Raw genomic sequence first — 57,671 nt, 5'->3', positions numbered from 1 at the left:
TCACTTTCGCCGAAGTCAAGGACTTCACCTGCGCCTTTAACAGCGTAGGCCACGGGATACTTTGGGAAGCCATCACCGTATAATCCTGGCTGTAATAGGTCTGCGTCTTTCCGTACTGCGCATCCACCGTTCCTTTAGGCAATTCCTTTCCGGATTGGATGAAAGCCTCCGCGGTTTTTACGTCTGCCAGGCCAGTGGCGAGGAGGGCGTTGCGCGTGGAGGCGAGGGAGAGGCAAGTCCGAAGGGAAAGAGTCCGAAGTCCGGAGGAAATTAGTCCGGAGTCCGAAGTCCGAAGTCCGGAGGAAACTAGTCCGGAGTCCGAAGTCCGAAGTCCGGAGGAAGCTAGTCCGGAGGCTGTGCTTGAAAATGACATCAAGATAAATAAAACTATCATCCCTAATCCTTTGGCCTTCAGCTTCTGCTCTCTGCGGCCCATCACAATCGAGTACACGACCGGGATAACGACCAGCGTTAAGAACGTCGCCGTAATCAAACCACCGATGACCACCGTCGCTAATGGACGCTGCACCTCCGCACCTGGTGAGTGACTTAACGCCATAGGTAAGAAACCTAAAGAGGCCACCGCCGCGGTCATGATCACCGGTCTAAAACGCAATTCCAAACCTTTCTTCAATCGTTCCTCCACGCTCAACCCTTCATCCGCTAATTGCTTAAAGAAGGATAACAACACGATCCCGTTCAATACCGCCACCCCGAATAAAGCAATAAATCCGATACCCGCTGATACCGAGAACGGCATCCCACGCAACCAAAGGGCAACCACACCACCAATCGCTGATAAAGGAATCGCTAGGTAAATGATGGCTGCTTCTAAGAAGCTTTGGAAGGTAAAAAACAAGAGTACAAAAATCAGCGCTAAGGCTATCGGAACCACTAAAGCCAGACGCGATTTTGCCGCCTGTAAATTCTCAAACGTTCCGCCGTAGGTCACATAGTAACCCGCCGGCAACACAATTTTCTCTTTCATGACTTTCTGAATATCGGCCACTACGCTTTCCACGTCACGTCCACGCACGTTAATACCGATCGTGATTCGGCGGTGCGTGTTATCACGTGAGATTTCCAAAGGTGCGTTTTCATAACTCACATCCGCCACCTCTTGCAAAGGAATTTGCGAGCCAGACGGCAAGTCGATGTAGAGTTCGCGCAGATTCTGAATGTCTTGGCGATGTACCGAATCCATTCGAACCACGAGGTCAAAACGTTTCTCCCCCTCCATCACGATACCCGCCGTTTCACCCGCGAAAGTCATCTTGATAGCCGAGTTTACCTCGTTCACATTCAAGCCATATTGCGCCATCTTTACGCGGTTGTATTTCACCACTAATTGCGGAATACCGTCGATTTGCTGGACTTTGATGTCGCCTACGCCGTCGATTTGACGGATATAACGAGAGGCTTCGGTCGCGTGATCAAACAATTCCTGGAGATCTTCCCCAAAAATCTTCACCGCAATATCCGATTTCACCCCCGCGATCAGCTCGTTAAAACGCATCTGAATAGGTTGTGTGAATTCAAAATTCACTTCTGGATAGACGTCTAAGGCCGCATCCATTTTGGCCTCTAATTCCTCCATCGTCTCCGCATTCTTCCATTCGGACGGATCCTTTAACTGGATAATTAAATCACATGAGTTGATACCCATCGGGTCAGTAGGAATTTCAGAAGCGCCTATACGAGATACGACTTGCTTGATCTCCGTAGGGAATTTCTTTAGTAACATCGCTTGGGCGGCGGTGTTGACCTTGATACTTTGGGATAAGGAAGCATTCGTAGGCAATAGGGTTTCTACGGCAAAATCACCCTCATTTAATTCTGGTATAAACTCCCCTCCTAAAGTCATAAATAGGGCAATGCTCGCAGAAAACAGGCCAAAAGCTCCGATCACCACCCACTTACGCTGCTTCAACGCCCAGTGAATGATGGGCTGGTACTTTCCATACAGAAAGCCCATAATGCGATCCGCGATCGTGATTTCATGACTGATTTTCTTGCTCAAAAACAAGGCAGACATCATGGGCACATAGGTCAGCGAAAGAATTAAGGCGCCTAGGATGGCGAAACTCACCGTTTGGGCCATCGGCCTAAACATCTTGCCTTCGATTCCCCCCAGCGCCATAATGGGCAGGTAAACGATCAGGATGATGATGACGCCAAAGGCAGCGGAGCCGAATATCGCTTTGGCAGAAATACCCACTTCCTCGTCCATCGCGTGCTGGCTCAATTCCTCGCCTTTTCGATGACTGTGGAGCCGGTGAATAATGGACTCCACGATGATGACGGCGCCATCCACAATCAGGCCAAAGTCAATCGCTCCTAAACTCATCAGGTTCGCCGAAACCCCAAAAATATGCATCAGCGCAAAGGCAAACAATAAACAGAGCGGAATCACCGAGGCCACAATCAAACCGGCGCGCAGATTTCCCAGCAATAAAACCAGAATAAACACGACGATCAAACCTCCCTCGATCAAGTTCTTCTCCACCGTATTAATGGCACGGCCGATCAAGACGCTGCGATCTAAATAAGGTACAATCTTAATTCCTTGCGGTAGGGTTTTGCCAATGATTTCCATCTGCACTTTCACGTCTTGTACGACTTGGTTCGCGTTCGCTCCTTTTAAGAGCAACATCACGCCACCCACTGCCTCGCCCTCGCCGTTTCGCGTCATCGCTCCATAGCGGACCGCTTTCCCGAAGCCTACTTTGGCTACATCCTTCACTAGGATAGGTAATCCGGCCTCGCCTCTTTGGGAAACGACCGTATTTTCAATGTCCTCTAATGAGGTCAACATCCCCTCAGAACGAATGAAATACGCGTCCGTCCCCTTCTCTAAATAACTACCTCCAGAATTCGAATTATTGATTTGAATCGCCTTAAACACCTCATTCACGCTCACATTCATGGCACGCAAACGCTCCGGATCGATCGCGACCTCGTATTGTTTTAGGTTCCCACCGAAAGAGCTGACTTCCACCACGCCTTTGATCCCCAAAAGCTGGCGCTTAATCAACCAATCTTGGTAAGTCCGCAGGTCCGCAAGGGAATATTGATCTTTGAAAGCGGGGTCCACCACTAACGTATATTGGAAAAACTCGCCTAAACCCGTCGTGATGGGCGCCATTTCCGGTACACCCGCCCCTTGTAATAGGTAAGGTTCTGCCGCCTTTAGCTTCTCCGCGACTTGCTGCCGCGTCACTTCGGTGGCGACTTCATCCTCGAAAACGACGGTAATAATGGAAAGACCCATCCGGGAAACGGAGCGAATATCCTTTACGTTGGGGATGGTTCGCAAGGAAATTTCGAGTGGATAAGTAATGAATTTTTCAACCTCCGAGGTAGCCAGTGCGGGGGATTGTGTAATCACCTGCACTTGGTTCGACGTAATGTCTGGTAGGGCATCGATAGGCAATTTGCTCAGCGAATAACCTCCCCAAAAAATCAGTCCTAGGACAAAAAGCCCAACCACTAATTTATTGCGTATACTGAAACTGATAATGGAATTAATCATGTTTTAAAAATTAAGCTTTGATATAAACGGCATCAAACCGTACAGAACAGGCGTAATTTTAAAACCGGGGAGGCGCGATTAGCACACGCTCCATCGAGAAATGGTAGTTGTTTTCGTAGAATTCTGATCGGCGGCGCACTAAGATAAGCGCGACTGCACTTGTAAAAAACAAGGCAACTGCGGGTAAAACGTAGCCCATCGCTCCTGTAAAATCGAAACTAGGTAAACTCGGATGTTTGGTCGTCTTTGCGTGCTTCGAATCAGCCGCATAATGCATCCAAAGGAAGTCCACAAAACTGAAACCTGCCGGAGCCTGCTTCTTGTGATCTTGAAAATGCTTCACCAGTTCATTCGCCTTGATGGCCTGCTCCATACCCACCTTAGGCAATAAGCCGCCGGCAAATAGGATCACGAAAAGAAGATAGGCAATGACATTTTTCATCTCCCAAATGTAACAAAAATTCGAATTTTTCACCCATATTTATGTTTTCATTTTAATTTAAGATGAAATGACGGCCTAAATCATGGATGAAATAAATCTTTTGTGGCATCAGCTCACTGATTCTGAAACCATTATCCGCTCTGGATTGATGGTGATTACCCTGATTGTTTTCGCCGAAAATGGCCTGTTCTTCGCCTTTTTCCTGCCGGGGGATTATTTGTTGTTTTTGACGGGTGTTTTTGGCGGTACGGGCGTGCTGAAAGAGCCTTTGAGCTCTCTTTTATTAAGTATTTTTCTGGCCGCCGTCATCGGATCCCTCGTGGGTTATTTAGTGGGGCGGTTTTTCGGAAAATCGCTGATGAATAGGCCAGATGGCTGGTTTTTTAAGAAGAAACACCTGGAATCGACCCGGGAGTTTTTTGACAAATACGGTTTTATGGCGCTGGTCATCAGTCGCTTTTTACCTATTGTGAGGACCTTTACGCCTATTTTGGCGGGCATTAGTCACTTGTCTTGGTATAAATTTATTTTCCTGAATTTGTTGGGTGGCGCGCTCTGGGTGGGCATTTTAGTGACGGGAGGTTTTTATTTAGGCCAAAGTTTCCCAGGCATCATCAACTACGTACAATACATCATTTTATTCTTCCTCGCAATCACCACCTTTACGGTGATTAAAGGCTATCTGAAATTGAGAAAATGATCGAGCAATTTGGCTATGTAGCGGCATTTTTAGGCGCAGGGATCCTTTTCCTGGGCTTAATATTAACCCTTGCCCGCTTCATCCGTCCAAATCGCCCCAACGTCGAGAAGAATTCCACCTACGAATCCGGCGAAGCACCGGTAGGAAACGCGAATATCCGCTTTAATCCGCGCTTTTATGTGATCGCACTTCTTTTTGTGCTATTCGAAATCGAATTGGTTTTTCTATTCCCCACGGCTACTTTATTGAAAAATAAAGCGCTCTCAGCGGCTTCGCCGGAATTTCCGACCTATGCGGTCATCGAGATTTTATTATTCGTGGGAATACTAGCTTTAGGCCTAGCCTTTGCTTGGGTGAAAGGGTATTTAAACTGGGAGAAACCAGAAACGTCCGCGGAGAAATTGAACATTCCGATCCCAGATAGCGTTTACGATAGCATCAGGACAAAACATTCTTCCTCTAAATAATGGATCATAAAACGCATTCCTTTTCTTCTATGAACGCTTTCTCTAAGCTGCTATTGGATTATTTAGCGGAGAAGCCTGAGTTGAAAGCGTTTTACAACAATGGTCCACAGATTTCAAATTTCAAAGACCAAATTTCAGAGAAAAAATCGTTCCCAGTGGCTAATCGCGCGATATTACAGACTGTTTTAAGCGAGCAATATGCCGCCATTGGTGCTGAAATGCCGGCGGTGGATCTTCGTGATGAAAATACCTTTACGGTCACCACGGGACATCAATTAAATATCTATACAGGTCCGCTGTATGTGATTTATAAGTTGGTTTCGACGATTAACTTGGCGCGAAAACTTCAAAAAGAGTATCCCGCTCAGCGATTTGTCCCTATTTATTGGATGGCGACGGAGGACCACGATTTTGAGGAGATAAATCACTTCTTTGCTTTCGGAACGAAATACGAGTGGAATACACCTCAAAAAGGCGCCGTAGGTCGCTTTAACCTGAGCGATTTCCCTCGCATTCCGTTTAGAAATGAGGTCTTCGATAAGGCCTATGAAGAAGGTAAGACTCTTTCCGAAGCCGTGAGAATATACATGCACGCGCTTTTCGGCACTGAAGGTTTAGTCTGTCTGGATGCGGATGATGCGCGTTTGAAGGCGATTTTTGCTCCTATCATGGAGGCGGATTTGAAACAGCAGGTGCACGAACCTATCGTGCGGGCGACAACAGAAAAATTAGAGGCCTTAGGCTATAAGACACAGGTTTCGGCTCGTCCGGTGAACCTATTTGAATTAACAGAAAACGATCGCGTACGTTTGGAAACGGGGGATTCGGTGGATATCACCAAAGCAAGCCCGAATGTCATCTTGCGACCATTGTACCAAGAAGTGATTTTGCCTAACCTAGCTTACATCGGTGGCCCGGCGGAGGTGGCGTATTGGTTGCAATTGAAAGGTATTTTCGATTTACACCAGGTACCGTTCCCTATTTTATTGCCTAGAAACTTTGCGATCGTGAAGACGCAGAAGCAGGCGGAGAAAGCGGAGAAATTAGGCCTGAGTTTAGCCGATTTGTTTAAAAACGAATTAGCACTACGACGCGATTTCGTGGCAGGACGCACGTCGCATAAATTAGATACGGATCAAGAGGCGCAAGCCCTACAACCCATTTTAGCGGAACTGGCCGCCAGGGCAAAAGCCATCGATCCTACTTTAGAAGCTAGTGTGCACGCAGAGCAGGCGCGCTGGATGAAAGGATTAGAGCGCTTAGCGAAGAAATTAAAGCGCGCGGAAGAGCGTAATCAGGGGGATGAGGTGAGACAGGTTTTGGCATTAAAAGAAGCCTTATTCCCTGCTGGAGAATGGCAGGAGCGCCACACGAACTTCCTCGAATTCGCGAGCGACCACCCTGATTTTATACACGATTTACTACAGACATTCGATCCATTACACTTCGGATTCTACGAAATAACCCTATAATGCCCGAAAAACTGAGTCCGTCAGACTTCCTCGAAGCCGCAAAAACATACCCGGTGCTCGATGTCCGATCGCCTGGCGAATATACGCGGGCACGGATTCCGGGAGCGATTTCCTTTCCTATTTTCGATGATGAACAGCGCGCGGCGGTGGGCACCTGCTACAAACAAAAAGGGAAGGACAAAGCGATTGAATTAGGCTTAGAATTCGTGGGTCCACAACTGGCGAAATGGGTGAAAAAGGCCAAAAAACTAGCCGTCGACAACACCGTCCTCGTCCATTGCTGGCGCGGGGGAATGCGAAGTGGCAGTATGGCTTGGCTTTTTGAGACGGCCGGAATCAAGGTAAAGATCCTCGTGGGAGGCTACAAAGCTTATCGAAATGAAGTATTAGCCATTTTTGATCAACCCATTCCCTTCCGCGTTTTGGGTGGGAAGACGGGATCAGGGAAGACAGAAATCTTGCACGAATTAGTAAAAAGAGGACATCAGGTTTTGGATTTAGAAGGTTTGGCTCACCATCGGGGGTCGGCTTTTGGGCATTTAGGCCTGGCGGTGCAGCCTACGAGTGAGCATTTTGAGAATGAAGTACACCGCGTTTTGTGCGGTTTTGATTATAGACAGGAGATCTGGGTGGAGGATGAAAGTCGCCACATCGGTCAGGTTTTTATGGGAGCTCCGCTGTATAATCAGCTTCGTGCGGCCCCTGTGGTGTTTTTAGACATCGAACCGGTGTACCGTTTGCCGCATTTAGTGAACGTGTATGCGTCTTATCCGAAGGAGGATTTGGCCAAAGCTTTGGGGAAAATAAAGAAACGCTTAGGCCTGGACCGCTACGCCATCGCGATGGAAGCGTTAGAAGCCGGGGATTTCAGTTTAGTCGCGGAAATCACCCTGCATTACTACGATAAGGCCTATATGTACGGCCTTGAATTACGCGACGAATCCCAAATCACCCGCATCGAAGTCCGCACACTGGACCCGATCGAACAAACCGAATTACTTTTAAGCCATGCTTCCTAAGGACTTTTTAGATAAAATAGTAGCGCAACACCAGCAGACGCCACCTTTCCCGGCGACATCTGACATCAAAAAGTTGTTCACGAAAATCGTTTTGACACTTTTCCCGGAGCAAACGCGCAGGCATTTTAATACAACGGATGAATTGAAAGCCGCGTGGGAAAGCATCGAAAATGGGCTTGAAAGTCTGTTGTATTCGATGAAAGAACAGCTTTCGGAAGATCCGGCGGTCATTGCGCACCGCTTTTTAGATCAAATTCCAGCCATTTACGACCTCTTGCAAACGGACGTGGAAGCGATGGTGGCGGGCGATCCGGCGGCGACCACTTCCTACGAAGTGATTCGTACCTATCCGGGCTTTTATGCCTTGGCCTTTTACCGCTTAGCGCACGGATTGCACCAGGAGAAAGTGCCGTTAATACCGCGGATTTTGACAGAATATGCGCATTCCAAAACCGGTATCGACATCCACCCCGGCGCCAGCATCGGTCGCTATTTCTTTATGGACCACGGCACCGGAATCGTGATTGGGGAAACCACCGTCATTGGAGAACGCGTCAAAATCTACCAAGGAGTCACTTTAGGAGCCCTTTCTGTCGATAAATCGATGGCCTCCACGAAGCGCCACCCGACTATCGAAGACGGAGTGGTCATCTACTCAGGAGCCACCATTTTAGGCGGCGAAACGATCGTAGGAAAAGACTCGATCATAGGAGGAAATGTTTGGTTAACGCGCAGCGTTGCCCCTAACACGAAGATTTACCACCAAGAGAACGTCAAAGTTATCCAAGATTAATATGAGCCAGCTGTTAGATTTAATCGGAAATACGCCATTAGTCGAATTATCGCGTTTGAACCCAAACCCGAACGTTAAGATTTTTGGAAAATTAGAGGGGAACAATCCAGGCGGATCCGTGAAAGACCGTGCCGCGAAAAATATGATCGAAGGCGCTATCCAGCGTGGAGAATTGAAAGCGGGAATGAAACTCATCGAAGCGACCTCTGGCAACACGGGCATCGCGCTAGCGATGATTGCGCGCTTGTATGACATCGAAATTGAATTAGCAATGCCGGCGAATTCCACGCGCGAACGCGTGTTGACGATGGAGGCTTTTGGCGCTACCGTAACGCTGACAGAAAGCATCGAATCCGCCCGTGATTACGCTGTGGAAAAAGCGGCGAGCGGCGAATTCTTTATGCTGAATCAGTTCGAGAATCCGGATAATTATTTGGCCCATTACAAAACCACAGGACCCGAAATCTACCGCGATACAAAAGGCGCTGTCACTCATTTCGTGAGTTCCATGGGCACCACGGGCACCATCATGGGCACATCGATGTACTTAAAGGAACAAAATCCAGCCATCCAAATCGTAGGCTGCCAGCCCACAGACGGCTCGAAAATTCCGGGCATCCGCCGCTGGCCCATCGAATACCGACCTAAAATCTATGATCCCTCCCGCGTAGACCGCGTGATGGACATTTCAGAAGCAGATGCGACAGCGATGACTAGAGCACTTGCTAAAGTCGAAGGCGTCTTCGGAGGCATGAGCAGTGGCGGCAGTGTTTTGGCTAGCTTACGCTTAGCGACTGAGTTAGAGGAAGGTGTGATCGTGTGCATCATTTGCGACCGTGGCGATCGCTATTTATCCAGCGGACTTTTTGGCGAATAAATCCCCTCTTTGCGAGATTTCTTTGTTTTTTTTAAGCCAAGATTGGGATTAAATAAAATTATACTTATTTTTGCACTCCCGATTAACGCGGGGAATTGAGGTGGATTAGCTCAGTTGGTAGAGCATCGGATTGAAAATCCGTGTGTCCCCGGTTCGAGTCCGGGATCTACCACTTCAATGAATAAAGACCCTAACAGAGATGTTAGGGTCTTTTGTTTTAAGGGGTATTTATAACTAATTCCCTGACTTATACATCCCAATCGCATACAGTGGAATGATTTGGACGTTTGGTATTTGGCCAAAATTCTCCAAAGAGGTTCGAATCCCCGTCGTTAGCTTCTTTTCTTCTAAGAAACGGTACAAGCTTTGCATCGCGCCTTTCGTGCCTGATTTGACTTCGATGGGTAGAATTTGACCTTTGTGTTGGATGACGTAATCGACCTCAGATTGCGCATTTTTGCTTTCTCTTTGCCAATAATACAAGTCCCAGTTTTCGTAACACGAGGTGTTTTTAATCAATTCAAGCCCCACGAACATTTCTGCTATATTCCCCTTGTTGATGACGGAAAAATCACTCTCCAAGAGCATTTCGGACATATTTAATCCTAAAATACGTTGGAAAATTCCCGTATCGAATAACAAAAACTTCCGCTTTTTCACATTAATCTCCGCCCCCAATGGCAACCCATTACAACTGGAATGCGTAACCGGATATATAATCCCCGCTAGGGTTAATAAATCTAAGGCCTGTTTGACTTGTAAATTTGTCAGATTAGTATTCCCATAAGTGTAGGTGAATTTATTTCCTACCTGTTGAACAACCAGGTTAAATACCTCTCTAATACGAATAGCGGGAACTCGGTCTCGGAATTTGGCAAAATCCGCTTGAATTGATATGACTAAATCGTCTAAAATACGCTGCACTTCTAACATATCTCCATTTCGAACATAAGAGCTAACCACTTCAGGCATTCCTCCTATGATTAAAAACTTCTTCAAATAATGGTTCAGTTTTTCGTGAATCAAATCAGGTAGTTCAGCGGCAAATCCAGCGCTCATCACATAATCAATCAGTCCTGATTCGCCATTCGCCAGTAAAAATTCTTGAAAAGATAAAGGGTATAGAAAAATAGATCGAACCCGCCCCACTCCGTAAGACGGAACCTCAGATAAAGCGAATTCCAACAGAGAACCTGCGGCGATTACATGCAATTGAGGCATTTTTTCATAGAAATACCGCAGTGCGGAAATGGCAGGAATGCACGCTTGAATTTCGTCAAAAAACACCAAGGTCTTCCCCTCCACTATAGGGACATTCAACAAAAGTGTCAGCTGTTCGCACAGTTCAGCGGGGGATATGGATTTCTCAAATAGCGTCGCAAATTCGGGATTTTCATCAAAATTTACTTCAACGAAATGATCAAATGATTTTGCCAAATGCCTCACAGCCGAGGACTTTCCTACTTGCCTAGCACCCCGTAGCAACAAAGGCTTCCTATCGCGCTGATTTCGCCACTTTTCAAGCTCTTGATCAATTATTCTGGGGATGTAGCTCATTGTTTTGTTAAAAATCCAAACCAATATTACTACTTAAATGATAAAAATCCAAACCAATAATGGGCGCGAAATGATAAAAATCCAAACCAATGTGAAATAAAGGCGCTGTGTTGTGACGCATTTTCAGGTATTGACAAAAAGTGTCAACACCCTAAAACTGCCCATAGTAAAATACATTTTTTTTACTATTTTTAGGAGAAATTACCCCTTATGCGCAAATTCCTCCTAAACCTCATTGAACAATTCGGTTACAAAGTCACTAAATTCGATCGCAAGGCCGCTGGTCCTTACGCGGAGATTCAGGACAAAACCTTTTGGAGCTTTTATGAGAAATGCCAGCCCTATACGATGACGTCGGTGGAGCGGATGTTTGCGTTGTATCAGGCGACAAATTATGTGATTGATCAACAAATACCGGGGGATTTTGTGGAATGTGGCGTGTGGCGCGGGGGGTCATCGCTGATGGTGGCGCAGGTGTTAGCGCACCGCGGGGTGAGCGATCGCCACCTCTATTTATATGATACCTTTGAGGGGATGTCTGAACCTACGGCGGAGGATGTGGATTTTAGGGGCCAAAAAGCCGACCTAATGCTCGAGCAAACGCAGGACCAGAAGGAGACTTCGGTTTGGTGTTTGGCAAACTTAGACGACGTTAAATTAACGATGTCGAACAGCGCTTTTCCATCAGAAAATATCCACTACGTGGAGGGGAAAGTGGAAGACACGATTCCGGTCACGGTGCCCGCAGGCGCCATCGCCCTATTGCGTTTAGACACAGACTGGTATACCTCCACCAAACACGAATTGATCCATCTATACCCATCCCTGAGCGAAAGCGGCGTTATGATCATCGACGATTATGGCCACTGGGAGGGCTGCCGAAAAGCGGTGGACGAGTATTTCGCGGAGCAAAAGACTTCGATTTTATTACAGAGAATTGACTACACTGGTCGCTTGGCCATCAAAAAATAAACCTATGCGCATCCTATTTTTAACCCTTTTAGCCTTCAGCACCTTCGCACAGCAAACACAGCAGAAACCCATGCGATTGTGGTACGATAAGCCGGCGACGTATTTTGAAGAGGCACTTGTGCTAGGAAATGGGAAGCAGGGTGCGACGGTTTTTGGCGGAACTAAGAGCGATAAAATCTTCTTGAACGACCTGACTTTGTGGTCTGGAGAGCCCATGGATCCTTACATGAATAAGGAGGCCTATAAAAATTTGCCGGCGGTTCGCGAGGCTTTGCGTCAGGAAAATTACAAGGCGGCGGATTCTTTGGTCCGTAAAATTCAAGGCAAATTCTCGGAATCGTATGCGCCACTGGGAACCCTATATGTCGATTTTAATCACGAGAATCCGACGGAATACCGCCGCGAATTGAATTTAGACAAGGCAGTTTCGACGGTGCATTACCACGCGGGCACGAACGAAATTCGCAAGGAATATTTCTTCTCGCATCCGGACAATGTGTTCGTGATTCACTTGACGAGTAAGGAGAAAAAAGGGTTGAATTTTACGGTTCAATTTAAGTCCTTGTTGCGTTATTCGACGAAATCGACCATTAATCACTTGCACGCGAAAGGGACGGCGCCGGTGCGGGCGGACCCTAATTATGTGCGCAAGAAAGGGAATCCCATTATGTTTGATGATACCAAAGGAACGCGTTTTGCTTCGGATATTTTGATTCAATCGGCGGACGGAAAAGTGCTGAGAACGGATTCTACCTTGCAGATGGTGGGCGGAACGGACGCGACGATTTTAGTGACGATGGCTACGAGTTTTAATGGCTTTGACAAGAGTCCATCGAAGGAGGGTTTGAATGAAGATGACTTGTCAGAAAAGCGGTTACAGGCGGCCAGCTTTAAGGGTGCGGAACAATTATTGGCGCGCCATTTAGCGGATTACCAGCCGTATTTCAAGCGCGTGAACTTAAGTTTGCCGGCAGACAATGCACCGGAATTGCCTACGGATGAGCGTTTACGTCGTTATGCCAAAGGCGAGAAGGACAACTACCTCGAAACCTTATACTTCCAGTTTGGGCGGTATTTATTAATCTCGAGCTCGCGGACGCCGGGTGTACCAGCGAACTTGCAAGGGCTTTGGAATCCACACATTCAACCGCCTTGGTCGAGTAATTATACGATGAACATTAATGCCGAAGAGAATTATTGGCTGGCAGAAAACACGAATTTGAGCGAGATGCATACGCCATTTTTGGGCTTCTTAGAGAACCTAGAAAAGACGGGACGCATCACAGCGAAGACATTTTACGATGCACCAGGTTGGGTGGTTCACCACAATTCGGACATTTGGGCGATGTCGAATCCCGTGGGGGATTTCGGTAACGGAGATCCGAGCTGGGCAAACTGGCCTATGGGTGCGACCTGGGCTTCGACCCATTTGTGGGAGCATTATCTGTTCACACAAGACAAGAAATTCTTAGAAGCGAAGGCCTATCCTTTAATGCGCGGTGCGGCAGAATTCTGCCTATACTGGTTAATTGAGGACAAAAATGGTCGTTTGATCACGTCTCCTTCGACTTCACCAGAGAACAAATTCATCACGCCTACGGGCTACCAAGGGGCGACGGCTTACGGGGCGACGGCGGATTTGGCGATGATTCGTGAGTTGTTTTTGGACTTAATCGCAGCAGAAAAAATACTTCAAAAAGACCCGGCTTTCCAGGCGACTTTAGAAAAGGCTTTGGCCCGTATACTTCCGTATCAAGTAGGTGCGAAAGGCAATCTACAAGAATGGTATTTCGACTGGGAGGACACGGATCCGAAACACCGCCACCAATCGCATTTATATGGTTTATACCCGGGAACGCACGTGACGGTGGCAGAAACGCCAACGATAGCATCGGCGGCAAAAAAGACCTTAGAGATCAAAGGCGATGAGACAACGGGCTGGTCGAAAGGTTGGAGAATTAACCTCTGGGCACGTCTGCGTGACGGAGATCATGCGTACAAAATGTACCGCGAACTCTTGAAATACGTAGAACCAGACGGCGTAAAAGTGAACTACGCTCGCGGCGGTGGCACCTACCCTAACCTATTCGACGCACACCCTCCATTCCAAATCGATGGAAACTTTGGTGGCTCAGCTGCAGTGGCAGAAATGTTAATTCAATCCACTCCAGAATTAATCGAAACTCTTCCGGCTTTACCGGCGGCTTGGGCTTCTGAAGGAGCAGTATTAGGCTTAAAAACGCGTGGCGGATTCGAGGTTTCGATGAGCTGGAAAGACGGCAAAGTGACGTCCCTACACCTGAAAGGAATGAAAGGAAGCTCGGCGAAAGTAAAGGTGAATGGCGAGATTAAAAGTTTGTTGATAAAAACGAGAGAAGTTCACGTTTTGTGAAGTTTTAGTGGTAAGTTTGTGAAGGATTAGTGCTAGGTTTGTTTTTGACGAAACCACCTAACCACCATGAAAGTCCATACACCATAAGCAGCTATTAATCCCATGAATTCTCCCATAAAATACCGCGTCATTGACTCCGAAACTCAATACAAAAGCTATTGCGACACAGTAGAAAAACTCGTCTTTAGCACTAATATTACCCCGGCCATTCAAGACGAGATTAATCTCTTGACCTTGCTGATCGAGACCTACGATAAACAAAACAGTACATTTCGTAACCTAGATCCTGTTCAATTATTGAAATCCTTACTGGCTGAACACCGCATGAAAGCGGCGGATCTTGCCCGTAAACTGCAAGTTAGCGAGGGTTTGATTTCGGATATCTTAAAATACAAAAAGGGAATGTCTAAAAAGACCATTCGCGGGATTGCGGAACTATTTAAGATGCAGCAAGAGGCTTTTAATAGAAATTACGCGTTAGTATCAACCAGCGAACTCACCCAGTCCTGATACAATTCCGTTTCGATCTGAACGGCCACAGCGGCATGCTGTTCCCAGTCTGGCCAAGTAGCTTTTAGTTGGGAGATCATCTCTTCCAAATGTCCCTCTTCTTCCACGATGATGGATTTCACTTGGACTTTTGATTTTGTGTCTGTCAGAATTTGCTGGTAGATCGGATACAATTCGTCTGCGCGCAATTCGATGGCGTAGGTGACTAATAAATAGGCCGCCCATTTTACGTCGTAACCGGTTAGGCCTAGTTTTTTCTTGGCATATTGGCTGACACGAAGGTCCAATACATCTAGATAGAATCGCGATGAACGCGGGTTGATCAAGAACGAATCGTCATAGGTCTCGAAGCCGGACGGAACTAATTTGCTGATCTGCTTCTTGAGGTAGTAGGCGTGGCGGTGTTCTTCCGCGGCGTGTTTTAAGATGATTAGGCTGACCTCTTTTTTGTGCTCAAACTTGGAAATTTTACGAGCCCCAGAATTTTCCATAAAGGAAAGGGTGTTCAAAAAACGGGCATGGGATTCAGGATTCGCCACAAGCGTGGCGATAGTATGAGCGGTATTCATGATTGACTTAGGCAAAATGTGTAGACAAAGATAGGCCAAAGACAAAAATTTTCTATCTTTAATCTCCAACAAAAATCAACGAATGAAAAAATTTCAACCTTTTTGGCTGGGAGCCCTGTTCCTCTTCGTGAGCACGTCTCTCTTTTCTCAAGTCACTTTCCCGATTAATGACGTCGCAAGTCCGTCGAATGGCTATTATGCCTTCACGAACGCGACCATCGTGAAAGATGCAAAAACGACTTTAACCAAGGCGACTTTGGTGATTAAAAACGGTAAGATCGAATCGGTCGGAGCTGTGGTGGTTCCTAAAGACGCGGTGGTGATCGATTGTGGCGGTAAGTACATTTATCCGTCTTTCATTGATCTGTACAGTGATTACGGGATGAATCCCGTGGCAGCGGGTGGTGGCGGATACCGTTCTCCGTCCCAAATGATTTCGAATACAAAAGGCCCTTATTCTTGGAATCAGGCCATCAAATCGGAGGTTTCGCACGCGAAATTGTTCGAGGTGAATGATTCGAAGGCAAAGGAATTGCGCAAGCTGGGCTTTGGCACGGTATTAACGCATCAAATGGACGGTATCTCTCGTGGAACCGGTGTTTTCGTGAGCTTAGCGAAGCAAAGAGAAAATTTGGTGGTCTTGAAAGAGAAGGCTTCGGCGCACTATTCGTTTAATAAGGGATCGTCTACGCAGGATTATCCGGGCTCTTTGATGGGTTCGATTGCGCTTTTACGCCAAAACTTCTTAGACGCCGCTTGGTATAAATCGAAGCCGGCGAAAGAGGGAACGAATTTATCTTTGGCCTCTTTTAATGAGATCCAAGCGCTTCCACAAATCTTCGAGGTAACCGATAAATGGTCAGCTTTACGGGCGGACAAAATCGGCGATGAGTTTGGCGTTCAATACATTATCAAGGCGAGCGGTAACGAATACCAACGGATTGATGAGATGAAAGCATCGAATGCGAAATTCATTTTGCCTTTGGACTTCCCGCAAGCGATGGATTTAGAAGATCCGACAGACGCGCGTTTTGTGAACGTGGCGGATATGAAGCACTGGGAATTAGCGCCTACGAACCCGGCGACTTTTGAGAAAGCGGGTCTATCGTTCGCAATCACGGCGAATGGATTAAAAGATGTGAGCAGTTTTATGCCAAATCTCCGCAAGGCGATTCAATATGGTTTGAGCGAGCAAAAGGCCTTGGAGGCGTTGACTTCAACTCCAGCAACAATCTTAGGCGTTTCTGACATGGTGGGAAGTCTGGATGCAGGTAAATTAGCGAACTTCGTGATTACGAATGGTCCCGTTTTCGCTGAGAAAACGACCATCATTGAGAACTGGGTGCAAGGCGATGCGTATCCGATTGCGAAGGAACAATGGAATTCTTTGGCAGGAAAATATGACTTGACTTTAGGAGCAAACAAGGCGACTTTAAGCATCTCAGGCGAGCCAGGAGGGTATAAGGTTCAGATTTTGGCCAAAGACACCACGTCAGTTGACTTCACCCAAAAAGAATCCCTTATCAACTTAAGCTTCTCTTCGAAAGCAGACAAAGGTAAGCGCACACGCTTAACGGGAACGTTCGGAGAAGCGAGCTTCGCGGGAACGGGCCAATTCGCGAATGGCGACTGGGTTTCGTGGAAAGCAACGGCTTCCGCGGCGGCAGATACGGTAGCGAAAAAAGCAGGTAAGAAAGAAGATAAATTAGAATTAGGATCTGTGATCTACCCATTTGCGGGATACGGAACGCCTAAGCCAGCGACGGCCGAAACAATCTTGATCAAGAACGCGACGGTTTGGACGAATGAAAAATCAGGCGTTTTAAAGGACAGCGATGTACTTTTAAAGAACGGCAAAATTGCAGCGATCGGCAAGGGATTGAAAGATCCAACGGCGCGCGTGATCGACGGAACGGGCAAACACGTGACGGCGGGTATCATCGACGAACACTCGCACGTAGCTGGAACCGGCGGCATTAATGAATGTTCGCAATCAGTAACGGCTGAGGTACGTATTCAAGATGTTATCGATCCAGATGATGTGGACATCTACCGTCAATTGAGCGGTGGCGTAACGTCTAGCCACATTTTGCACGGATCATGTAACACGATCGGTGGCCAAACGCAATTATTGAAGTTCCGTTGGGGTGCGAACGCCGAGGGAATGAAGTTTGCAAACTGGGATCCATTTATCAAATTCGCTTTGGGCGAGAACGTGAAACGCTCTTGGAACACGTCGAATCCACGTTTCCCAGACACGCGTATGGGTGTGGAGCAGGTGTTGATGGATGCGTTTACACGTGCGAAAGACTACGAAAAGCAAGGTCCTGGCAAGCGTATTGACTTAGAATTAGAGACCTTAGTGGAGATTTTGAACCACAAGCGTTTCATTACCTGCCACTCGTATGTGCAAAGCGAAATCAACGCGATGATGAAGGTGGCGGATCATTTTGGATTCACGGTGAACACATTCACTCACATTTTGGAAGGCTATAAAGTAGCAGATATTATGGCCAAACACGGTGCAAATGCCTCGACCTTCTCAGACTGGTGGGCATATAAAATGGAGGTAACGGACGCAATTCCGCAAAATGCCTACTTGATGCAAAAGACGGGCGTGAACGTGGCGATTAATTCGGATGATGCGGAAATGGCGCGTCGTTTAAACCAGGAAGCAGCGAAATCGGTGAAATACGCAGGTATGTCTGAGGAAGAGGCGTTGAAAATGGTGACGTTGAATCCTGCCAAAATGTTACACGTCGCTGACCGCGTCGGTTCGATCAAGGAAGGTAAGGATGCAGATATCGTGGTTTGGTCAGACAATCCATTATCAATTTATGCGAAATCTGAGCACACCATCGTAGATGGCGCAGTAGTTTTCGATCGCGCGGCAGATTTGATTCGCCAAGCTGAATTGAAAGCAGAGAAACAACGCTTATTGCAAAAGATGATTGGCGCGAAAAAAGGCGGCGCATCGACTCGTCCAGCGACTCCATCCTACAAGGCGGAGAACGAATGCGAGGAGGATCACCACCATGGAAACAGCATTTGGGACCGTATTTCGAACCGTTGGGCTAACACTGAAAACTAAGATTCAAGATGAAAAAACAGATCATATATACTCTTTTCTTTGCGCTTAGCGGGATCTCTGCATTCGCACAAGAAACTATGCACCCATCCCCTGCCCAAAGCAAGACCATCGTCATCACCGGCGGTACGATTCACGTGGGTAACGGGACCATTATCGAAAACGGCACGCTCGTTCTCGAAAAAGGCAAAATCAAAACCGTTTCTGCGACTCCTGTGACTATCTCAGGGGATGTTGAGCGCATTGATGCCACAGGCAAGCAAGTCTATCCAGGCTTAATCGCCCCTAACTCGAGCTTAGGTTTAGTGGAATTCGCTTCCACAAAGTCGACCATCGATATCGAGGAATTAGGCGAAATGAACCCAAACATCCGTTCGATCGTGGCCTATAATACGGATTCGAAAATCATCAATACGGTGCGTTCGAATGGTGTTTTATTAGCGCAAATCACGCCGCAAGGCGGGATGATCCCCGGTTCTTCTAGCGTCGTACAATTAGACGCGTGGAACTGGCAAGATGCCGCTTACGCGATGGACAATGGCATTCACTTCAAGATGCCAGCCTTAATTAACCGTCCAGCTGCATTTCAAAGAAGAGGAGCGAACGCGGATCCAGTGGCTGCGGGTTTGGCGCGCCTCGAAGAGGCGCGGTCCTTTTTTAAGGAAGCAAAAGCATATCTGAATGAGAAAACGCATACAAGCACGAACTTGAAGTTCGAAGCTACCAGAGGTCTTTTCGACGGAAGCAAGCCCTTTTTCGTGCACTGTGATTTAGTGAAGGAGATGCTAGCGGCGATTAATTTTGCCAAAGAATTCAACTTCAAACTTGTCCTAGTCGGAGCCACAGACAGCTGGATGATTGCGGATATTTTGAAAGAGAATAAAGTAGCGGTGATTTTGGGAGAAATCCACAGCTTACCCGCTGCAGAAGATGATGCCGTAGATCAGCCGTATAAGACACCAGGCATGTTGCAAAAAGCAGGTGTTTTGTTCTCTGTAGGTTTTGAAGCAGGAGACGGAAACTGGCGCCAACGCGACCTTCCATTCCACGCTGGAACCATGTCAGCTTACGGGATGACGAAGGAAGAAGCGCTTTCAGCTATTACGTTGAATGCTGCCAAAATCCTAGGCATCGCTGACCGCACCGGCAGTATCGAATCAGGCAAAGACGCGAACCTAATCATCTCAACAGGTGATGTATTAGACATGCGCACGAGCGTTTTAACTCATGCCTTTATTCAAGGCCGCGCCTTGAATTTAGACAACAAACATTCACAATTATTTGAGCGTTATAAGTACAAGTACAACGTGAAATAAGTTGAATTAAAGTGCAGTTTAAAAAGTCCTCAAAAGCCAATTTTGTCTTTTGAGGACTTTTTTTATACCCTCATTGCGGGTCATTATCAGTGTTTTCATAAAGTTCCGTTATATTGTGACTTAAGTTTTGTTTTTGCATTTATTCTCTGAATATTATCAAAAATATAACTGTAACCACTAATAAATTATGAAAACCAAACTAGTCTTTTCGACCGTTTTGATCAAGTCCCGCTTGACATTACGGATGACACAACAGGAAGTTGCTTCCGCCGTAGGAGTTTCCCAAAGCGCCTACAATTATTGGGAATCCGGCAAACATTATCCCAATGCCACCAAAATTTACCTCCTCATCCGAGTCTTGAAGATTCCCATTGAGGATGTGTTCTCCACTTAAAATTTCTTACCTTTGGGGGGATGATTCGCCTCAGCATTTTACTCTTTTTGACATTCATTGCGTGCACCCCCTCCCCGGAGCCGGCCACTCATTTCTATGACTGGAATAAAGAGCTGAATCGCCTATCATCTTCCCCCCTTTCGGTAAAAAAGACCGTCATCCTCGATGGCACAGCAGAAGTGATTGATTCGGTTCAGGTGGATTTGGCCAAAGAATGGGCCCTCTTCCGCGAAGCCGACCTCAACAAACCCGCCTACGCCCTCAGCTACGAGAATCACAGCGCCCCTGGCCTGATCCTTTACGTGCTGAAAAAAGGCGAAGACCTTCCCGTTCGTTCCTTCCAAATCGCTTTAGATTCATCCGGCAGACCATCTACGGTAGATTTTGAGATTTCTTCTGAGAATTTGATATACATTACCTCCAAAAAACTCTCCATGCACCTCATCTCCGGTCGCGTGGTTTCCTACACCATTTCAGGATCACAAGCTTTGCGCTGGTTTTCATCGCCTACTCGCTATTCGGTTAGTGGGGTGGTGTTGTAGCGCGGCGCGCTGGTCGTGACTGCGTCACTTAGTCGCTGCTTCGCAGCTTAGTCGCGGTCGCTTCGCGAAGTCATTGCTGCGCAATCTAGTCGTCACTTCGTGACTTAGTCGACTTCACTGAGATTATAGAGTAGAGAGTATAGATTTATTCTTCCCTGATAGCAAAATCCATAATGACCCTGAAATGCCTGAAACGGCATAGTGTTAAAATATCTTCGAGGCACGCAGAGGCGTTTTCAGGTTTTGACACAATCTGTCAATACCGAAAAATCGACTTTTACGCCGGACGATTTATTTCTCCATTGGTCGATTCTGAGCAATCAGAGCCCTATTGAACAACTAGGCCATGCTGAACAATCAGAGCGCTAAAACGGTTTAAAGACGAGAGCGAGGGGGCGACAAGGGAAAACATCGAAATAATTCGTATTTTTAAGGCATGATTTTAAGGACAGAGAATTTAGTCAAGAAATACGGCCAACGATTAGTGAATGATCACATTTCGTATCAGGTGGCGCAAGGAGAGATTGTGGGTTTATTGGGGCCAAATGGCGCGGGTAAAACGACTTCCTTCTACATCGCGACGGGATTAGTGAAGCCGAATGAGGGGAAAGTGTTCTTGGATGATTTGGACGTGACAGACTTGCCTATGTATAAGAGGGCAAGGCTTGGAATTGGGTATTTAGCGCAGGAGGCGTCGGTTTTTAGGACGCTGAGTGTGGAAGAAAATATACAGGCGGTGTTAGAGATGACGGATTTGTCGAAAGCAGCGCAGAAAGAGAAGGTGGAGAGCCTTTTGGAGGAGTTTTCTTTAACACATGTGCGGAAGAGTTTAGGCCAGGTGCTTTCTGGGGGTGAGAGGAGAAGAACGGAGATTGCGAGGGCGCTGGCGGTGGATCCTAAGTTTATTTTGTTAGATGAGCCGTTTGCGGGGGTCGATCCGATCGCGGTGGAGGAGATTCAGACGATTGTGTCGAAGTTGAAATACCGGAATATTGGAATTTTGATCACGGATCATAATGTAGATGAGACACTGTCGATTACGGATAGGGCTTATTTGCTTTTTGAGGGAAAGATTTTGAAGGCGGGGACGCCGAGAGAATTAGCGGATGACGAACAAGTTCGTCGTTTGTATTTGGGTAAAAACTTTAAGCTTAGAGAAAATCAGCGATGAAAAAGGAGACGATTGCGGTACATGGGAGTCATTTGAAGGATGAGACGGCGGGGGCGATTGCGGCGCCGGTGTTTTTGACGACGACTTTTGAACGGGCTTTGGATGGAACGTATCCGAAAGGCCACATGTATTCTCGCAACTCAAATCCTAACCGCACGGCACTTGAAAAAGGCCTGGCGGCCTTGGAAGGGGCGTCGCGAGGCTTCGCCTTCGGCTCAGGCCTCGCCGCAGTCAACGCGGTTTTCCAATGCCTGCAATCCGGAGACCATATCCTGATGCCGGAAGTGGGCTATTATGCCTCGTACAAGCTGGCAGAAGAAATTTTGGGACCCTGGGGACTAGAGGTGACGCAGGTGGATATGACCGATTTAGCAGCGGTAGAAAAAGCGGTACAAAAGAATACCAAATTGATCTGGGCTGAGACGCCGGCGAATCCGATGCTGAGCATCACAGATATAAAAGGTCTGTCTGCCATTGCTAAAAAGCACGGACTTAAATTAGGCGTAGATAATACGTTGGGGACGCCCGTTCTCCAAAACCCAATTGCCTTAGGCGCGGACATCGTAATGCACGCGACGACGAAGTACATAGGCGGACACTCGGATATTATGGGTGGAGCGGTGCTCTTGAAAGAGGATGATGAGTGGGCGAAAAGAATTGAACGCGTGCAGATTTTGATGGGGGCGACGCCTAATCCGTTGGACTGTTACTTGTTAGCGAGGGGTTTGAAGACTTTGCCATTGAGAATGAGAGAGCACAGCGCGAACGCGTTGGAATTAGCGAAGCGTTTGGAGAAGCACCCCAAAGTAGAAAGAGTACATTATCCCGGCCTGGAATCACATCCACAGCACGCTTTGGCAAAGGCCCAAATGCCTCAGGGCTTCAGTGGCATGATCGCTTTGCAAGTGAAAACGGGGGAAACGGAAACGAGGGAGATGGCGGGTAAACTTCAGATTTTCCAACAAGCAACGAGCTTGGGTGGCGTAGAATCGCTGGTGGAACACCGCAAATCCATTGAAGGACCGCAAAGTACGACGCCGGGAAACTTGTTGCGTTTCTCGATCGGCTTAGAACATGTGGATGATTTGTGGGCGGACTTAAATCAGGCCCTGAATTCGATTTAGAGTTCCTTCTCTAATTTTACCTCGACTTCTTTATCGATTCCTTTCAATTCGACACGTTGACGTTTGTAGCCAGACTTCGAAATCGAAAGAAAATTGTATTGCTTTTCGTCGATCTTAATTTCGATGGGCGTTTTCCCCACGAAGTAACCGTTTAATATCACCTCTGCTCCCGCAGGGTCAGTTTTCACTGTGATGGTCTTAGTTGCAGGTGCAACGAATGAACTTAAGGCACTGATTAGCAATACGATAAGAATATTTTTCATGTAGGCTTCGAATTAAGAATCCGAAATTACCGAAAAATAAATGAAAATGTAGACTGAGAGCTAAAAATATCGAGTAGCTGATAATTGAAGTTGCGCATTCAACACGTTCTTGTCGAGCACCCATTCGTAGTTGCGCATCCAGGCGAAATTTAACTTGCCTGTGAGGGAATAAGATCCGACGCGTTTTTGGTAATATCCACCCCACATGAGGTCGACCCATTTGGAATCATAGTTCTTAAAGGCGTCGTAGAAATAGTCCATGTTGTGCGCATAGCGTTCGATGCTAAAGCCTGCGATGGAGGAAGGGCGAACGAAGGCGAGGTCGAAGGTTTGGAGGTTTGATCCAGGTCCTATTCCGGAGCCTAACACCTGTCCTTCGTTAGTATAGCCATGGCGCACAAAATCGTGGCGGTACCAGGGACCGTTATTTCGAACGAGGCGATCTGCGGTCATTTCCATGGAGGTATTTTCAAAAGCTAGGCGAATATAGCGGCCGGGGGACTGAGGGAAAACCTTGCGAAGACCGAATAAATAGGCGCGCGAGTGCTCGTTAGATAGAAACCAATCCCAAAAACTAGTCGAATAATCATTCCATCCCATTTCGCCATATAGCTCCAGATGCGACGCAGGAAAAACCCAACGAGCGGAGAAAGAGGCGAGCTGATCCCTTCTTTTGGCATCCTCTAAAGGCGCACTCTTCTTCTCAAATGGCAAAATAAACGGGAAAACATCCGTCAAACCCGATCCCATATCCGAGGTATAAAGGTGAAATGCGCGGGAGAAACCGAGGAATAATCCGGGTACCCAGCGCGGCTGGTAGTTCACTGTCAGGGCAGAAATGTAGCGGGCATCCGTGGATTTAGGCTCTAAATAATTGATGCCGTTGACGATATAATCGGATGCCAAAGGTTGGACACCAGACCCCTCAAGTCGCCCGCCTATGAGCTGAAATTCGAAGGATCCGAGGAAGGTTTTTAACGGTTTAACGCTATTAAATGTACCGTGCAAAAAGCCTGGGGCATTGTTTGACAGGAGAAGGGAATTGCGAAAACCTGGGCCCCACCAAAGATTCTCGGTGGAAATCCCGACAGAAACGGAGCGGGAAGAGAGGCGGAAGGCGCTTTGGCCTAGGCGAAAACGGGAGTAGGAAGAGGTTCCAAAACGTTCCGGAATATCTGTGCTATTCCATAAAACGAGCATGGGAGCGCGGTATGCCCCTTGTAGAGAAAAAGTTTCGAAGTCGCGGTTCTCTGCGTACACGAATTCCGGCATGAGTTGAAGACTGAGGGCTTTGTATTTGGCAAAAAAACCAGCCGTTAAATAAGTTTGCAAGCCTTTTGCGGGGATCATCGCGCCGTCATTCCAGCCCAGGGGAGCGAAGGTATTCAACGAGGTCAGGATAGAGGCGGGCAGCAGACCCTTCGCGGTCGAATCCGAAACTGGCCGTATAGTAAACGAATAAGTGGCTCCGGAGATCAATTGTTGATTGCGGAGACGCTCTTCAGAAAAATCCGGCCGGCCCACGGGAATGGTTTGGGCATAGATTTGTGCTGTTAGAAAGAAAAAAAACATCTTTTTAAGCATGGACAAATTTAGGGAGGAATGCGCGCAATGTTGTAAATTTGAACGATAAAGATTTCGATGAATAAAAAGTCCAACCGTTTTGCGCTGATTCGCTATGTAAACGATGCCCTGGTGGTGATCGCGGCGTATTCGCTTGCGCTATGGAAAACGGGACATTTAGACCAATGGAATCCGGCCTTTGGGCTTCTTTCGCTCGTATTGTGGTATTTTGTCTCCTCTTTTTCGAAATTATACGCCGATCGACGCTCGAATAAATTTGCGGAGGAGATCATTTTCATCGTTTACCACCTGATTTTATTTACGATTTTACTTAGTTCGAGTCTCTTCTTTTTGAAGCCGACCGGGGCCTATGATTTCCACTTTTTCGCCTATTTTATTAGCGCTAATTTCCTTTTAGCGGCCATCACCAAATACATTTTACGGAAGAATCGCCACGCTGCTTTTTACCAAGGACGGATGAATGACGTGGTTTTATTAGTGGGTGCGACCGCCGCGGCGAAGAATTTTTACGATACGGTACAGAAGTATTATTACTACGGTTATAAGGTAGAGGGCCTGATTGATGACGAGATGAACAATATTCCAGGTTGTGATTATTTAGGCAAAATCAGCCAGCTGGACTTGATTTTGAAGTCGCGCTATGTGGACGAAGTGGTGATTGCCTTACCTACGGATGACTATTCGACGATCCAGCGCTGCATCAGTATTTGTGATTATTACCGGACCAAAGTCCGTATTTTGCCTGACTTCAAACAATATGCGACCTCCTCGGTCAGCATTCAGACGATCGGACAAGTGCCCGTGATGAACGTGGGACGTTTGCCGCTGGATCGATTAGAGAATCGGATTTTGAAGCGCATTTTCGATGTGACTTTTTCGGTGTTGTTCTTCTTGACTTTTGGCCTACTGCTGCTACCGATTATCGCCTTATTGATTAAGCTGACGTCCAAAGGGCCTGTTTTCTTCAAACAAGAACGCTGGGGACTGAATAATGAGACCTTGATTTGCTATAAATTCCGCACGATGGTGCAGGAAAGTGAGGACGTAGATGCAGAGGGAAATTACCAACAGGCACAGAAAAATGACCCCCGCATTACGCGTATTGGGGCTTTTTTGCGAAAGACGAATCTGGATGAAATACCGCAGTTTTGGAATGTATTGATCGGCAATATGTCTGTCGTGGGACCGCGTCCGCACCCGACTCCCCTGAATATCGAATCGATGAATACCGTGGACAATTACATGTTACGCCACATCGTTTTGCCGGGAATTAGCGGCTGGGCACAGGTAAATGGCTGTAGAGGGGAGACGCGCACGACGGAAGATATGCAGGAACGCGTGGACTTTGATTTGAGTTATATTCACCGCTGGTCGTTTTGGTTAGATTGCCAAATCATCCTCCAGACCGTCATTAACTTCTTCAGGGGCGACCAAAACGCGTACTAATTTTCTGTTGAATGATGAGCGGAATGAACACCGGCGCCTCCACGAAATAGCGCCTAAACATCCGCTTAGGCTCCTGCAAGAATCGATAGAACCATTCCAATCCACTCTTTTGCATCCACAGCGGTGCGCGTTGAATCATTCCCGCGGCCACTTCGAAAGCCCCTCCGATTCCGATGGCTACATGCGTATCTAATTTCTCGAGATTTTCTGCGATCCAAATATCCTGCTTAGGAGCCGTTAAACTCACCAACAAAATATCCGGCTTCACCGCATTAATCGCTTCGATCATTTCCTCGTTTTCTTCATCCGAAAACACCACTCTGAACGGCGGCACGAAGGTCCCCACGATCTTCACCCCTGGGTGCTTCGCCTCCATCACCGTTTTTAGCGTTTCGGCCACTCCGGGAGAAGCACCGAGCAAGAAAATAGTGAAGTTTCTCGAAGCGGCAAACGGAAATATCCGTGGCAACACATCTAAGCCCGTAATGCGCTCTTTAATGGGGTCTCCAAGAAAATTGGAGGCCCATTTCACGGGAACGCCGTCGCAAAGAACGTAATCCGCGTGCTGGTAAATCTCTTGAACGCGCGCTGTCGCGCGCGCCGCCAATATCGAATTCACCGGTGTAATACACACCTGGGCCTTTTCACCCTTTTGAATCACTGCCTCCCAATCGCTGAACAATTCGTCCATCGTCAGCGAGGAAACGGGGGTGCCTAGGATATCAACTTTGTGGTGTGTCATAAGATTCAGTTTCCGGGAAAAAATCCCCTAAAAAATACAAGCCCACCCAGGTCCAGAAAGGAAATGCACCCATGGGACCCTCTAAAAACACATCGAAGCTACCATTCAGCCAAAAAGTGAACAGTACACAGGAAATCATCAATTGCTGGTCGTTCAGTTTCCTTTTAAACATAGGTTTGAATAGGCAAACCAGCCAATAGCACCAAAGCAAAAACAATGGCCAGCCGAAGCGCGCTAAAATCGTCAAATTGAAATTATGCGGCGAACGCAAGTCATCGATTTCGGTCACCACCTCATCGCTTTCCGCCAAACTCATCCCCAATCCTTTCCCCTGCAACGCATATTCCGGCGTCACGCTATAATCGATAATGTTCGCCCACCAGACCAAGCGCCAAAACTTATTTTCATCCAGCGTCGCATCCTTACTCACCCCAAAAATCGACCCCACATTCTCCACTAACTGCTCCATCCCCACTTTCCGACCTTGGAAGTTTTCTTTCACTTTAATGGACGCATACAATGGCAAAACAATCAACAAAACGATAGGCAAGTAGCGCGCATATTGCTTGAATAAATCCCGCATCTCTTGGCGCTTCGTATATACCACAAAAAGCCCCAAGCCGATCAAATAAGCCAACATTCCCGAACGAGAATAGGCCGTAATGATCAATAAATTCAGTAGAATCGCCACTGCCAACGTGATCTGAAAACGAACCGATCGCTGGTTCAAATAGAGCATTAAGACTAAAGAGGAAATCAACAAATGCACCCCCATATCACCGTATTTATAGAGCGCAAAAGGAACGGATCCGAAGAGGATGAAGTTCTCGAAGAATTCGGAGAAGTTTTGGAAATAGAAATTCAACAGGGCAAAAAACGGGAACCAAGTGTAGATCCAGATAATGTATCCCCACATTTCCTTCCGCAAATCCTTGAATAGAAACACGAAGAAAGCAAACCAAGCATATTGAATCACGAAAGAGTCGCGAATTACATCAAAAAGCGCGTAAGAACGCAATCCCCATCCAATGTAGCCCACCGTCACCGCCAGCAAAAAGGCTAAAATCTTCGTCCGCTTATCCCAGCCAAAAGCATAGTCCTTGCGCGTTAAAAACAACACGATGAATCCCCCAGCCCACATAGCCTCCGCTAAAAAACTATAGGCAATCCCCTTGTTAAAGAACACATAAAGTGCCATCACGAAGAAATAGGCCTGCAAATAGAGTTTCTTAACGACGTCCATGCGGCAGCTCGTATTTTAGTGACACTTGCCACTGTTGGTTTGTGTAATCAGATCTTGTAGAAGAATCTGACCATTCTGCGATATTATCTTCAATCCGTACCCACATGTAATTGTTCACCGAGGTATTCAGATAAGAAGCTCCTAAAAGTAGGTTTTTCGTGAGGCCGATTTGTGCCTCGACCCCAGCCGTTAGATTCACCCAATAACGGTTTGCATGTCCACTTCCGTAATATTCATAGACATAGAAATCATTATTTCGGGCAAAACGCTCGAAGTTCAGTCGGATTAAACTTCTCCCGCGATGGTAACTCAGGTAAATCGTTTGACTATTAGATCCAGGACCTATAGAAGCTCCTAGCAATTTGCCATTTTGTGTATATCCTTGACGAACCTCGGTACTCGTATACCAGCTATTGTGCAGCGGACCCCCAAAGCGATTATCATTATCAATCACTAATCCGGGATCCATCAGCTGTAATTGCGTAAACTCGATGGCTAATTGTAGGTAGGATTTCTTCTTTTTGCCCAAAGGAAATAACTTCCGCCCCCCTAGCACAAAACCAGTCTTCGTAGAATCACCAAAGAAGCTCGCAGGCCCTACCACCTTATCCGGCTGACCTAATTCTGCATAGAACTCAGCGTGGTCTTTAGGCAAGGCGAAACGCAACAAGAAGGCCCCTAGTTGCATTTTAGGATTCTCCACAAAAGGTTTGCCCGGTTGTGGATCCTCATTCGTAAAGTAGTTCTGTTGTGCAAACGAATACCCTAGATAGAAATTAGGCACCCACTTAGGCTGCCAATTCACAATAAATGCTTTCAGCATTCGCACAGAATTATTTTTGTTTTCAATCCCCCCTGGCCAGATCGGTCTGAAGTTTTTGTCTTCCGGAGATAGCATAGTCGGATTCTCCAACATCCCTATTAAACCTTTCCCCTCAAAAGATCCGATGGGAGTGATGACCGGCTTTCTGTTTTGGACGAAATAATGTAAAAAGCCGGAAGCCTCATTCGTCATCATCAAACTATTTCTGAAGCCTGGCCCCCACCAATTGTTCTCCGTTGAAACTCCGGTAGATACATTCCCAAACTTCAATGCGATCCGCGATTGTCCTGGAAAAAAGGTTTTCAAGGGCTCGTAACCAAAATAGCGGTATTGGTCAATGTTGTTGTTGATTAGAAAAAAGATTCTTGTCCAATAATTCCCATCTTGTGGGTTTCCCGCGAACGGAACAGAAGGAGAATTCTCTGCTAACACCCACTCAGGCTGTAAATTGACATCCAAGAATTTCCAAGAGAAATGGACTCCTAGACTCCAGCGTCGCTGAAACCCAACCGAAGGGTACATTGTACCTTGGTTAAAGCTGAGTGGTATTAAATTATTGTTTTGAAGGGTGTGACGGAAAGACAAGCCATGCACTTTAAACTTTTCGCTAGCATTCGTTTCTAGTTCTTGCAAAGCAGAGGTCGAACGAATCATAAAAGACTGATTCTCGTATTTCGATGAATCCTTCCCATTCAATAGTTGCGCATTGCGCTGCAGATCTTGCAAACTAATATCATCCAGTAAAGTCGTCTGAGCGAAGACCGAGCAAGAAAGCAATAAGAGGCCTAGAACGTACTTTACCATAAGAAAATCGTATTAATGAAGGCGTAGACATTCGATTTCGAATGATCTTTTTCCCATAAATAATTGCTGGAATTCACCCATTTCAAATCAGCCGTAAATAAGAGCTTTTTGTAACGATAACCCCCTTGTAAACCATAAGCATAATCATCCCATTTGACTAAACGAGTTCTAACGGCAGATTGACCGGTCTCTAACATCGGATTTTGGGCTACATGCTGAAAAGTAATCCCTATCTTCTTCCAGCCTTGATTCCAGCTGACACCTATCGTTTGCACATTATTACCATGACCAACCCCATTTCCTATGATTTGGTTATTATGCGTAAACCCCTCCGTCACTTGGCTATGTTCGTACCAATTTCCGGCAGAGCGCATTAAATAGGACGGACTCTGCGCCATTTTAGTCGCTTCCCCAAAAACCTCGATAAAGGTTCGGTTATTTAGAGGATGTAATTTCTTAAATCCAATCACCCATGCAGACGAATGAGCCATGTCTAACCATAGGTCACGTAGGTTTTGTTTGGCGTCGTTATAACCAAATTCAGCATACACCTCTGCGTGATTCTTCGGCATCAGCCAACGGGTAGAAAGACTTAAAATCTGGTCTTTGCTGAGCGTATCATCATTATAATCGTTTTTAAACAGATTATTCAATACCGGTAAATAGGTATTCATAAACCTTGCCTCAGGTTTAGCGACATCGTAATTCTGGAAGGCTCTAGAGACAGAGAAGAACACGTTTTTCATAAACCGAGGTTGGTAGGTTAAAACGATTCCATTGTATTGACGGTTTTTAGGTCGGTCCGAAAGGTTTCTTTGTTTCAAAGCAGCATTCTCATAGCCCTGCAAGGAATCACGCGTCATTCGACCTAATATCAATTGAAATTCAAAAGATCCGATGGGTGTTTTCAGAGGACGCGTTGTATTCAAACTGTAGTGGAGAAAACCAGCTGCATTATTCGTCATCAACAGCGAAGAATAATGTCCTGGCCCCCACCAAAGATTCTGATTTGATACTCCCAATGAAATTCCGCCGGCCTCTAATCGAATAGACGACTGCCCTAAACTATAGCGATCGATGGATGGATTTACTTGCCCCCAAGCATCGCTTGTTTCATATTCTGCCGAACCGGTATGTATAAATTCGGGTTTGAACTGAATGTGTAGAATGCTAAATCGAGCATAAATTCCGGCACTCGCTTGCATTTGGTAGCCATTCGAAACGGACATCGCCTGATCGTTCCAGCCGTATGGTCGAGAGGTGTTCAATTTTTGTGATAGGGAAGCTGGTAATAAAATAGCCTGGAAAAGGCCTTTTTTATAGCTCTTGATAGAGTCTTTAGCAGCAGGATCGATCAATCGATACAAATCTTGCATGCTTTGCTTTCCCGTAGAATAAAAGGGCCTAGCCAGCATCGACTGATTCGCATCTACTTTACCTAATAGTTGCAGATTGCGAACTTGTTCATCGATGTCAGAGAAACCGACGGGGATGGCGTTTTGGGCCCATAATGGAGTCCCAAACAAACACAAAACGCAACAAAGCGATAGCAAAAACTTCATAAACAAAGTTAGGAATAATCCGGCGCTGAACAAAAAGAAAGGTGGCAGGGAGATATAGTGTGCATTACTAATATAAACTAGTTTATATTAGTAATGCACACTATCAAATCTGTTTCTTAAAAGTGTTAAAAACAACAAATTTAAGAAACAGATAATCACTAATGTAGCTTTATGTAGTGCTTGAACAATTGAACGAGATTCCGAATCTCTTGAAGCAAACTAGATTCTGCATCTCCCTTAGCCAGTGGCAATATATGTTTGTATTTTCTATGTACTTGAAGTAAGGCTGTTAACCAGCCCAGTTGTAAATTACCTAAGGAGAAATGTTCCAGTACCACGTCCTGAATGACTGCTACCTTGTATCCATTTTCTTGAACTGCTAAGGATATGTCCAAATCGTATCCATGAAATCCTTTTAAAGTCTGATCAAAATGAGCCCCTACCTCTTTTCGCAAAGCCATGAATACACCATCGATCACGGCTACTTCCACTAATTTACCAGCTTCAAACCCTTGATTTTGATCTTCTGTTTGGCCTCCGGGCTTATGCTGTAAAATTCGGATCACCTTTTCGTTTTCTGAGCAATCCCACCAGGCTGAAGGAATGAATGTATGTATTTTAGCACCTGCAACACCAATTAAACCAATAGTAGAATCACTGTTAAAATGACCTAACAACGTTTTACCCCAATCTTGAGTGTGAAAAATTACATCTTCGTGCAGAAATAAACATAACTCTCCGCTACTTTTTTTCAATCCAGTTTCATAGGCTTGTGTAATCGATTCCGCTCCTGAAATAATCTCAAGTTCGAATGGTATGCCAATGGTTTGATTGATATTGGCTACCAATTGATCGCACAATTCTTTATTCTTTGAACAAATAACGATGGATAGCATACTAATCCTTTTGAAGATGGTCAATCCATCGTTTGATTTGCGCACTGAACACATTTTGAGGCAGAATCACTAATTGATATACCACAAACCAAGCCAACGAGAAAACCCCTATTACCAGCAAACGCAACAATAGCGTAGGCACAAAGAGCTTAAACAAGAACACGATTCCCAAGTACGGAATCAGACCTAGTAATTGTTGAAAAAAGACCGTCGTGTAATTAGATAACGAAATCTCTTTGCGAGTGAAGAAAACGAAGGCGATGCAAACCGCTAATTCCGTCAACAGAATTGTAATAGCTGCGCCTTCTTCTTTCAGCGTAGGAACTAATAGGAACGCTAAAATAATACTGATAAACATCCCGATCAGCGCGGAGATGAGAATGGATTTGTCTTTGCCTACGGCGCTGAGGATTTGGAAGCCAAAAATCCCCGACATACTGATGATCAAGATCAACGGCGCCGTGATTTGCAGCGGTAAGATTGCCCGATCAAATGCCGTTCCTAGCAATATATGGATGATTTCCGGCGCGCAGGTAACGATTCCTAAGACCAAGGGCATTGAAAGACTCACGAGCACGTAGAAACACTGCTTCACGAGTAAAACGAATGCCTCTTTCTCTCCTTTGTGGTATAAACTCACGAGTCCTGGGAACATCGCCACCGAAATAGCGCTCAAGACGCCGATAAACAGGCGGTTTAATTTCAATGCAGAGGAATAATAACCCACGCTTTCATTATCTGCTAGAAAGCCTAATAAGATCGTATCGAGTGAGAAATAAACGGAGATCGTGAAGATGGTTAAAAACAGCAAAGCCATCGGCTTGATGTGTTTCTTCAGCTCCAGGTTTGCAAAAGAGAAGCTAGAAAAATCGAGCAAATCCCATAGCCTTTTTCCATTAAATGCAGCTAATATCACGGCTAATCCCACCTGCATCCGGAAATAGTTTACATAGTCATTTGTATTCCGGATGAATAGAAACACCGCGGCGATGAAGCAGAGGCGGATGACGAGGGAACGAATGGCGATGAATTTGAATTGGTTCATCCCGCTAAAGAACCATTCTAATTGGAACACTTGCAGGATAAAATAGCCCAACGCCCAGGAGAAAAGGGATTTCTCTGCGGCGAGTTGTGGAACAGCGATAATAAAGACGAGGAAAACCAGACTTAGTAGTAATGTGCCTAGCGCATTGATAATGAAAATTTCGCTAAACGTCTTCGTTAACAAAGTGCGGTCTGATGCGGCTTTAGCTACTTCACGCACCCCATAAATAGGAATTCCCAGCGCGGCTAATAACACGAAATACTTGGCAAAACTCTCCGCGAAATTTAAGACGCCCACGTGCTCCGGACCCAGTGTACGCGCCAAATACGGAAAAGTGATTAGCGGGAATAAAACCTGCGTAATCGCTAATAACACATTATAAAAGACATTTTTCCGGGTCTCCATTAGCGGTAACTCGCGTCCACGATCAGTTTATATAGGTTTCGAATCATCCGCGGGATACGTTGGATTTTATAGGCCAAAGGCACTCCGTGCACGTAGCGACGGTCTAACACGTGAAAATGAAAATCCGAGTCAAAATGCGCTGGATTTTCGGCGGCCATCTGGCGGCAAACACCCTGCACATAGCGAATCTCTTCTAGATTGGTCTTCCCATTCGAGAACATCCGGTTGTCCGTACGAATCGGACGCGCATGCTTTAGTTGCACTCCGTGCACCACAGCCGTTTTCGTCTTGCCTATCAAGCGTTGAATCGTAGGGATCAAATACACATCGAGTCCCGTACCGGAAATCGAATGTTTAAAATGAGGTCCAGCGGCCTGGAAAACAGCCTCGCTGTAGAAAGGCGACATTATTTCCACCCACCAGGTATCTTGAACCAAGTACCCTGGTTTGTGGATGAATTGGCGTAAATGATAGTAAGAATCGTGGTTCAAGCTAGGCTGAAACACGTCTAATTTCTCTAATGATGCAATGAAAAAGAGCTTGTTCAGATCGGAAACCGAGATGATTTGATCATCATCTAGAAAACCGATATAGGTCAGCGGAGTTGAAACCAAGGATGCATAAATGTTCTGCATCACATCACCCTTGCATTCTGATTTTATAGATAGATAATGCGCTACGGACATTGGAGACTCAGCAACCGCGCCACTGTAATCGTACAATAACCAATCGAAAACGGGCTCCACATCGAAATGGATGTGGTCCATGGGGCTAGACTTGCCGTCCCAAGTAATCGCAACGATGGATTTAGGTGTACGCATATTTAACAAAAGTACGATTGTATCGTGTTTCGGCAATAGAAAATCATCCGAATTAATTCAGCGGTCAACAGATGTCTGCGACTCTCCCGTCGAATCAACGAATCAGACGTGCGCCAGGTCGAAATCACTTCCGGGACAATGGCACCCAGAGAAATCTCCGAAGGATCCACAAAACGCTTGTACATGTCTACCGGATAGGCAATCCGTGCTGTTTTTTGTAACAAATACCGAGCCGCTTTGGCGTTTAAGGAATATCCATAAGCCCCATAAACGGATTTAATCAAAGGTTCTCCTATGCCATTCTCTTTCGTGGAGCGTTTCAAACTAGCATAGCCATTCCAAGCACCCCAGAAAAATAGATCATATTTCTCTGCCGTTTCTGATTGCAAAAGTTCCGGCTTCAAGATTCGGCTGTCGGATTCTAGTACTAAGAAATGCTCCTCTGAACTTTCGCGTGCAATCATACGCCACACCTTGCGGTGGCTCAATATCACCCCAATTTCTGTAGGCAATAATCCCTTACCGGTCCGCGAGTAAGATTTTTCGATCAAAGCCTCTAAAAAAGGAACGTGCACTCGTGACGGAAATACTGGTTCCACCACTTCTAACGCAGGAAGCGCGGATCGCATCGCCTCCACGTGGGCCTTTCGCTCTGTCTCATGCTCAGCAAAAAGGACGAAGGTGCGCTTAAACATGATCGAATTGGCTAAATGTACTGAAAGATCCAGAAGCTAAGGCGTCCGGCGTAAAGAAATCCTGCTTGCCCCCATCAGGGTATAGAATGAAATGGGGCTTGCGGCATAGATAGGCCAAATGTAAGGGCAATGAATCTGAAGTCACCACATAATCTGCCGCCTGTATCAAATCAATTAATTGCTCGAACGAAGCATAATCTGAACCGAACCGCGCTACTTTACCTTCCATCCGCGCCAAAATAGTGGAAGGAATCATACGCTTAGGCAATCGTGCATCCGGCAAAATCAAGACCTTGTCGCCATTCCTGACCAATCCCTGCGCCTGCAAACCATAAGCCGCATACACCGGCTCCCCTGTTTCGAAAATCGCTTTAAACGAATGACCCGTAAAGAAATTCAATAGCCCCAAGCGTGCGCTTTGTTCCACAAAATCAGACGTTCCTGGATTCGCACTTATATATTTCCTGATTTTCGATAATTGACGAAATGTGTCAATACTGAAAAACGTCTTATTCGTAAATAGATTTAATTGCGATCCTGTGATCCCGAAATCCACAAAGTCTATTGAACGAGATGAAATACAACCTCGAGACATCAGCGCATCATATAAGGGTTTCAAATGCAAGGAAGCGACGATCACATCGGTCGCAGCAAGGGCTTGCACCGCTATCGCAAAATCTCCGTAAGCGCGCAATAGAAACACCCGACGCATTATTTATCCGTATAAAGGTAGAGGCAAAGGAAGAATCCGACTAAAAGTCCAGCAAACAATCCTGCAAATCCTAAGAATACATAAGACTTGCGATCATCCATTAAAGGGAATTTAGGCACATCCAATAATTGAATCACAGGTGTCTGAGAAACCAAGGCGATGCGACTCATCTCTAGGTTTTTCGTCACCTCCGCATAGATGCTGAAGACGATGGATTTATCTCGTGAACTCACTTCCGCCGGAACAGACATGGACTTGTAAGCCACGTTCGGATCTAGGATCTGGAAAGAAGCCGCGTTATAGGACTTCGCATTTAACACGCGTAATAAAGAGTCTCCTCGCGCCTGCAAACGCTTCACATTCGCTGCTGCAGTGCTCGTTTTTACATTCACGTAATAGGTAGTGGTCTCTTTCAATAAACGCTCAGCGAAATTCTTAGAGAAGACTTGGTTTTGAGAAACCGTCACAATCTTGAAGATGGATCCCTTCTTGTTCAGGCGATCCACAGACACGTTTTTCTTCGCGATTTGCTCGTACATCACATACAAGACTGAATCTTGATAAACGGAATGCGCCGGCACAACAGCGGCAGAAGCAGCCGAAATAGCAAACGAAACCGGAGCTGGCAAGCGCTCCCCTAAACCCGTAAAGTCTAAATACAAATCAGCTAAGGTCTTTCCAGCATTACCCGAAATAGGTGTCAGCAACACTTTCTCAATAATCACCCGAGACTTGATGATATCTAAAATATTATCGCCCGTAAACAAGCTAGAACCGCTTCCTAGGCTACCTAAATCCAAACCTACTTGTGATGCAATCCCCGCAAGGCCTCCGCCACCGGCAGATTTCTCTTCTAGGATAAACGTGGTAGACGCCGCATACGCAGGCTTTTGCAAGGCACGGTAGATCAATGGTAAAACAAGACCTACGACAGCGCACATAGCGATTAATATAGCTTGAGAGCGCAAGTAGCTAAAGAATCGTTTGATCGATTCGATCACATCTCCCAGCACGATAGTTTTCTTGTCTGCCATTATTTCACCGTGTTAATTAAAGCGATAATTAAGCCTCCTAAGGATGCTAAACCAGTTCCCATCGCGATGTACTCTGGCGTTGAAATAGGACGCTTATCCTTCTTCGCAGGCACATATACCTCCGCACCTGGCTCTAGGCTAGGGTAGAAGCGGAAGAACAGGAAACGTTTCGTTGTTTTGATCTCGCCATTCGGACGCACCATGTAGGCGTAACGGCGGGCTGCGTTAGGCGCGAACCAACCAGATTCAGAGATCAAACGACGGAAGCCTAAACCACTATGGTAGGCGATTTGGCGAGGGACATTCACAGCCCCAAAAGTCTGCACCGTCTGCGTTAACTTAGGCACTTTGATCACGTCACCCTCTTCTAAAATAATATCATAAAGCGAACCTGGCTTTTCCATTGCCTCTGCTAGACGAATGCCTACTGGCTTTTGATCCACTAACAAACCATTCACGTTCGATGCAATCTTCGCCGTATCAGTTGCGGCAAATGAATTGCCTGAACTACGCTTCGATTGATTTGAAATCGTATTGATCTTGGAAGAGAACAGCGCCTCATCAGCTGACGTTTGGTTCACCCGCGTCTTGCGTAATAAGATCGCACCCGTTGCATAACCCGTTTGCTTCAGACCACCTGAACGCGCAATGATATCCGAAAGTCGCTCCTTATTTCCGGATAAGGTATAATTACCTGGATACAATACTTCTCCTTCTACTGAAACCGTGATTTGCGTACGATACGAAGGTGATTTACGTACGGAAACAATGTCAAAAGGCTGCAATACGAAGTTCAAATCCTCCGCCTTAGCTGATCCTAAATCAATCGAATGAATAATCGAATAAGCCGTCGTATCAGTCGAAGATGTAGATAACAAACGACGCGAAACTTCGATACGCGAACGCGATGCCCCTTCTTTAAAACCATCCGCTAACAGAATTAAATCTTGCACGCGCATATTGTCCGCAAAAGTGAACGTCGCTGGGCGATTCACCTCCCCGTTTATCGTCACAGAATAGGCCTCACGCAAACTCGTGATGGGGTAAATATGAATCTTATCTTCGCGTTGCAAACGGATATCGGTCTTACCTGAAAGCACGTCCTTTACATTAAAAGGCAGCACCGCAGGCGTTAAATCAGGATTCAAGCGACTCAATAGTGCACGCTCGGTAAACGCATTTTCTTTCACGCGGACCGCTACTAATAAGTCTTTCAAATTCGTAAATTCATTCAAGCCATATTCCCCTGGATAGTACACCGCCCCATCGATAAAGGCTCTATTTGTGAAGGTGTTTGCCAAAGCATCTACCACCAAGGTGTCTCCAGAGTGTAATTGAAACGTCGAAAGACCATCAGACTTCACGGAGAAAACCTCAAATCCTGTAGCACCCATTCTCTTCACACGAATACGCTCCTTGAATGCGTCATCTGCAAATCCACCCGCATAACGCAAGATATCCGCTGCATTTTCGCCTTTCTTTACGTCGAACAAGGCTTTTTTCTTCACTGCGCCACTCACCGCCACGCGTGACTCGTAAGTTCCTACGCGGATCACATCGTCATCTTGCAGGATTCTATTTTTAGACAAATCCCCCTTTAACAAGAAGTCATACAAATCTAAAGTCGTAATCGTTTTCCCATTACGCACTAATTCAATTTTGCGGAAAGAACCCAGATCAGATGGCCCTCCAGAAGCATACAGCGCATTCATCAAGGTAGAAAGGGAGGAAACAGAATAGTTACCCGGTTTCTTCACCTCGCCCACTAAAGTCACTCGAATCGAACGTAATTGACCTAAGGAAACCATCACTTTCGTGCTGCCGCCCGCGATGGTCGTGTAAATTTTCCCAGCCGCTTCTCTGATGCGAACCTGCGCTTCTTCGATCGTCAAACCGCTTACTTTAATGGGCCCCAAATTAGGGAAACGAATATATCCCTCAGTGCTCACCTTCAGCTTTTTCGTGCTTTCACTTAAGCCATAAATATCCACAATCAGCTCATCTCCCACACCAATCGAATAATTCCGCGGCGTAGAAATTGCCAAATTAGGCTCAAAACTTAGGTTTTGGTTTTCAAAAATCTCAGATCCAAACACGCGCAAACCAGATGGTGCCACAGAGGGCCCCGATATCTCAATTTTCTTACGTGGAACCGTAAATTCCTCTGACGTTTTCGTCTTGTAGGCGTTCTGCGAAGACCCCGTTAATGGATCTAAAGAAGCAATGCGGCGATTTAAAACAATGATTTGATCTGCAGGAACCCCCTTTTGCTTTAACACTTGCTCCACTTCCTCCGGCGCAAGACCCTGCAATTGATAGCGCACCATGATCTGCGCTAATTGCTGATCGCTGATGTTATTTATGTCTACCGGAATATCTTGCGCAAAAACGGGAATCGCCAAGATCAATAATATAAGTATGCGGAATGCTTTCATCTCTATTTTTTTAGGTCGAGTCCGAAGACAAAAAACCAGTCTATAAAATTACTATTTTATTTTATAAGATGATTGATAATTTATTCAAAGGGCAAAGCAGTGAGTTTGACTTATGCTAGTTATTGAAAAATCTCATTACACTAGTTCAAAAACCCTCACATGTTTGCCCTCTTCTTTACGCCATTTCTTTTCAGAAGAAATAGTCTCCATAAATTTATCTTTTAAATAGACTTCGAGCCAGGTATTGCTTTGAAAGAGACAAACGTTTTTATATACTTTCTCTGAATGGATAATAAGCCTTAGGATAAATTCCTCCTTGGGCTCTCTATGGTTATTAATTACTTGGCTTAAACTAATAGGATTTACATCAATATCTTGAGCAAAGAGCTTTCTTTTAGGGTAGATAGTATCCACATAAAATTCCAAAAATACAGGAAATTGACTTTTTGTACTATTCGAGTTAGATGATAAAAATTCTTCCATTTTCAATTTTAATTGAAGTAAACGAGCGCGCCTTATATCTTGGGATGCCAATTTCCCTTTTCTTAAAGCGCGCGCTTTTGAAAGAGCCTTTAATTCCTTTTCTCCATCCAAATGAGAGCTCTCTCGAGAGTCTAATAAACTCTCAGGATCTAAAATAAGGCTTTCATTTATCATGGTCATACATGTTTATCACTTCCAAAATTTCAGGCACCTCCAGACTCAGTAATCTGCCCTGTTGTTTCATTTTATATTTTTCTTGATAGTGCTTACTTACAAGTGTTTTAGGCCTAATCACAACACAAGCATTTTCTGCAAAATTATATACCGCGAATTTTGAGGCAAAAGCGATCAGATTGCCCGCAATTCCGTCAAATTTTTTATTCTTCCCTTTGTTTTCTTGAGAAACAGCTAGCAATCGAATTTTAATAAACCTTTCTCTGGAAAATATTTCCAAAGACATTAATCCGAGTATTTCAAGCGACTTTACTATTCGTAATTTAAAAACCTGATGATTTACTTCCTTCATCCAATCGAAATGGAAGTTTTCATTTTTTAAATCAGACAATTCTGCAGGAATTATTTCTACCAAAATCACATGACCCGTTCTCACTTCAACTACCTTCATGCCTTAGTAAATATAATAAAAGTTTACAAAAAATGTAAACAAAAATGAGTTTAACTTTTAGAATTTCTAACAGTAGATTAATTACTCTAAATGTACCCCCATTTACTTCAACGCCCTATCGACAAACTGATAATCCCCTAAAACAAAAAGCCCGCCTTCCAGCGAGCTTCCATTGTTTACATTAAATGACTAAGTCACGAAGTGACGACTAAATCGCGAAGCGATGACCAAGCCCGAAGGGCGACTAAACGACGCAGTCGTGACTAAGTCACGAAGTGACGACTAAATCGCGAAGCGATGACTGAGCCCGAAGGGCGACTACCCTAGTAGCTCTTTCAAATTCACCGTCTTAAAAAACACATAGATCAAAGAAAAGAACACCCCCACAAACATAAACCCAATCGTAATCAAGCTACGCTTAGGGCCATCCTTCTGAATCGCCACCTGCGCCGGTTCTAAGACCTTAAAAACGGGTGTCTCGCGGTGTAATTTTACCTTAGACTCTTCGTATTGTCCACTGATAGTCGTATACAAATTGTAGGCCATATCCACCTCGTATTGTAATTTCTTTTCCCGGTCTTTTGCCACGTTCAAGAACAAGTTCATGTTTTGATCGCGGTAAGCACTTAACGTAAATAAGGCTTGGTCATATCGTGAGCGCGATTCCGAAAGACGCTTTTCTAAGAAGGTCAATTCTTGCCTTGCTTTCTGCGTACGGTAATCTGTCACATACTTCGTTAAGTAGTGTTGAATTAATGAGGTGATGTTCGCCGCCGCTACTGGATTCGTTAATTTAGTCGTTAACGAAATGACACCGGATTTTTTATCAATCTCCAGTACCACAGAAGACCTTAACTTCTTGATGGCCGCTTGTTCTTTCTTGTTTAATTTCATTAAATCAGCAGAAAGCGCAGCAGAAGGCACCTTGTCTAATTTTACGTCAGAAACGACATCCTCATCATTCGGATCTCCCCCTAAATCAATGGGAGCAGCATCTTGCTTCTCGGACAAGAAGTCCAGAACCGTCTGCCATTTCTTGTGCTTCGTACTATAGATCTTAGCTTTTAATACTTCCTGTAACAAAGGAGCACTCTGAACGATGTTAGGGTATAAATCTGGACGAATAGCTTCTGCACCAGAGGAACTTCCACCTAGGTCTACACCAGCTAGTCCTGCTAGGGATTTTAATCCCCCCATTCCACCTGCACCACCGGATTTAGAATCTAATTCCGGTAATAGCTTCGCGTTAGAACTATACTCGTTAGGCTGCGTTAGGGAATAAATAGCCCCTAATGCCGCAAAAAGTACAGCACAAGTAGCTATTAAAATCCGATACGACTTCAGCGTACGGAAAATCTCACCAAAATTGATCGAAATTTCGCCACTATCTTCTGCTGTATTTTGTATATTATCCATTTTAGGTGCGGAAAGGCTAAATTAAAGTTTGCTTATCAACGTAGTCAGCGTTAAAGAAAGGGAGACTAGTGCTGAGGTTAAACCAATTATTTCTGCTGTGGTCATTCCTTTCTTCATGTTCGTCGGGAATTCTGGAACGACTATTTCTGATCCCGGTAAAACTTCTGGGTTAATTCGGAAAAATAGGAAATGACGACGTTTCGTCGAAATACCATTCGGCGCTTTTACGTATACATTTTTCTTATCCGCATATTCTGTGAATCCTCCTGCGCCGTCTAGGTAATCTTGCAAGCTTTTTCCTTTCTGGAAGGCAATCGCAATGGGATTTTGAACTCCCCCAGATAACTTAATCGTTTCTAGAATACGGGGAATTTCTAAGCGATCATTTTCCATCAATAAAAGATTATTGGATGAATTCGGGTTCTTTAGTACCTCAGATAATTTAACCCCTACCACCGTCGAGTCACGGTAAAGTATTGCTCCATCTAAGAATCCTTCCGGTTTTAATCCGCCTGCAGCTAATACTAAATCAGAGATTTTTTGATCATCTTTTTGAATAGCATAGCGACCTGGGTAGTTCACCATTCCCGCAATTGTCACCCCTCTTTGCACTTCATAATTAGGTGATCGACGAATAGAGATGATGTCAAAAGGTTTCAATTCATATTGACTTCCTTCGTTGCTGATATTCAAGCTTCCATCGATATCAAATGTCTTCACTTGGATTTTTTCATTGCTTGCATTGTCGCTACCATGCGTAATCACACGACGCGATAATTCAATTTTAGCATAACTAGCTGCTTCTTTAAAGCCTTTAGCCATTAGTATTAAATCAGCAACCTTCATTCCTGCGCGGAATTCGAATATGCCCGGTTTATTGACTTCGCCAAATATACTAATCCTTTGGTACTCCCGAAGCGAATCCAACGAATAGACCGTTAAGGAATCTTCGCGGTGTAGCGCGATATCTGCAAATTCGCCTCTTAATACTTTTCCTAAGTCGAAGGAGATCATTTCCGGATCGTAGTTTTCTTTTCTACGCGAAATGGTCGCCCGGTTCAAGAACGCATTTTCGCGAGGACCTTCAGCGCGTTTGATTAATTCTTTTACCGTCGTTAAACCGTTTTCGATGGCGAATACACCCGGTCTAAATACCGCCCCACTTACTGTTACACGGTTTTCATAACGCTCGATAATTTTACCCACAGAGATCGAATCTCCATTTTGAGGCTGAAAAGTCGCCACTTCATCTTGTGTGATGTTTAGTAATTTCAACTCACGCGAAGTATTTCTACGGACATTCAGGGAGTACGTATAAGCCTTATCTGTGAAGCCCCCCGCATAGCGTAGGATGTCTTTTAATGTTTCTCCTTTTACCGCCTCGAAAACCATGGGACGTCTAACTTCGCCGGCTAATTCTACGTGAGAATCAAAATCACCCACGCGAATGATATCTTGGTCTTTTAATTGAATGTTGTCTTTTTGATCCGCTTTTAATAAGAAATCGTATAAGTCTAGCGTGCGAACCACTTTGTTGTTTCTTATCACACGAATGCTACGGTAGGATCCATTTTCGTTAGGACCCCCCGCTAAGTATAAAGCATTGAATACGGTTGCCAAAGAAGAGATGGTATATGAACCCGGGTTCTCCACTTCCCCCACTAGGGTCACTTTGATACTGCGTACATTTCCTAAGGTGATAATGGCAGAAGATCCGCTACCAGGGCGATTCAATCCTTGGTATAATTGCCTTAAACGACTTACGATGCGTGCAGATGCAGCCTCAACGTTTAATCCATTGACATAAATAGGACTCAGGTTCAAAATCTTAACCGTTCCTTCTGGACTCACCGTAACCGTGTAATTATCCATTACCTCGCCAAAGATGTCGATATTCAACTCATCATCTGGCCCTAATGTATAGTTCACAGGTGTGGCGATACGCAAATCCGGTTCGAAGTTTAATTTTTTGTTATTGAAAAGGTTCGCACCGTAGATTTTTTTCTTAGGCAACAAGGTAGAATCTACCATTTCCTCTTCCTCCATCGAAACGTCTTCCGTATCTTCCTCATCCGAATTGACTCCTTTTTTAGCCCCTTTTTTCGTGCTCAATTTGCCCGAAACCGTTCTTTTAGAGGAGGTTTTCGATTTCGACGTGGTCGTTTTTTCCTTCGTTTTTGTATCCCCTATCTGCGTCAAACGGCTACGCATTTTTGCTATATCCGCTGAGGTATATCCTTGTGCTTTGGCTGCTTTTTCTAGTTGTGCTTCGGTCATACCGCTAGATTGGGCACGCTCGAAGAAGGTAGATATCTCTTCGTCACTCAGATCTTCTACTTTGCGTTTCGCTTGAGAAAAAGCTGCATGAACGAGAACTAAGAAGGAAAGGGTCAAAAGAATTCGACTGAATAATTTCATACAAGAATGTTATGATACGTATATTTTAGGCAAATTTAACTAAAATTTAGGAGAAGCAGAGCTTTCGCTATTAGCGCTGCAAGGATTTTTATTTAATGGTCACATGCGATACTAAAAAACCCCGACATTTTTGACCGCCAGATAAAAGAACAAAACAATACCTACATTGACAATTTGTTTTATTTGCAAAAATTTATAATTTTGATACAGCACGATTTTATAATTTAAACACAACAATATTTTATAATTTCACCACAACACAATTTCCTACATAAGAACAGCATCTATGGCAAGTCCATCCGAAAAGCTCGCGACTTCACTAGAAGTTTTGAAGCATTTACAAGACCAGGGGAAAATAGCACTAAAAAGTAGCGAATTAACCCGCACACACAAGGAAAGATTGTTGAAAAACGGCTTTATTAAAGAGGTTTATTCGGGCTGGTATATTATTGCCTCTCCAGATTCAAGTTATGGCGAAAGCACTTCCTGGTATAGTTCCTATTGGAGATTTTGTAGTCAGTATTTAACTTATTTGTACAAAGATCAGTGGTGTTTGTCTGCGGAGCAATCTTTACTGGTTCATACGGGGAATTGGACAGTTCCTAAACAATTGATTGTGAAATCACCAAAGGCAAATAACTTCAAGACAGATTTACCTTTTGGCACTTCGTTGTTTCACTTTAAATCGATAAAGCAAGTACATGTCGAAGTGGTCGATGGATTAAGGGTAATGAGTTTAGCCAGTGCTTTGGTCAATATCACCTCCAATACCTACATTCAAAATTCAACCGATGTTCGCACGGCATTATCACTTATAAAATCGTCTTCAGCTATTTTAGCTATCTTATTAGACGGAGGTCAATCAACTGTAGCTGGAAGATTAGCTGCAGCTTTTAGAAATTGTGAAAAAGATAAAATTGCCGATGAAATTAGTAAAACCATGCAAGGACTTGGCTACGATGTGCGTGAATTAGACCCTTTTAATACCAAATTACCTATTCTTATTTCTCCCAAAGAAACGTCACCCTATGTAAATAGAATCAAAATAATGTGGGCCAATTTTAGGGAAATTGTCATTGAAAATTTTCCCCCTGCACCGGGAATACCTACAAACATAGAAAAGTTTATCCGCACGGTTAATCAAAATTATGTAACCGACGCCTACCACTCTTTATCCATCGAAAGGTATCTGGTAAGCCCAGCGTTAATAGAACGTGTTAGAAATGGGAGTTGGGACTTTACGGAAAATGAAGCCGATCGTAAACAAAGAGACGCTATGGCTGCTAAAGGGTATTGGGATGCTTTTCAGCTGGTAGAACAAAGTATCCGCCAGGTATTAATTGGAGAAAATTCAGGTAGGATTTTAGCGAATGAACATGGAGATTGGTTCCGCGCGTTGTTTGGGCCCAGTGTTATTTCTGGCTTATTAAAGCCTTCTGATTTATCCGGCTATAGAAATGATCAGGTCTATATTTCTAATTCGATGCACGTTCCTTTAAACAAGGAAGCTGTCAGAGATGCTATGCCCGCATTAATGGAATTAATAGAACAAGAAACGGAAGCATCCGTTAGAGCGGTATTAGGACATTTTATGTTTGTATTCATACACCCGTACATGGATGGCAATGGTCGAATGGCAAGATTCCTACTAAATTTAATGCTTACATCAGGAGGATATCCTTGGACTGTCATTCCGGTTCAAGAAAGAGACAGGTATATGAATTCATTGGAGGAAGCAAGCGTGCATTTAAATATTAAACCCTTCGTAGAATTAATAAGCTATTTAGTATCAAAAACCATGAAAGGGGAACCTGTTGCGACTATTTAGAAAACGCCCACTTAAAATCTCCCGTTGTAAAAAACGGGGGTACTTACCATTGCATTGTGCAAATAGTAGACTTTTTATTGTGCAGATTTTAGGATCACGTGATGAGTTACAACTAATAGATCGAGAAATATGAGTATTCATAAAACCCTGTAGAATTCTACTCCTCAGCTAGTAGCTTAGCGAAAAAATATTCTATGATGAAAATGACACTAATTTATTTGGTTTTAGCCAGGACTCCTGCGTTTAGTTTGGACCACACTAATTACAGAGGTCTTTTACGCTGTATATCAAGTAGTTAATGGTTATCGCGCACCGAATTGCGCACCAAAATAAACTAGAATCAGTTACTTATCTAAAGCCTGCTTTGCTTGTTCAATCACCTGTTTTGTTAGTTTTAAAAGTACATCGAATTTGCTAAGATCAAATAAGTCGGCCTTATTGCCATGTTCCTCCGATTGTTCTTTTACAACACCTCCCAAATCTTTTATCTTTTTTAGAGAACTCCCAATATTTTCAGATGCTAATTCGTATGGTTCATAAAAATATTTGAACTCTTTTGCTGCATGTGATGATTTTTCAATAGCAACAACCATTCTTCCAAATAAATTATTACACATATATGAAATAAAGTATTCAATTATATCACGTGATGAAGCATTTTTCGTTTCAATCAATTTGGGAATTGGCAAATCCTCTTCCTTTGTCTTAGGTAATGGATAGAATGGAATTGGAATTAATTCCCTTTCAACACGAAGATTAGAAATCAAATCCTTTAAATCTGAATCAGCAAACGATTTACTTGTAAGTTGATGAGCAAACTTATTTCTGATTTTTTTAAATATCTCCAATTGCTTGAATTCTTTTTCAGAAATGAGCCCCAAACGATATGATATTTTAATTTTTGAACTAAAGGTTGATAAAGGACCAAATGCATTAAATAAATCATTATCAGATTTCAAATCTTTTATTAAAAACATGTAAGTACCCCCTTTTTCAGACAGTCAAAACTGTAGAGATTGGGTTATTAAGCACTTTTTCTTTCCATTCGATAGGAGTTAAATTTCCTAAAGATTCATGAGGTCTATTGTAATTATATTCTTCCATCCATTCTTGAGTTAGTTTTCTTACTTCGTTTAGCTCAAAAAAAAGATAAGCATCAAGCACCGCTTCTCGGTAAAGACGATTGAATCTTTCGATAAAACCATTCTGCATTGGCTTTCCAGGTTGGATGAATTGCAGGGTGATTTCTTGGTCTTTACACCAAATCTCTAAATCCTTCGAGGTAAACTCTGGCCCATTATCAGAACGAAGAATAGCCGGTTTTCCACGGTCTTCTATGATTCTTTCCAAAGTTCGTATAACTCGCTTAGCAGAAAGAGACGTGTCTATTTCTATTGCCAAAGCTTCTCTGGAACAATCATCCATCACATTAAACGTACGAAAGCGTCTACCGCTTACTACGCTGTCACTCATAAAATCCATACTCCAGATTTGATTTACATTTACCTGGGTGGCTAATGGCTGCTTTACACGAGCCGGTAATCTTCTTTTCCCTTTACGCTTACGGTTAAGCTTTAATAGTTTATATACTCGGTACACTTTCTTATGATTCCACACATTACCTGCCCGCCGAGTGTAGGCAAATAACTTCCTGAATCCATAAGATGGATGCTTAAAGGCTAAATCCTGCAACACATCAATCACTTCAGTATCATCCTTTTTGCTTTGGTAATAATACTGTGATCGAGGTAATTTGGTCAGCTTACAGGCCCTACTAACGGGTAAATCATACTCCTTGACGATTTGCTCCGTCAGTTCCCTTTGCTGGTAGGGCCCCAGCCTTTTTTTGATATTACATCCTTTAAAACCGAATGATCTAAGCTCAAATCAGCAAACATCCTCTTAAGTCTGAAATTCTCCTCCTCAAGCTCTTTTAATCGCTTGACATCACTGACAACCATCCCGCCATACTTGTTCTTCCACTGATAGAAAGTGCCTTCGGCGATGGCGTGTTCTCGGCAGATATCTCGGACGCTACGCCCGCTCTCCTGCTGGTTTAAAATCGAAACAATTTGCGTTTCTGTAAATCGGGTCTTCTTCATATGCAATTTAAAATTAAAGGTTTTTTCTTCAATTCTAAACTGTCTGTTAATTAGGGACACTTACAGTTCGTCGCAAATTCTTAATCGATGATCAGGAAGTCGCTGAAATTATCGATGTCGCATTGGCAGAAGTTTTTTACCTCCAAATCCCCCCCAAAACAAAAAAAAGCCCGCCATTCAGCGAGCTTTTAAAACAAAAATTCAACATCAATCAATGCGCCACCCCTTTACTAAAAATTACTGAAGTAAAAGTCTTCACCACTATCACCATATCAAACCAAGTCGACCGTCTATCTAAGTACTCTTTCTCTAAAGCCACCTTTGCCTCAATGGAGATCTCGTCGCGCCCGTTAATCTGTGCCCAGCCTGTGATTCCTGGCTTCAGTTTGTCTACCCCTGCTGAGACCCGTAAGGCCATTAAATCGTCTTGGTTATACAAGGCTGGTCTGGGCCCCACGAATACCATTTCTCCATTGATGATGTTGATGAGGTTAGGTAATTCGTCCAAACTCAATTTTCGCAACACCCCTCCTATTCTCAACAAATAGGACGCAGGGTTTTCTAATAAATGCGTCGCGACATTCGGCGTATTCTTCTTCATGCTTCTAAACTTGTAGATATTGAAGAACGTATAATTAATGCCCACTCGTTTTTGTTTGAAGAATATAGGTGATCCGTCTTCTATTAATATGGCCAAAGCCACAGCTAGAAAGATTGGCGACAATATGATGAGAACGATAAGGGCGAATAAACGGTTAAACATCACTATTGAACAATTCTATCTCCAAAGCCTTTTCCCAAAACCGTAAGCAGAATGTATTTAAAATATGCAATATTATTAAACTCCGCTATCATTTTAGCATCGGTTTCAGCTAGCAATCTGGGCGTTGACATGTCTATCTTTTTAATTTGCGAAAGTCCGGTAATTCCAGGACAAACATTATAAACACCTCTCATTGACCTTTCGCTGATCAATTCATCTTGATTAAACAAGTTGGGACGAGGACCTACAAAACTCATATCTCCCATCAGCACATTTAGCAATTGTGGTAATTCATCTAACTTAGTCTTACGCAAGAAACTACCAAAAAAAGTAATGGAATTCGCCTGTGCTAGGTGAGTTGCAACAGATGGAGAATTAATATTCATAGAACGAAACTTCATCAAGGTAAATGGTTTTAACCCTCTCCCTACTCTTTCTTGATGAAATATAGGAGAACCGGTTTCAAAGAATCCAATTATGAATAACAATAAAAATATTGGACTCAATAGTAAAAGACCAATAAATGAAAAAAGAATATCAAATAATCTTGTCAAAACGAGGAAAAAGATTGAAAGGTTTTTATTAATCCCTCATTAGATGAAACTGGCAATTGCTTACCTAGGGCTTTTTTAATCTTAGCATTACTTACTATGTAACTCTCAGTAAGTTTCTGTAAGCGTTCAGAATTTAGCGGTAATTTTAATACATCGCCAACACTTGCTAGCACCTTTATGAGGTTTTTACTGAGATTCAAAATCCTGGCTTTCTTTCCCTTAGATGAGGCAATCATCTTAATTACTTCATTTGTAGATAAAGGAACATCATCTGCTACATTATACACTCCAGATGGGATATCTTCTCTTTCTATTAATTCCTTAATTATAAAGCAAAGATTTTCAATTGATAGGTAGGATCGGGAGTTTTTAAATAATCCTAAAGGCCAAGGAAAACCTTTAGAAACCAAACTATATAGCAAATTAAGATTCCCTTTATTCCCCGGGCCATGAATCATACAAGGACGTAATATATAAACTCTTTTGCCATCTGGAATTGGCTGAGAAAGAATGTATTGCTCTGCTAATAATTTACTCTTTCCGTAGTGAGTAATCGGATTAGGTGTAACATCTTCGGTCAATTCACCAGCAACTTGATCTGCTACGGCTTTAACAGAGCTTAGTGTAATAAATACTTTTGCTTCCGAAATTAAGAAAGCATCAAATACCTCTTTAGTTAATTCTGTATTTACTTTGTAATATTCATCAGAAGATGAAACATTTTTTAGATCGTGGGCTTTGCCGGCTAGATGAATTACAATATCATCGCAAATTTCAGGTTTTGAAAGCCTTGTATAAAACCTAAAATTAAAATCTAAATTATTAAACAAATATCGCCCAATAAAACCACTACCACCTGTTAAAAATAAGCTCTTCATAATTACTCTTTATAAAGATTGAAGAAGATTAGCGTATTTAGACACAACGACTTTCTTTGAGTAGTTTTTTATGATTTCCGCATATCCATTATTGCCTAACCTTTCTCTCAATTCTTTATCAAAAGCTAATTTCCTAATTGCTTGAGTAAAATTGACATTTCGATTATTCGTAATAAGTTCTGAGCAATTTTTATCCTTTAAAAAATTATACAATGGAGTATTCAGCCCTGTCACAACTATAATGGGCTTTGCACATGCCATAATTGTATATACCTTAGATGGGAATCCTTCTTGCTCCATTTGCTGATTTATAGCAATAAAGTGTATATCAGCATAATTATTTATCATAGGTATAAGTTCTCTGCTTTGATAAGGGAAGACGCGGACATTACTTAAATTTTGTTTCTGAACTTCTATTTCTAGAAACTCCTTCTGAACACCTTCTCCAATAATCCAAAACTCAATATTTTCTTCTAATAACTCTCTAGCTGCAAACAAAACAGGGCCCCAATCTTGGAAAAACCCGATATTTCCTGCATAGAGAATTTTAATTTTTCCATTATCGCTCCCAAATACAGCTGGTAAGTCTTGCTTTTGATTTAATGGTTTATATAAATCAGTATCAACAAAATTTGGAATGATTTTCAGTTTGCCTATTTCAGAAAATCTTGAAGAAATTGTAGCATAAAACACTTCATCAATTGTAGTTACTGCCGCCGAATAATTATAGATACATTTCTCGAATTTCTTCAGTAGGCTAATTATAATTGGTGATTTTAAATTCCCTTGATTGATCAATAAATCTGGATAAATTTCTTGTACATTATAAATAGCTTTCGCTCCTTTAAATTTTGCAATCAACAAAGAGATAAAGCCAATACTTAATGGGGGAGACGGGCTAAGTACGAAATTGATTTTTTTTATCGAGACGCCGATTATAAATGATAATACATGCCAATATACAAATGACACTAATCTCTTAAATGTACTTTTATATTTTTTAAGCGGTATATGATATACCTTAATACCTTTAAAGTCACTTTGGTAATAAAAACCAAATAACTTTTTACCAATTGGTTGCTTTACTAATTCAGACTCAATTAAATTATAATGTGGAGTCGTTGTTAATACAATAACTTCAAATCCATTTTCAATAAGACCTAAAGCAATATCATTATACAAATAAGCAGTTGATACGCCATCTGGACTAAATACAAGTGAGTGTATTAAAACCCTTTTTAAATCCCTTCGCTCCAAACTACTCTTTTGATATAATCAACATAACTAACAATTATTCGAACGACTTTATCTGAAACATTTGGCATAGAATAATCTGCTACATTTCTAAATGATCTCTCATCGCCTCTTTTTTGTGTATCTAGCTGAATTAATCCTTGTAATATTCTCTCAGGATTTAGCCCAACCATCATAACAGAAGCTTCTTCCATTGCTTCAGGCCGCTCGTGTGCTTGCCTTATGTTTAACGCAGGGAAATTCAAGATGGATGACTCTTCTGAAATTGTTCCACTATCTGATAAAACAGCTTTAGAGTGTAATTGCAATGCATTGTAATCATTAAAACCTAAAGGTTTTAGTAGTTGTATATTATTATGCAATACAATTCCTTTAGCATCGATCATTTTTCTAGTTCGCGGGTGCGTACTTACAATTATGGGTAAGTCATATTTTTCAGCTACTAAGTTTAGACTAGTAACTAAACCCTTAAAATTCGACTCACTACTTATGTTCTCCTCTCTATGAGCAGATACAACAAAATAGTTATTGTGCTCTAATGATAATCGCTCTAAAATATTTGAAGATTTAATAGATGGCAAATAATGATTCAGTACTTCAAACATCGGGGAACCTGTTTTGATTATTCTATCTGCAGATAAGCCCTCCCGTAAAAGGTATTCACGCGCAATATCGCTATACGTCATATTTATGTCTGAAATATGATCAACAATCTTACGGTTAGTTTCTTCAGGAACACGTTGATCGAAACAACGATTACCTGCTTCCATATGAAATATGGGTATATGTCTTTTTTTGGCAGGAATTGCACATAAACAGCTATTCGTATCTCCTAAAACTAAAAATGCATCTGGTTGTAATTCTTCTAACAATGGGTCAATGTTAATTAGAATTTTTCCAATAGTTTCTGTGGCAGTAGTTCCTGCGGCATTTAAAAAGTAATCAGGTTTACGAATCGCCAAATCATCAAAAAATATTTGATTCAGCTCATAGTCATAATTTTGACCAGTATGAACAATTACATGTTCAATTGCATCAGAGTTGTCCAAGGCATTCATGACTCTTGCTAATCTAATAATTTCAGGCCTTGTGCCTACAACAGTCACTACTTTTAACTTATTCATAATTATACTATTTCGAAATATGTATCAGGATTATTCGGATCAAATGGTTCATTAATCCAAAAGATGGTGTAAAGAGTATCATCCCCAATATTTTTAATATTATGGGTATACCAAATTGGCATATCAACATAGGCTGGATAATCACCATCTAAATAAAATTCATGAACATCTTCAGTTCCAATTCTTCTTAACTGAATTAATGCCTTTCCTTTTATAACAGCAAATCGCTCAATTTTTCTAGTGTGATAGTGGTTACCTCTTGTAACTTCAGGCAAGGTTGTAGAAAATGATGTTTGACCTGGAATTCCCTGCCGAGCAATTTCTACAAATCCTCCCCTAGCATCTAAGTGTTGTACAAATTTCTTAGGAAAATAGGATGCAATATCCATATAACAACGATAGGTGTTAAAAAGCCTAAATTCAAAGTCATTATTAAGAGCAGGAATCTCGCCTGTTTCTTGATAGGTGTTTTGAAAATAATTTAATTTGACTAATATTTCCGAAACTTTTGCTTCTGCAGTATGGGGAATAAATAATTCATGGGTATTATCATTATCTCGAATGATTTGAATGATTTTTTCAACCAATTCGCCAACATATATCAATTTCAAATCTCCATCAACATCAATTTTGGGTGTTTCCCCATTAGCAATTTGATGACAAAATGTAGCAACTACTGAATTATAATAGGGTTGACCAAATGGTCCAAATACATTGGGTATAATTAAACCAGATAATCTCCCATTATTCTGCCTTGCCCAATCTGAGAGGAGCTTTCTTCCCTCTTTTTTAGATTTACCATAGAGATTTTCACGCTCTTCTTGTGTAGACGATGAGATGATTAAATGAGCTTTACTTTCGGTTCTTTCTAAAGCTTTAACTAATTTGTTTACTAAAGACACATTAGTTTCATAGATAACTTCAGGCTCATTATGACGATTTAAAGCCGCCAAGTGAATAATTACATCACATGAAGAGACGAAAGCGTCTAATTTTAATTGCTCATTAAAAAAGTTTTTTTCAAATTCTACTAATGAGAACTCTTCTTTAAATTGATTTATGGTGTGGCATAAATGATATCCAATAAACCCACTTTTCCCTGTGATGCCAACCCTAATCATGATGATTTATATAATTGAATATTAAAAATTATAATTAAACCATAAACTCATCAACCTCTTCAGCAAACAGTTCTTTTCTTACAATTGCCAATTTTGAAATAAGAGCTTTCACTCCATCAACATCTAATCTATCTGTATTGTGAGAATGATAATCCTCAATTTCAGCCATGCTCTTCTCTCCCTGTGAAAAATACATAGAGTAATTTAAATCTCGATTATCAGCAGGTATTCGATAGAAATCTCCCATATCCTCCGCCTTTACCATCTCTTCTCTTGTACATAGCGTTTCATATAATTTCTCTCCATGACGCGTTCCTATAATATTAATGTCATTCTCAACTTTTGCTAATTCTTTTATAGCTTTTGCCAGTTCTCCAATGGTTGCTGCGGGGGCTTTATTTACGAATAAATCCCCTTGATTTCCATTTTCAAAAGCAAATAAAACCAAATTAACCGCGTCATTTAAACTCATTAAAAAACGAGTCATATTAGGATCGGTAATTGTTAAAGGAAGACCACTTTTAATTTGATTGATAAAAAGTGGAATAACAGAACCTCTAGATGCCATTACATTTCCATATCGTGTTAAACAAACAATGGTATTTTGGAGATTTCTTGACTCGGCAATTGCAACTTTTTCCATCATTGCTTTAGAAATGCCCATGGCATTAATTGGATAAGCTGCTTTGTCAGTACTTAAACAAATCACTTTTTTAACACCATTAAAACCTGCAGCACGTATAACATTATGTGTTCCTTCCACATTAGTTTTTACTGCCTGCATTGGAAAAAACTCACAAGATGGAACTTGCTTCAAAGCTGCAGCATGAAATATATAATCAACTCCTCGAGTTGCTGGTTCGATACTATCATAATCCCTAACATCACCAATGAAAAATTTCAACTTGGGATTCTTCAATTGATTACGCATATCATCTTGTTTTTTCTCATCACGAGAAAAAATTCTAATTTCTTTAAAATGGTCGGTACCCAAAAAACGTTGTAATACCGCATTTCCAAAAGAACCTGTACCTCCTGTTATTAAAAGAACTTTATTCTGTATTTCCACAACTGTTGATTTTAAAAATTTTATTTTTTTCTATTTGGGTAGGATAATTGATTAATACCGCTTTATAAGGCCCTTTGAATACAAAAAGACTTCCTGAAGCTACTCCTATCACTCCATGTTTTTCAATAACTTTTTCTATATCAGCTAGTGATCCCGCACCACCTAAAACTGTCAAAGGGATAGAAATCGTTTCAGCTATTTTATCAATCAAATTAATATCATACCCCTTCATTACGCCATCCTGGTCAATAGAATTGATGATAATTTCACCAGCTCCTAACTGTTCTAATTCTTTAGCGAATTTAATGGGATTAATTCCGGTAGATTTTTTACCATTGTGAGTGTAAATTTCATATCCACCCAATAATTTTTTCTTAATATCTAAAACAACAATAACACTCTGCGAACCTACACGATCAGCTATTTGAGTAACCAGTTGAGGGTTTTGAATAACTGCACTGCTCAAAGCAATTTTTTCTATACCTAGACCAAATATTTTTTGAGCTTGTTCAACAGTCTTTACTCCACCGCCATAGCATAAGGGCATTCGTGACTGGTTAGCTAATTTTTCAATTAAAATATAATTTGGTTCTTTATTAAGAGCTGTAGCATCGATATCAAAAATAGCTAATTCATCAACCTCCTTTTCATTAAATATTCGAACCGCATTTATGGGATCTCCTACATATTTGGGAGATTTAAAGTTTACTGTTTTAACTAAGCCCTTTTCGTGAAGCAATAAACTTGGAATAATTCTAGGACGTAACATTCTTTAGAGCTTTGCAAAGTTATGTAATAATTTTTCACCGTATTGATGACTTTTTTCAGGATGAAATTGAATTCCGTATATATTGTCTTTATTAACAGCAGCAGAAAAAGATAAACCATAATCAGAGACAGCGATACTCTCTTCTGGATTATTACATTTGAAATAAAAAGAATGTAAAAAATAAAAAATAGCTTCTTTTTCTAATCCAATAAAGAGCGGATGGTTAATAATTGGAGTTACATCATTCCAACCCATGTGAGGAAGTTTAGTACGTTGCTGAATTAAGCTTTCATCAAATTTTAAGATCTCCGCATTAATCCATTTTAAGCCTTCTAATTTACCTTCATCACTCCTATTTCCCATCATCTGCATGCCTACACAAATGCCTATAATTGGAACTTTTTTTTCAAGCACTAGCTCATCTAATTTTTCACGCATTCCTGAAGCATTCAGCTGAACCATTGCATAATCGAATGATCCAACTCCTGGCAAAATCAGTTTTTCTGCATCAGCCAAATCTTCTTGCGTTTTAGCAATCTTAGTGGGAATATTTAGTCTTTTATAAACATTTTGAAAGGCAAATATATTTCCAACACCGTAATCTATTAGTGTAATCATCTAAAAAGGCGTTTTTCAAGTCCAAGTTTTTGCATCATTTTAGCCCCCAAACCTATCAATTTAATTTTATTTTTATAATCATGAAAAGTTTTATTTTCACCATCAAAAATTGCTTGTAACTCTGCTCTAGTTAAGTCTAATTTATCCGCAACATAGTCGAATTCCTTTTGCAAAAATTCTTCTGGCAATTCAGGTTTAGAAATACGCACCAATGCCTCATCACGAGTCATTTGTCCAGTTAAAATTAAGCTAGAAAAATGTGCCCGACGCTTTTCGAATCCAAATTTTCTTGGAAGCCAAAAATCTTCGTAAAAACGTGTAAAACGTGATTCGTGATGCTTATGCTGAAACGGTTCCCATCCAAATTTGTCCATCAATAATTTTTCGGCATCTACCTTAAAGTATGGAATTAAATTAAGTGGCTTAAAAATCTGCATTCCTAAAATATATCTGTAATATAATTTATAAGAAAGTATATCAACTAAAGGAAATGTCTTTAAAGGTCTTTTGCCGAATTTAGAATGAATGTCCTTTATTAATAAAGTATCTATACCAGGAAAACCACCCCACTCCTCAGGTTCTCTGCAGCACTCGGTAGAAAAATTGCCTCCTGTCAAGACGTATTTGATTTTATTCTTTTTAGCAAACTTATAAAGACCGGAAAAGAATGCATAATCTTGGGGTAAATCTTGATCGGCAATTTGAGATTTTAAAAAGGCAACCTGTAAGTCTTTCATCTCCTCCCAATTTATAACCTCTGTATATAGATCTAAGCCTAATCCATTACATAATTTCTCTATATTACCAACAGCTTTATCTGTATTCCATCCTGCATCAACATGAAATAATAACGGCCTCAAACCCATTATCTCTTTTGCAACATATGCTACATAGGAGCTATCTAATCCGCCACTCAAACCTATTATACAATCAAAATCTTTACCTTTTCCTTCTTGTTTAATGTTATCAGAAATACGCAATAATTGATCTTTGCCAAGATTGTTTGTATGCCAATTGGGTAAAATATTATTTTGAAAATTATAGTAATAATCTGATACTCCGTCACTATCAAAAATTATATTTGGATCGCTTGTATCCATAATAGTTTTTGAACAGATTTTATAAGAAGGATTCATCTTAAATATTTATTTGATAAGTTTATTAAAATATATAAATCAGTGTATTTTGCTAGATAAATGGGG

Annotated in this window: 50 protein-coding genes and 1 tRNA gene (1 of these 51 only partly in view); 18 read left to right on the top strand and 33 right to left on the bottom strand. The window is 43.0% G+C overall.

Annotation, left to right across the window (positions count from 1 at the left end):
• Both SKC35_RS08180 and SKC35_RS08175 read right to left on the bottom strand, forming a co-directional pair.
• Window positions 1–3,532, bottom strand: the 5' portion of a protein-coding gene (locus SKC35_RS08180) for a CusA/CzcA family heavy metal efflux RND transporter (RefSeq protein ID WP_377978920.1). It extends 875 nt beyond the left edge of the window; 3,532 of the gene's 4,407 nt are visible here — the first part of the coding sequence; the start codon lies at window positions 3,530–3,532; its stop codon lies beyond the left edge, outside the window.
• Window positions 3,533–3,590: 58 nt separating this feature from the next.
• Window positions 3,591–3,974 carry a hypothetical protein gene (locus SKC35_RS08175; RefSeq protein WP_377978919.1) on the bottom strand — a complete coding sequence of 128 codons (384 nt, stop codon included), beginning with the start codon at window positions 3,972–3,974 and terminating at the stop codon, window positions 3,591–3,593.
• A gap of 82 nt (window positions 3,975–4,056) precedes the next feature.
• On the opposite strand from SKC35_RS08175, the gene SKC35_RS08170 reads away from it, so the two are divergent.
• The 7 genes from SKC35_RS08170 to SKC35_RS08140 all read left to right on the top strand — a co-directional run bounded on the left by SKC35_RS08170 (window position 4,057) and on the right by SKC35_RS08140 (window position 9,474).
• Window positions 4,057–4,674 carry a DedA family protein gene (locus SKC35_RS08170; RefSeq protein WP_377978918.1) on the top strand — a complete coding sequence of 206 codons (618 nt, stop codon included), beginning with the start codon at window positions 4,057–4,059 and terminating at the stop codon, window positions 4,672–4,674.
• Entirely contained in the window at window positions 4,671–5,141 is a 471-nt protein-coding gene (locus tag SKC35_RS08165) for an NADH-quinone oxidoreductase subunit A (RefSeq protein ID WP_377978917.1), read from the top strand. The genes SKC35_RS08170 and SKC35_RS08165 overlap by 4 nt, the downstream gene beginning before the upstream one ends.
• Window positions 5,141–6,613, top strand: coding sequence for a bacillithiol biosynthesis cysteine-adding enzyme BshC (locus tag SKC35_RS08160; protein ID WP_377978916.1), 1,473 nt, complete (start codon window positions 5,141–5,143; stop codon window positions 6,611–6,613). Before SKC35_RS08165 ends, SKC35_RS08160 begins: the two co-directional genes overlap by 1 nt.
• Window positions 6,613–7,632: a tRNA 2-selenouridine(34) synthase MnmH gene (gene mnmH, locus SKC35_RS08155; RefSeq protein WP_377978915.1), complete on the top strand. Its 1,020-nt coding sequence runs from the start codon at window positions 6,613–6,615 to the stop codon at window positions 7,630–7,632. Before SKC35_RS08160 ends, mnmH begins: the two co-directional genes overlap by 1 nt.
• Complete coding sequence (locus SKC35_RS08150; RefSeq protein WP_377978914.1) at window positions 7,622–8,425, top strand: serine O-acetyltransferase; 804 nt, start codon at window positions 7,622–7,624, stop codon at window positions 8,423–8,425. The genes mnmH and SKC35_RS08150 overlap by 11 nt, the downstream gene beginning before the upstream one ends.
• 1 nt (window position 8,426) lies before the next feature.
• On the top strand, window positions 8,427–9,302 hold the full coding sequence (gene cysM, locus SKC35_RS08145; RefSeq protein ID WP_377978913.1) for a cysteine synthase CysM: 876 nt from the start codon (window positions 8,427–8,429) through the stop codon (window positions 9,300–9,302).
• A 99-nt stretch (window positions 9,303–9,401) separates the two neighbouring features.
• Window positions 9,402–9,474, top strand: a tRNA-Phe gene (locus SKC35_RS08140).
• 62 nt (window positions 9,475–9,536) lie between these two features.
• Here SKC35_RS08140 and SKC35_RS08135 read toward each other — a convergent pair.
• On the bottom strand, window positions 9,537–10,859 hold the full coding sequence (locus SKC35_RS08135) for an ATP-binding protein (protein WP_377978912.1): 1,323 nt from the start codon (window positions 10,857–10,859) through the stop codon (window positions 9,537–9,539).
• A 210-nt stretch (window positions 10,860–11,069) separates the two neighbouring features.
• Between SKC35_RS08135 and SKC35_RS08130 the strand changes: the two genes are divergently transcribed.
• The 3 genes from SKC35_RS08130 to SKC35_RS08120 all read left to right on the top strand — a co-directional run bounded on the left by SKC35_RS08130 (window position 11,070) and on the right by SKC35_RS08120 (window position 14,733).
• Complete coding sequence (locus tag SKC35_RS08130) at window positions 11,070–11,831, top strand: TylF/MycF/NovP-related O-methyltransferase (RefSeq protein ID WP_377978911.1); 762 nt, start codon at window positions 11,070–11,072, stop codon at window positions 11,829–11,831.
• A 4-nt stretch (window positions 11,832–11,835) separates the two neighbouring features.
• Entirely contained in the window at window positions 11,836–14,223 is a 2,388-nt protein-coding gene (locus SKC35_RS08125) for a glycoside hydrolase family 95 protein (RefSeq protein WP_377978910.1), read from the top strand.
• Window positions 14,224–14,325: 102 nt separating this feature from the next.
• Window positions 14,326–14,733 (top strand): helix-turn-helix domain-containing protein, encoded by a 408-nt coding sequence (locus SKC35_RS08120; protein ID WP_377978909.1) that lies wholly within the window; start codon window positions 14,326–14,328, stop codon window positions 14,731–14,733.
• On the opposite strand, the gene SKC35_RS08115 is transcribed toward SKC35_RS08120, so the two are convergent.
• On the bottom strand, window positions 14,694–15,302 hold the full coding sequence (locus tag SKC35_RS08115) for a hypothetical protein (protein WP_377978908.1): 609 nt from the start codon (window positions 15,300–15,302) through the stop codon (window positions 14,694–14,696). The genes SKC35_RS08120 and SKC35_RS08115 overlap by 40 nt on opposite strands.
• Before the next feature lie 82 nt (window positions 15,303–15,384).
• On the opposite strand from SKC35_RS08115, the gene SKC35_RS08110 reads away from it, so the two are divergent.
• From SKC35_RS08110 to SKC35_RS08085, 6 genes are all read left to right on the top strand, one after another.
• Complete coding sequence (locus SKC35_RS08110) at window positions 15,385–18,393, top strand: amidohydrolase family protein (protein ID WP_377978907.1); 3,009 nt, start codon at window positions 15,385–15,387, stop codon at window positions 18,391–18,393.
• 8 nt (window positions 18,394–18,401) lie between these two features.
• On the top strand, window positions 18,402–19,706 hold the full coding sequence (locus tag SKC35_RS08105; RefSeq protein WP_377978906.1) for an amidohydrolase family protein: 1,305 nt from the start codon (window positions 18,402–18,404) through the stop codon (window positions 19,704–19,706).
• A 187-nt stretch (window positions 19,707–19,893) separates the two neighbouring features.
• On the top strand, window positions 19,894–20,100 hold the full coding sequence (locus SKC35_RS08100) for a helix-turn-helix transcriptional regulator (RefSeq protein WP_223129953.1): 207 nt from the start codon (window positions 19,894–19,896) through the stop codon (window positions 20,098–20,100).
• Window positions 20,101–20,120: 20 nt separating this feature from the next.
• Entirely contained in the window at window positions 20,121–20,642 is a 522-nt protein-coding gene (locus tag SKC35_RS08095; protein WP_377978905.1) for a hypothetical protein, read from the top strand.
• 436 nt (window positions 20,643–21,078) lie between these two features.
• A complete protein-coding gene (gene lptB, locus SKC35_RS08090; protein ID WP_130895829.1) occupies window positions 21,079–21,813 on the top strand; it encodes an LPS export ABC transporter ATP-binding protein in 735 nt (244 codons plus the stop codon).
• Window positions 21,810–22,937 (top strand): trans-sulfuration enzyme family protein, encoded by a 1,128-nt coding sequence (locus SKC35_RS08085; RefSeq protein WP_377978904.1) that lies wholly within the window; start codon window positions 21,810–21,812, stop codon window positions 22,935–22,937. The genes lptB and SKC35_RS08085 overlap by 4 nt, the downstream gene beginning before the upstream one ends.
• Here SKC35_RS08085 and SKC35_RS08080 read toward each other — a convergent pair.
• Complete coding sequence (locus SKC35_RS08080) at window positions 22,934–23,200, bottom strand: PEGA domain-containing protein (protein ID WP_377978903.1); 267 nt, start codon at window positions 23,198–23,200, stop codon at window positions 22,934–22,936. The two genes, SKC35_RS08085 and SKC35_RS08080, sit on opposite strands and share 4 nt — an antisense overlap.
• A gap of 60 nt (window positions 23,201–23,260) precedes the next feature.
• Window positions 23,261–24,772 (bottom strand): capsule assembly Wzi family protein, encoded by a 1,512-nt coding sequence (locus SKC35_RS08075; protein ID WP_377978902.1) that lies wholly within the window; start codon window positions 24,770–24,772, stop codon window positions 23,261–23,263.
• A gap of 69 nt (window positions 24,773–24,841) precedes the next feature.
• Between SKC35_RS08075 and SKC35_RS08070 the strand changes: the two genes are divergently transcribed.
• Entirely contained in the window at window positions 24,842–26,230 is a 1,389-nt protein-coding gene (locus tag SKC35_RS08070; RefSeq protein ID WP_377978901.1) for an undecaprenyl-phosphate glucose phosphotransferase, read from the top strand.
• Here SKC35_RS08070 and SKC35_RS08065 read toward each other — a convergent pair.
• The 15 genes from SKC35_RS08065 to SKC35_RS07995 all read right to left on the bottom strand — a co-directional run bounded on the left by SKC35_RS08065 (window position 26,205) and on the right by SKC35_RS07995 (window position 44,389).
• Window positions 26,205–26,972 carry a WecB/TagA/CpsF family glycosyltransferase gene (locus SKC35_RS08065; RefSeq protein ID WP_377978900.1) on the bottom strand — a complete coding sequence of 256 codons (768 nt, stop codon included), beginning with the start codon at window positions 26,970–26,972 and terminating at the stop codon, window positions 26,205–26,207. The genes SKC35_RS08070 and SKC35_RS08065 overlap by 26 nt on opposite strands.
• Window positions 26,953–28,215 carry an O-antigen ligase family protein gene (locus SKC35_RS08060; protein ID WP_377978899.1) on the bottom strand — a complete coding sequence of 421 codons (1,263 nt, stop codon included), beginning with the start codon at window positions 28,213–28,215 and terminating at the stop codon, window positions 26,953–26,955. The genes SKC35_RS08065 and SKC35_RS08060 overlap by 20 nt, the downstream gene beginning before the upstream one ends.
• On the bottom strand, window positions 28,202–29,842 hold the full coding sequence (locus tag SKC35_RS08055) for a hypothetical protein (protein WP_377978898.1): 1,641 nt from the start codon (window positions 29,840–29,842) through the stop codon (window positions 28,202–28,204). The genes SKC35_RS08060 and SKC35_RS08055 overlap by 14 nt, the downstream gene beginning before the upstream one ends.
• The gene (locus SKC35_RS08050; protein ID WP_377978897.1) at window positions 29,836–31,404 is read right to left on the bottom strand and encodes a capsule assembly Wzi family protein; all 1,569 of its coding nucleotides are present in this window, start codon (window positions 31,402–31,404) and stop codon (window positions 29,836–29,838) included. Before SKC35_RS08050 ends, SKC35_RS08055 begins: the two co-directional genes overlap by 7 nt.
• Window positions 31,405–31,562: 158 nt before the next feature.
• A complete protein-coding gene (locus SKC35_RS08045) occupies window positions 31,563–32,345 on the bottom strand; it encodes a glycosyltransferase (RefSeq protein WP_377978896.1) in 783 nt (260 codons plus the stop codon).
• Window positions 32,302–33,750, bottom strand: coding sequence for a flippase (locus SKC35_RS08040; RefSeq protein ID WP_377978895.1), 1,449 nt, complete (start codon window positions 33,748–33,750; stop codon window positions 32,302–32,304). The genes SKC35_RS08045 and SKC35_RS08040 overlap by 44 nt, the downstream gene beginning before the upstream one ends.
• On the bottom strand, window positions 33,750–34,571 hold the full coding sequence (locus SKC35_RS08035) for a hypothetical protein (RefSeq protein ID WP_377978894.1): 822 nt from the start codon (window positions 34,569–34,571) through the stop codon (window positions 33,750–33,752). The genes SKC35_RS08040 and SKC35_RS08035 overlap by 1 nt, the downstream gene beginning before the upstream one ends.
• A 2-nt stretch (window positions 34,572–34,573) precedes the next feature.
• Window positions 34,574–35,266, bottom strand: coding sequence for a glycosyltransferase family 25 protein (locus SKC35_RS08030; protein ID WP_377978893.1), 693 nt, complete (start codon window positions 35,264–35,266; stop codon window positions 34,574–34,576).
• Window positions 35,259–35,978, bottom strand: coding sequence for a glycosyltransferase family 9 protein (locus SKC35_RS08025; protein WP_377978892.1), 720 nt, complete (start codon window positions 35,976–35,978; stop codon window positions 35,259–35,261). The genes SKC35_RS08030 and SKC35_RS08025 overlap by 8 nt, the downstream gene beginning before the upstream one ends.
• Window positions 35,978–37,012: a GumC domain-containing protein gene (locus SKC35_RS08020; protein WP_377978891.1), complete on the bottom strand. Its 1,035-nt coding sequence runs from the start codon at window positions 37,010–37,012 to the stop codon at window positions 35,978–35,980. The genes SKC35_RS08025 and SKC35_RS08020 overlap by 1 nt, the downstream gene beginning before the upstream one ends.
• The gene (locus SKC35_RS08015; RefSeq protein ID WP_377978890.1) at window positions 37,012–39,447 is read right to left on the bottom strand and encodes an SLBB domain-containing protein; all 2,436 of its coding nucleotides are present in this window, start codon (window positions 39,445–39,447) and stop codon (window positions 37,012–37,014) included. The genes SKC35_RS08020 and SKC35_RS08015 overlap by 1 nt, the downstream gene beginning before the upstream one ends.
• A gap of 135 nt (window positions 39,448–39,582) precedes the next feature.
• The gene (locus tag SKC35_RS08010; RefSeq protein ID WP_377978889.1) at window positions 39,583–40,104 is read right to left on the bottom strand and encodes a hypothetical protein; all 522 of its coding nucleotides are present in this window, start codon (window positions 40,102–40,104) and stop codon (window positions 39,583–39,585) included.
• On the bottom strand, window positions 40,094–40,555 hold the full coding sequence (locus SKC35_RS08005; RefSeq protein ID WP_269001138.1) for an N-acetyltransferase: 462 nt from the start codon (window positions 40,553–40,555) through the stop codon (window positions 40,094–40,096). The genes SKC35_RS08010 and SKC35_RS08005 overlap by 11 nt, the downstream gene beginning before the upstream one ends.
• A 318-nt stretch (window positions 40,556–40,873) precedes the next feature.
• On the bottom strand, window positions 40,874–41,971 hold the full coding sequence (locus SKC35_RS08000; protein ID WP_377978888.1) for a Wzz/FepE/Etk N-terminal domain-containing protein: 1,098 nt from the start codon (window positions 41,969–41,971) through the stop codon (window positions 40,874–40,876).
• Between the two features lie 21 nt (window positions 41,972–41,992).
• The gene (locus SKC35_RS07995) at window positions 41,993–44,389 is read right to left on the bottom strand and encodes an SLBB domain-containing protein (RefSeq protein ID WP_377978887.1); all 2,397 of its coding nucleotides are present in this window, start codon (window positions 44,387–44,389) and stop codon (window positions 41,993–41,995) included.
• 286 nt (window positions 44,390–44,675) lie between these two features.
• Between SKC35_RS07995 and SKC35_RS07990 the strand changes: the two genes are divergently transcribed.
• Window positions 44,676–46,217 (top strand): Fic family protein, encoded by a 1,542-nt coding sequence (locus SKC35_RS07990; RefSeq protein ID WP_377978886.1) that lies wholly within the window; start codon window positions 44,676–44,678, stop codon window positions 46,215–46,217.
• Between the two features lie 344 nt (window positions 46,218–46,561).
• Here the strand turns inward: SKC35_RS07990 and SKC35_RS07985 are convergent, their stop codons facing one another.
• From SKC35_RS07985 to SKC35_RS07930, 12 genes are all read right to left on the bottom strand, one after another.
• Window positions 46,562–47,194: an MltR family transcriptional regulator gene (locus tag SKC35_RS07985; protein WP_377978885.1), complete on the bottom strand. Its 633-nt coding sequence runs from the start codon at window positions 47,192–47,194 to the stop codon at window positions 46,562–46,564.
• Window positions 47,195–47,210: 16 nt separating this feature from the next.
• Window positions 47,211–48,319 (bottom strand): IS3 family transposase gene (locus SKC35_RS07980; protein ID WP_377978884.1). Its coding sequence is split into 2 segments (ribosomal slippage): window positions 47,211–48,058 and window positions 48,058–48,319, totalling 1,110 coding nucleotides; the frame shifts between segments, so codons are not numbered across the junction.
• Between the two features lie 211 nt (window positions 48,320–48,530).
• Window positions 48,531–49,082: a sugar transferase gene (locus SKC35_RS07975; protein ID WP_377978883.1), complete on the bottom strand. Its 552-nt coding sequence runs from the start codon at window positions 49,080–49,082 to the stop codon at window positions 48,531–48,533.
• 2 nt (window positions 49,083–49,084) lie between these two features.
• The gene (locus tag SKC35_RS07970; protein WP_377978882.1) at window positions 49,085–49,636 is read right to left on the bottom strand and encodes a sugar transferase; all 552 of its coding nucleotides are present in this window, start codon (window positions 49,634–49,636) and stop codon (window positions 49,085–49,087) included.
• On the bottom strand, window positions 49,633–50,514 hold the full coding sequence (locus SKC35_RS07965) for an NAD-dependent epimerase/dehydratase family protein (RefSeq protein WP_377978881.1): 882 nt from the start codon (window positions 50,512–50,514) through the stop codon (window positions 49,633–49,635). Before SKC35_RS07965 ends, SKC35_RS07970 begins: the two co-directional genes overlap by 4 nt.
• A 9-nt stretch (window positions 50,515–50,523) precedes the next feature.
• Window positions 50,524–51,771: a glycosyltransferase family 4 protein gene (locus tag SKC35_RS07960; protein ID WP_377978880.1), complete on the bottom strand. Its 1,248-nt coding sequence runs from the start codon at window positions 51,769–51,771 to the stop codon at window positions 50,524–50,526.
• A complete protein-coding gene (gene wecB, locus SKC35_RS07955) occupies window positions 51,753–52,892 on the bottom strand; it encodes a non-hydrolyzing UDP-N-acetylglucosamine 2-epimerase (protein ID WP_377978879.1) in 1,140 nt (379 codons plus the stop codon). Before wecB ends, SKC35_RS07960 begins: the two co-directional genes overlap by 19 nt.
• Window positions 52,893–52,894: 2 nt before the next feature.
• Window positions 52,895–54,013 carry a polysaccharide biosynthesis C-terminal domain-containing protein gene (locus SKC35_RS07950; RefSeq protein ID WP_377978878.1) on the bottom strand — a complete coding sequence of 373 codons (1,119 nt, stop codon included), beginning with the start codon at window positions 54,011–54,013 and terminating at the stop codon, window positions 52,895–52,897.
• A 34-nt stretch (window positions 54,014–54,047) separates the two neighbouring features.
• Window positions 54,048–55,082, bottom strand: a complete 1,035-nt coding sequence (locus SKC35_RS07945; RefSeq protein ID WP_377978877.1) for a polysaccharide biosynthesis protein — start codon at window positions 55,080–55,082, stop codon at window positions 54,048–54,050.
• Entirely contained in the window at window positions 55,066–55,851 is a 786-nt protein-coding gene (locus SKC35_RS07940) for an AglZ/HisF2 family acetamidino modification protein (RefSeq protein ID WP_377978876.1), read from the bottom strand. Before SKC35_RS07940 ends, SKC35_RS07945 begins: the two co-directional genes overlap by 17 nt.
• A gap of 3 nt (window positions 55,852–55,854) precedes the next feature.
• Window positions 55,855–56,469, bottom strand: coding sequence for an imidazole glycerol phosphate synthase subunit HisH (gene hisH / locus SKC35_RS07935; RefSeq protein ID WP_377978875.1), 615 nt, complete (start codon window positions 56,467–56,469; stop codon window positions 55,855–55,857).
• Complete coding sequence (locus SKC35_RS07930; RefSeq protein ID WP_377978874.1) at window positions 56,466–57,605, bottom strand: N-acetyl sugar amidotransferase; 1,140 nt, start codon at window positions 57,603–57,605, stop codon at window positions 56,466–56,468. Before SKC35_RS07930 ends, hisH begins: the two co-directional genes overlap by 4 nt.
• Window positions 57,606–57,671: the final 66 nt, after the last annotated feature.

Origin of the sequence: Aquirufa originis (genome assembly GCF_042714495.1) — a bacterium.
Taxonomy (GTDB): Bacteria; Bacteroidota; Bacteroidia; order Cytophagales; family Spirosomataceae; genus Aquirufa; species Aquirufa originis.
This window is presented reverse-complemented; position numbering and strand designations above follow the sequence as displayed.

What these genes read in the sequence shown, in the direction of transcription:
- SKC35_RS08175 (WP_377978919.1), bottom strand. Translation starts at nt 3,974, where the DNA reads ATGAAAAATGTCATTGCCTATCTTCTTTTCGTGATCCTATTTGCCGGC.
- SKC35_RS08170 (WP_377978918.1), top strand. Translation starts at nt 4,057, where the DNA reads ATGGATGAAATAAATCTTTTGTGGCATCAGCTCACTGATTCTGAAACC.
- SKC35_RS08165 (WP_377978917.1), top strand. Translation starts at nt 4,671, where the DNA reads ATGATCGAGCAATTTGGCTATGTAGCGGCATTTTTAGGCGCAGGGATC.
- SKC35_RS08160 (WP_377978916.1), top strand. Translation starts at nt 5,141, where the DNA reads ATGGATCATAAAACGCATTCCTTTTCTTCTATGAACGCTTTCTCTAAG.
- mnmH (WP_377978915.1), top strand. Translation starts at nt 6,613, where the DNA reads ATGCCCGAAAAACTGAGTCCGTCAGACTTCCTCGAAGCCGCAAAAACA.
- SKC35_RS08150 (WP_377978914.1), top strand. Translation starts at nt 7,622, where the DNA reads ATGCTTCCTAAGGACTTTTTAGATAAAATAGTAGCGCAACACCAGCAG.
- cysM (WP_377978913.1), top strand. Translation starts at nt 8,427, where the DNA reads ATGAGCCAGCTGTTAGATTTAATCGGAAATACGCCATTAGTCGAATTA.
- SKC35_RS08135 (WP_377978912.1), bottom strand. Translation starts at nt 10,859, where the DNA reads ATGAGCTACATCCCCAGAATAATTGATCAAGAGCTTGAAAAGTGGCGA.
- SKC35_RS08130 (WP_377978911.1), top strand. Translation starts at nt 11,070, where the DNA reads ATGCGCAAATTCCTCCTAAACCTCATTGAACAATTCGGTTACAAAGTC.
- SKC35_RS08125 (WP_377978910.1), top strand. Translation starts at nt 11,836, where the DNA reads ATGCGCATCCTATTTTTAACCCTTTTAGCCTTCAGCACCTTCGCACAG.
- SKC35_RS08120 (WP_377978909.1), top strand. Translation starts at nt 14,326, where the DNA reads ATGAATTCTCCCATAAAATACCGCGTCATTGACTCCGAAACTCAATAC.
- SKC35_RS08115 (WP_377978908.1), bottom strand. Translation starts at nt 15,302, where the DNA reads ATGAATACCGCTCATACTATCGCCACGCTTGTGGCGAATCCTGAATCC.
- SKC35_RS08110 (WP_377978907.1), top strand. Translation starts at nt 15,385, where the DNA reads ATGAAAAAATTTCAACCTTTTTGGCTGGGAGCCCTGTTCCTCTTCGTG.
- SKC35_RS08105 (WP_377978906.1), top strand. Translation starts at nt 18,402, where the DNA reads ATGAAAAAACAGATCATATATACTCTTTTCTTTGCGCTTAGCGGGATC.
- SKC35_RS08100 (WP_223129953.1), top strand. Translation starts at nt 19,894, where the DNA reads ATGAAAACCAAACTAGTCTTTTCGACCGTTTTGATCAAGTCCCGCTTG.
- SKC35_RS08095 (WP_377978905.1), top strand. Translation starts at nt 20,121, where the DNA reads ATGATTCGCCTCAGCATTTTACTCTTTTTGACATTCATTGCGTGCACC.
- lptB (WP_130895829.1), top strand. Translation starts at nt 21,079, where the DNA reads ATGATTTTAAGGACAGAGAATTTAGTCAAGAAATACGGCCAACGATTA.
- SKC35_RS08085 (WP_377978904.1), top strand. Translation starts at nt 21,810, where the DNA reads ATGAAAAAGGAGACGATTGCGGTACATGGGAGTCATTTGAAGGATGAG.
- SKC35_RS08080 (WP_377978903.1), bottom strand. Translation starts at nt 23,200, where the DNA reads ATGAAAAATATTCTTATCGTATTGCTAATCAGTGCCTTAAGTTCATTC.
- SKC35_RS08075 (WP_377978902.1), bottom strand. Translation starts at nt 24,772, where the DNA reads ATGTTTTTTTTCTTTCTAACAGCACAAATCTATGCCCAAACCATTCCC.
- SKC35_RS08070 (WP_377978901.1), top strand. Translation starts at nt 24,842, where the DNA reads ATGAATAAAAAGTCCAACCGTTTTGCGCTGATTCGCTATGTAAACGAT.
- SKC35_RS08065 (WP_377978900.1), bottom strand. Translation starts at nt 26,972, where the DNA reads ATGACACACCACAAAGTTGATATCCTAGGCACCCCCGTTTCCTCGCTG.
- SKC35_RS08060 (WP_377978899.1), bottom strand. Translation starts at nt 28,215, where the DNA reads ATGGACGTCGTTAAGAAACTCTATTTGCAGGCCTATTTCTTCGTGATG.
- SKC35_RS08055 (WP_377978898.1), bottom strand. Translation starts at nt 29,842, where the DNA reads ATGGTAAAGTACGTTCTAGGCCTCTTATTGCTTTCTTGCTCGGTCTTC.
- SKC35_RS08050 (WP_377978897.1), bottom strand. Translation starts at nt 31,404, where the DNA reads ATGAAGTTTTTGCTATCGCTTTGTTGCGTTTTGTGTTTGTTTGGGACT.
- SKC35_RS08040 (WP_377978895.1), bottom strand. Translation starts at nt 33,750, where the DNA reads ATGGAGACCCGGAAAAATGTCTTTTATAATGTGTTATTAGCGATTACG.
- SKC35_RS08035 (WP_377978894.1), bottom strand. Translation starts at nt 34,571, where the DNA reads ATGCGTACACCTAAATCCATCGTTGCGATTACTTGGGACGGCAAGTCT.
- SKC35_RS08030 (WP_377978893.1), bottom strand. Translation starts at nt 35,266, where the DNA reads ATGTTTAAGCGCACCTTCGTCCTTTTTGCTGAGCATGAGACAGAGCGA.
- SKC35_RS08025 (WP_377978892.1), bottom strand. Translation starts at nt 35,978, where the DNA reads ATGCGTCGGGTGTTTCTATTGCGCGCTTACGGAGATTTTGCGATAGCG.
- SKC35_RS08020 (WP_377978891.1), bottom strand. Translation starts at nt 37,012, where the DNA reads ATGGCAGACAAGAAAACTATCGTGCTGGGAGATGTGATCGAATCGATC.
- SKC35_RS08015 (WP_377978890.1), bottom strand. Translation starts at nt 39,447, where the DNA reads ATGAAAGCATTCCGCATACTTATATTATTGATCTTGGCGATTCCCGTT.
- SKC35_RS08010 (WP_377978889.1), bottom strand. Translation starts at nt 40,104, where the DNA reads ATGATAAATGAAAGCCTTATTTTAGATCCTGAGAGTTTATTAGACTCT.
- SKC35_RS08005 (WP_269001138.1), bottom strand. Translation starts at nt 40,555, where the DNA reads ATGAAGGTAGTTGAAGTGAGAACGGGTCATGTGATTTTGGTAGAAATA.
- SKC35_RS08000 (WP_377978888.1), bottom strand. Translation starts at nt 41,971, where the DNA reads ATGGATAATATACAAAATACAGCAGAAGATAGTGGCGAAATTTCGATC.
- SKC35_RS07995 (WP_377978887.1), bottom strand. Translation starts at nt 44,389, where the DNA reads ATGAAATTATTCAGTCGAATTCTTTTGACCCTTTCCTTCTTAGTTCTC.
- SKC35_RS07990 (WP_377978886.1), top strand. Translation starts at nt 44,676, where the DNA reads ATGGCAAGTCCATCCGAAAAGCTCGCGACTTCACTAGAAGTTTTGAAG.
- SKC35_RS07985 (WP_377978885.1), bottom strand. Translation starts at nt 47,194, where the DNA reads ATGTTTTTAATAAAAGATTTGAAATCTGATAATGATTTATTTAATGCA.
- SKC35_RS07975 (WP_377978883.1), bottom strand. Translation starts at nt 49,082, where the DNA reads ATGTTTAACCGTTTATTCGCCCTTATCGTTCTCATCATATTGTCGCCA.
- SKC35_RS07965 (WP_377978881.1), bottom strand. Translation starts at nt 50,514, where the DNA reads ATGAAGAGCTTATTTTTAACAGGTGGTAGTGGTTTTATTGGGCGATAT.
- wecB (WP_377978879.1), bottom strand. Translation starts at nt 52,892, where the DNA reads ATGAATAAGTTAAAAGTAGTGACTGTTGTAGGCACAAGGCCTGAAATT.
- SKC35_RS07950 (WP_377978878.1), bottom strand. Translation starts at nt 54,013, where the DNA reads ATGATTAGGGTTGGCATCACAGGGAAAAGTGGGTTTATTGGATATCAT.
- SKC35_RS07940 (WP_377978876.1), bottom strand. Translation starts at nt 55,851, where the DNA reads ATGTTACGTCCTAGAATTATTCCAAGTTTATTGCTTCACGAAAAGGGC.
- hisH (WP_377978875.1), bottom strand. Translation starts at nt 56,469, where the DNA reads ATGATTACACTAATAGATTACGGTGTTGGAAATATATTTGCCTTTCAA.
- SKC35_RS07930 (WP_377978874.1), bottom strand. Translation starts at nt 57,605, where the DNA reads ATGAATCCTTCTTATAAAATCTGTTCAAAAACTATTATGGATACAAGC.